The sequence below is a fragment of the Rufibacter sediminis genome, from assembly GCF_014269285.1.
Taxonomy (GTDB): domain Bacteria; phylum Bacteroidota; class Bacteroidia; order Cytophagales; family Hymenobacteraceae; genus Nibribacter; species Nibribacter sediminis.
Genome location: NZ_JACOAF010000044.1, coordinates 173,015 through 230,685 on the forward strand (window position 1 = coordinate 173,015; position 57,671 = coordinate 230,685).

Here is a 57,671-nt window from a genome sequence, read left to right on the forward strand (position 1 = left end):
GGCATGTAGGCCACATGGGCATGTTTGAGAACACCGCCCTCACCCGGCAAGCCCTGCTGAAGTTTGCCGAAACCCTGTACCCGGCTAACGCGCAGAAATACAAAGCCGCTAATTCCTTTTAATCCAGAAGAATAATGTGACATCTTTTTTTGTACTCCTGAAAGCATCTTGTGGACGAACGGCAGTAGCAGTTAGTGCTGCAACTCTAGTTCGTTCACAAGATGCTTTCAGGAGTACAGAGTAGGTATTGGTTTGTCCAAGGACTTTCAACTGCCGTTTTAGGGCTTTTTTACAGAAAACAGCCCCAAAACGGCAGTCCTTTTTTCAGGCAAGTCGGTTTTCAGGGGGAGAGGGGAGGCAAATCACACGAGTGGGTTTCATTAACTCCTAATTTTCAGCTATTTTCAGAGCTGCAAACATTCTATCTACACAAACCTACTCCCTGTGCACTTTCCGCTACGCAAACCCTTGTACCCACTCATGCTGATGGGGCTTTTGAGCCTTCCGGCAGTGGCCCAGAAAAACAAAGAAAAGCAACCCGCCGCCACCTCGGCCAAAAGCCGCATGGATGGCTACCAACAGCGGTTACAGCTGCAGAAAAACTCCATCGTGAGCAACCTGCCGTTCCGCAACGTGGGCCCAACGGTCATGAGCGGCCGGGTAGTGGACGTGGACGTGAACCCCGCTGATCCCACCAACTTTTACGTGGCCTACGCCTCCGGCGGATTGTGGCACACCACCAACAACGGCATCTCCTTTGAACCACTGTTCAGTAACGAGACCGTCATCACCATCGGCGACATCAGCGTAGACTGGAAAACCAACACCATTTGGCTGGGCACCGGCGAGGCCAACTCCAGCCGTTCCTCTTACTCGGGGGTAGGGGTTTACAAGAGCACCGATGGCGGCAGAACCTGGCAGTACAAAGGCCTGCCCGAGTCGCACCACATTGGCCGCATCATGCAGCACCCCACTGATCCTAACACCGCTTGGGTAGCGGTGCTAGGCCACCTGTACTCGCCTAACCCGGAGCGCGGCGTCTACAAAACCACCGATGGCGGCTCTACCTGGAAACACATCCTGAAAGGCGGAGATGACAACACTGGGGCCGTAGATTTGGCCGTGGACCCGTCTAACCCCAATACCTTGTATGCCAGCATGTGGCACCGCGAGCGCCGCGCCTGGAATTTCGTGGAAGGTGGCAGCACCTCAGGCGTCTTCAAAAGCACCGACGGCGGCAACACCTGGCAGCGCATCACCGGCGGCTCCAGCGGTTTCCCGGCCACCGAGGGCATCGGCCGAATCGGTTTGAGCATCTTCCCGCAGAACCCTAACATCATTTACGCCAGCGTAGACAACCAGGACCTGCGCCAGGACATGAAACCCGCCGTAGCCACGGGCAACAGACTACGCAAAGAGCAGTTCAAGGACTTCACCAAGGAAGATTTCCTGAAGATGGACGATGCCGCCATCAATACTTTCTTAGAAGAAAATAACTTCCCGCGCCAGTACACGGCCAAAGCGGTGAAGGAAATGGTGAGCTCCGAGAAAATCAGGCCGGTGGCGCTATCCGATTTCCTGGTGGATGCCAATTCCATGATGGTGGAGACGCCGGTGACCGGTGCGCAGGTCTATCGTTCAGTCGATGCCGGCAAGACCTGGAAGAAAACCCACACAGGCTACATTGATGATCTGTACTACACCTACGGCTATTATTTTGGGGTAATCCGGGTGTCGCCGCTGAACGCGAATCATGTCTACATCCTGGGCGTTCCGCTGCTCAAATCGGAAGATGCGGGCAAAACCTGGAAAGAAATCGGCGGAGCCAACGTGCACTCAGACCACCAGGATCTGTGGGTGAGTCCCACGCGCGCCGGTCACCTGGTGAACGGCAACGACGGCGGCATCAACATCACCTATGACGATGGTAAATCCTGGTTTAAGGCCAACACGCCAGCGGTAGGGCAGTTCTATTCCGTGACCGTAGACATGGCGCAGCCTTACAACGTGTACGGCGGTTTGCAAGACAACGGCGTGTGGGGCGGTCCCAGTACATATTCTGCCAGCGCCGCCTGGACCGATAACGGCCGTTACCCGTATCAGCGCCTGGGCGGCGGCGACGGTATGATGGTGCAGGTAGATTACCGCGATAACAACACGGTGTACACGGGCTCCCAGTACGGCGCCTATTATCGCCTGAACAAAACCACCGGCCAGCGGCTATCCATCCAACCCAAGCACCAGTTGGGGGAACGCCCGCTGCGCTTCAACTGGGAAAGCCCTATTCTCTTGTCGCGCCACAACCAGGATGTGCTGTACTTCGGGTCAAACCGTTTCCACCGCTCCCTGAACAAAGGCGAGAACATGGAAGCCCTCTCGGGCGATTTGACCAAAGGTGGCCGCAAAGGCGATGTGGGCTACGGCACGCTGACTGCCATTGAGGAATCCCCTAAACGCTTCGGGTTACTGTACACCGGCTCAGACGATGGCCTCATTCACGTAAGCCGTGACGGTGGTTACACGTGGACGAAGATCTCGGATAAACTGCCGCAGGACATGTGGATCAGTGGCTTGGCCGCCTCTTCGGAAAACGAAGGCAGGGTGTACGCCACCTTGAACGGCTACCGCTGGGATGATTTTACTCCTTACCTGTTTGTGTCACAGGACTACGGCAAGACCTGGAAGCAAATTGGCAAAGATTTGCCAAAAGAGCCCCTAAACGTGGTGAAGGAAGACCCTAAAAACCCGAACCTGTTGTACGTGGGTTCAGACAACGGGCTGTATGTGTCGCTGGACAAAGGGCAGACCTTCCAAGCCTTGGGCGGCGATGTGCTGCCCGCCGTGGCGGTGCATGACCTGGCCATCCATCCGCGCGAGAATGATTTGGTGGTGGGCACGCACGGCCGCTCGTTGTACATTGGCAACGTGGCGCACCTGCAGCAACTCACGCCCGCGGTGCAGCAGAAAGCGGTGCACGCTTTCCAGATCAACGTGCCGCAGTACTCAGAGCGTTGGGGACAGAAATTTGGTGCCTGGGATGAACCGATGACGCCTTCCTTGACCATTCCGTATTTCGTGAAGTCCGCAGGCACTGCCACCGTGCGCGTGAAAACCGACAAAGGCCAAGTGCTGAAAGAACTGAAAGACCAGAGCGAACGCGGACTGAACTACGTCACTTATGACCTCACGCTGGAGCCTGCCAACGTGAGCGCCTACGAGCAAGCCCTGAACGAAGGACGTAAGGCGGGAGATCCCGTAAAAGTGACCCCTTCAGCCAATGAGCAGCTGTACCTGCGCCCGGGCAAATACGTGGTGGAAATTGAGGCCAACGGAAACAAGACCTCGCAGGAAATCACGCTGAGAGCACCAGAGCGCCGAGGACGGGAATAACCTGATTTTCGCTTCCTACCAGCAGTTCCGCTTTGGGCCCGTTTTCACGAAAACAGGGCCAAAGCGGAACTGCTGTTTACAGGCTGTTGCAATGTGGATGTAGGGCTGCCGCTGGGCTATTCATCAGTGGCGGAGGAAAAGGCCTGCTCCTCAGATGACCCGAAGAAGTGCTCTTTGATCAGGTGCAGGGCATCGGCTTGGGTGAGGGGCTTGGAGAGGTGTCCGTCCACGTCTGGGAAGTCCTTGAGGCGGTGCAGGTCATAGAAGCTGGCCGAGGAAGACAGGGCAAACAGCTTCTTCGCTTTCCGCTCCGGAGACAGGTGCTGGTACCGTTCCAGGAAGTCAAAGCCATCCATCACGCTCATTTTGATATCCACCAGAATCAAATCCAGTGGCAGCGCTGACTGCAGGTGCTCTGGGCTGTTCAGGTACGTCAGGGCGGCCTGGCCATCAGTGACCACATCAATCTGTTGCGCCACTTCCGCTTTGTTCAGGACGCGCTGGTTCATGTAGTTGGTGATATCATCATCATCAATCAACAGGACACGGTTAATCTTTTCCATGGTTGGGGCGCTGTATTTCCGGTAAAACTACTGTATACGCAAGAAGGAAAAGCAGGGGAGAAGGAAAATATTTATTGGAGAAACCCAGAACCGTGAAGCGTTGGATCATTTACTTCCCGGCGGGTGTAACCCTGGCCCACTGCGGGCCGTGTGAGAGAGGGAAAAGCCGGCTGGCGGGATTTTCCCTGCGGAGAACCAACCGAAAAAGAGTATCTTCCAGACGACAAAGTGACCACCCGCGTAATTGATTCATCCATTAAGTACTCCATGATTTTAAACTTGAAGAGGAAAGGCCACCGCCTTCCGTTACTGTGTGCCCTTGGCATGGGCCTGTTTTCCGCCTGCACCTCTGAAGGAACGCCCAAAGAGACCAATGAGACCAAGGCCGCAACCGTGGCATCGGTACGCCAGGACACCATCCCCGCCTCAGACTCCACCCTGAAAACCAAACCTGTCGCCACGCCTTCGGCTGATTCTGCCGCCGTTAGTGATTCTACGGCCTCTGCCAACCCCACCGGAATTGTAGTGAAAGACGAAGCCGCCGATAATCCGGGCGCCATTTTGCCGCACAAACGGATTGTGGCCTTTTACGGAAATCCGCTCTCCAAACGGATGGGGATTCTGGGCGAGATCGCCCCGGAGAAGATGCTGGCCAAACTGGACGGTGAAGTTAAAAACTGGGAGGCCGCTGATCCTAGCACGCCCGTTCAGCCCGCACTGCACTTGATCTTCGTGACCGCCCAGGGTGCCCCCGGCAAAGGCGGCATGTACCGGCTGCGCATGAGCGATCACTTAGCCGATACCGTGATTGCGTGGGCCGCCAAAAGAAACGCCATTGTTTTCCTGGATATTCAGATTGGCCGCAGCACCGTGGAGCAGGAATTGCCCCGCCTGGAGCAGTGGCTGAAACTGCCGCAGGTGCACCTGGGCATTGACCCGGAGTTCGCCATGAAGAACGGCGCCATCCCCGGGCGTAAAATTGGCTCCCTGGATGCCAGCGAAATCAACTACGCCACCAATTTCCTGAACGACATTGCTGTGAAGTACAACCTGCCGCCTAAGATTCTGGTCATCCACCGCTTCACGCAGCGCATGGTCACCAATTACAAGAACATCAAACTGCGGCCCAATGTCCAGTTTGTCATGCACATGGACGGCTGGGGCGACCGAGTCCTGAAGAAGAGCACCTATCTGGCTTACATCAAAAAAGAGCCTGTGCAGTACACCGGCTTCAAGATCTTCTATTACAACGATACCAAAAAGCCCGGCTCTAAGCTCTACACTCCTAAGGAAGTGCTGGCGCTGACTCCTAAGCCCATGTACATTCAGTACCAGTAGGCTTTAGGGATAAGGTTGAATTAGGCCTATTTTTAGAAAAGGAAGCCCAAAACAGAAGAGGCGCTCATTGAGCGCCTCTTCTGTTTTTACAGATGCTATACAATTCATTTGACGAATAGTAGAAGGGAATGATAAACGGTAGCGATAGTGGTGAATGGGTAGGTGATCTTGAGTTAGGAATGCCTTGCGGGCCTTGTCTTAACAAGTGGCTTGTTTCTGGCATCTTTTTTAAAACTAAACCTAACACAAGAAAGTTATTGGTTGAGACACCGACCTGGAAATAGCAGATTTGCTTTAAAACAAAACAGCCTACCAAGTTGGTAGGCTGTTTTATAAATGGATTTAATAATTCGGGTTCTGCTGTTTCGCTAGAACCGGATTAGCAGCAGTCTCGCTTGTAGGGATAGGCCAGATGAATCTGAAATCCTCGTATGGTACCGCTGGCACTGCAAAGGCGGCGGCTCTTACCGTGCCGCTAGCAGCGGCATAATCGGCTGCGGTGGTGTTGCCTTTGGTTACTTTGGCAGGGATGCCTTTGTACACATAGATACCTTCTACCGCTAACCGGAAAATGTCTTTCCAGCGTAAGCCTTCTGCCAGGAATTCGATTCTACGCTCGTCCACAATAGCTTGAATAAGTTTTTGAGGCGTGTCCAAACCAGCTGCTGTATAAACTTCAGTAGTAGCTCTTCCTCTTACCGCGTTCAAAAGTGCTAACGCCTTAGGAGTTGCTCCCTGAGTTCGCGCAATGGCTTCGGCCATATTCAGTAGTACCTCCGCATATCTGATGATAGGGGTATTGTCGGCCCAGGTCACCTTGTCACCGTTATATTTGGTGGTGTATCGGTAGCTGTTGGTGCTTACGTCGGTTAGCTGGGTTCTTCTCTTGTCAGCCGCTGGCCAAAAAGTTTGGTTCCAGATAACAGGGCTGATGGCTACCAAGGCACGGTTAGGAGCAGAGCCATACATCTGCGGCAGTGCACCGTTGGTAGAAGCATTGTCAATGGCAGAGTTAAGAATAGAGAAGATAGATTCTGTGTTATTCTTGTTACCCGCGCCAAATGGACCAGAAGGCTCTGCCGTTAATTTATAGCCGCCAATTGGGCTTGTGAAAGGAGCCGCGTCACCAGTTACTAACTTAGAAGCTTCAGTTATCACACCGGCATTATCTCCTTTGTGGAGCAATACTCTTGTTTTGAGTGCGATGGCCGCTCCTTGGGTAGCCCTTGTGATTTGGAAAGTACTTCTGGAGGCAGGGAGAGCTGCCTCAGCCTCGTTCAAATCTTTTAGGATTTGGTCATACACCTCTTTTACTGTATTACGCCCTTGGGTTTTCGCCTCATCTACGCGAGCTGGTGTGTTTACCGCGGTTAGTCTGATGGGAACACCCAAATGAGAAGCATCTCCGGTATGGTTGTAAGGACGGGCGAAGTTAGTGATTAACTCATGCATTGCTAATGCACGCAGGAATTGACATTCTGCCACGTATTCTTTAGCCACCTGCTCTGTGATAATGCCAGACGTAGCGGCTCCCTGAATACCCTCAATGGCCACATTAGCTTTGTTGATGAGAGCGTACAGCGTTTCCCACATGTATTGGTTATTGGCAGTAGTGGGGCTGTATAAGTTCTCATAGGTGGCTTGATAGAAGGCTTCCATGTTGAGCATGTCTTCACCTCTGTTATCCCCCTGTGCAATACTAGCTGCGCCAAAAGGATACCCTCTAACTGCTCCGCCAGCATAGAACCCGCTTTGAGCAGCGTCATAGACTCCATTCATGACAAGCTGGATTCTCGCTGCAGATTCAAAGGCGCCAATCTCCGTGTATCTGTCAGGAGCTTCTAAGTCTATTACCTCGTCTTCACAGGAGGTAATTGCGAATGATAAGGAGAACAAAGGTGCTACTAAGGCAACTCGTAAAATCCTTTTTATGGTATAGTTTTTCATTTTTGAAAATTCGATCTAAAAATTAAAATCCAAGGTTTACGCCAAAAGAGAGAACCCTTTGTTGTGGGTTTGTATTATAATCAACTCCAATAGAAGAAGACATTTCTGGGTCAAGACCTTTGTAGCCTGAGATGGTAAGTGCGTTCTGCAACTGAGCAAACACCCGTATTCTGTCTATTCTATACTTTTGGGTAAGTGTTTTTGGTACGGTGTAACCAAGTGTCACATTGCTCAGTTTCAGGAAGTCGCCGCTTTCCACAAATCTGGAAGAAGCCTCGTTCTCATTGTTGATGATAAGCTGTCTTCCTTGTCTCAATTTAGGAGTTTGGCCATCACCTGGGTTTTCGGCACTTTGCCATCTGCCTAAAATCTCTGTGCCATTGTTCTCAAACAACATGGTTAAAAGATCCTGACGGGTACGGTTCATGATTTTGTTACCTCCTGAGAACCGGAAGAAGATATTCATGTCGAAACCGGCAAACTTGACATTGTTGTCAAAGCCTCCAAACCAAGTTGGCAAAGCGCTGCCTAAAATCACTTTGTCTCCGGCACCTAACGAAGCTGCTTTGGTAACATCAGTAGGATTAGCTGGGTCATACAATTTGTACGAGTTGCCATTGATGTCGCCTTGGATGATAGATCCGTCTGCTTTTCTAAAGAGCGGGTTACCATTGGCCATATTCACGCCCTCATACACATAGCCATAGATAGACTGGAAAGATTCCCCAACTCTGATAATGTTGTAAGCACCTACAATGTCTTGTCCTTCTACTAACGCTTTTACTTCATTATTTTGAGTAGAGAAGTTCACACTTGAGTTCCAGGTGAATTTAGGAGACTCAATAACGTTGCCGCTTAATGAGAACTCTAATCCGTCATTCACCATTCTGCCGATATTTCTGAAAATGATGTTACCTGGTACTCCTAAAGAAGGAGGTGTTGGAGCTCCTAATACAATGTCATCATTGTCTTTCTTCCAGTAAGCAAATTCAAAATTCACTCGGCCGTTCAGCAAGGCCAGATCAAGGCCAATATCTGAAATCTTTTGTGTTTCCCATCTTAATAGCGGGTTACCAGTGTTACTAAAGGCAATACCGCTTTCTCCGCCGTATTGAACAGAACCAAAGCTACCTAGGTAACCATAGTTCCCGCTGGAGATACCGCTGTTTCCTACTTCAGCATAGCTACCTCTAATTCTTAAATCGCTGATGAAGCCGCTTGCAGCGGAGTTTTTGAAGAACTCTTCTTCAGAGATTCTCCAGGCGGCAGATGCGCCAGGGAAATAACCCCAACGGTTGTCAGGAGACAGTTTAGACAAACCATCTGCCCGAATAGATCCACCTATGTAGTATTTACCTCTAAAGTTGTAATTCACCCTAGCCAGGTAAGATGCCAAACCGTTTTCTTCTAAGTCACCGAAGATCTGCTGGGTGGTCAACGTTCCAGACTGGATGTTTTGATTAAAGAATCTGTCAGACAGAGTAGTACCACTTGCCTGGAAGAAAGAAGAGCGGCTTTTAGTGTATTCGGCCACTAAGGTTGCATCCAAATTGTGGGCGTCTTGGAAAGACTTGTTGTAGGAAAGAATGTTTTGCCAGTTCCAGGTATAGAAAGGGCTATAGGCTTGAGAAAGACTTCCTCCAGATGAGAGGCCGTCACCGTGTCTGGGATCAGTGTAGTTGAAGTCATCAACAATGCTGAAGTCAGTGCCTATCAGGGTTTTAAAGTTTAGATTGTCAATGATGTTGACGTTCAATGACGTGTTTCCTACAAAGCGGTAAGTTTTTCCTTTTCGCAGGTTATTTTCTAATACAAACATCTGGTTTGGAATACCGTTGGCAATAGTGATCAGGTTTGATCCTCTGCCCAAAGAGCTGCGGGTAGTAGCATCAATGTTATATCCGGTAGGATCATTAGGGTTATATACTGCTACGTTAGGCAACATCCGGATAACGGAGAATGTGTTAGCCGACAAGCTGTTAGTGCCTACCAAAGGACCTAAGTTGTCTTGGTGCGTAAGCCCTGTCTGCACATCCCAGGTAATTCTTTTATTTATCTTCTGGTTCAGGTTGGCTCTTAAGCTGTAACGGGTAAGGCTGTTGGCCACGGCAATACCCTCTTGGTCGCTAAACCCTAAAGACACATAGTACTTGGTTCTTTCTGTTCCTGCGCTGGCAGATAAGGTGTGGCTTTGCTGGAAGGCGGTTCTGTACACATAATCATTCCAGTTGGTGTTGGTTCCGTCAAAAACGGCAGGCAAAGATGTGGCGCCTGCATTTCTATATTTTTCGTTCTGAATCTCCACAAATTGTTCAGCATTCAAGAGATCATGGAGTTCAGTTGCTTCTGACCAGCCAGTCCAACCATCATAGTTGAACTTCACTTGGCCCTGTTTTCCTTGCTTGGTGGTAATGAGGATTACCCCGTTAGAAGCACGTGAACCATAGATAGCCGTAGCAGCACCATCTTTCAGAATCTCGTATGACTCAATGTCATTCGGGTTTATATCAGCGAGAGCGTTCACACTGGTAAATGCACCCACGTTACCGGAAGAAGCAGGCACCCCGTCTATCACAATCAAAGGTGAGTTGTTTCCTGAAATGGAGTTAACCCCTCTGATTCTTATGGTAGGAGGAGCGCCGAGAATACCTGATGGTTGCTGTACCACTACACCTGCTGCCCGACCGGCCAACTGCTGGTCAAAGCTTGGGGTAGCCAGGTTAGCGATGGCTTCTCCTTTTACTTGGGAAATAGAGCTGGTTACATCTCTTTTTAATTGTGTACCGTATCCAACTACTACAATCTCATCTAACGCCCGATCATCAGCTGCTAAGCGTACATTAACAGTAGACTGGCTTCCAACGGCTACTTCCTGGTTCGCATATCCAATAAAAGAAAACACTAATGTGCCACCCGCATTGGGCAAAGAGATAGAGTAAGAGCCGTTTACATCCGTTGGAGCGGCGGTGGTACTTCCTTTGAGTTGAACTGTCACTCCAGGCATTCCCTCTCCTGTTTGTGCATCAGTTACTCGTCCTGTGACAGTTCGTCCTTGCGCCCACGCTTGCCCAGCAAGTGTCAGCAACAGCACGAAGCTGAATAGTAAATTTTTCATCATGTGTTTGTTTGTTAGGTGGTGTAAGATTTGTACTCCTAAATATATATGTAAAAAAGTACCATACAAGCGTTTGGTTATCTATGTTTTGCAGAAGATTTTGGGTTCGTAACTTGATTTTATTAGAAGTTGGCAGAAAATGCAACTGTAAATTAATATTCTGTTAATATAGCAATCTATATATATGGCAATTTTGAAAAAAGTATAGAGGCTGCTGCGAGAAAAATATTTTTAGGCGGAGAAGTAAAAATAAATCATAACCTCATGGTTTTTACTGGCGCGTTGCCTTTGGCCTTATGAAGAAGCTGTTGGAAGAATGTTAAATTTCAATTCCCATGCAACCTCGGGAATGGTTTGGGTATCTTCTGTTCAAAGCCTGTTTCTATGAGATCCTTCTATGCTTTCTGTGTGCTCTGTCTTCTGGCCTTTACTTCCTGTGAAGAGGAGCAGGTGTATAAGACATGTGTGGTGGGAAATCCTACCCAAGAAATAGGGTGGCTGCGGGAGAAGGTGAGCGAGTTGCAGAAGTCAGAGTACTGCCAGTTCGTGCAGACAGGCAACTGGAAAGGTAGAACCGTTTTTGTGCTGGGCAACTGTGACCCTCTTATCAACTCCATCAATTCAGTATATGACTGTGACGGCAATCTGCTGTGTTACGGCGGCGATGAAACTTGCCCCAATTTCGCCCGGGAAGTAAAAGGCGTTAAGCTGGTTTGGACAAACGGGAAATAACGAACGGTCCATAAACAGGAAAGGGCACCTCTGCAGAGGTGCCCTTTCCTGTTTATGGACCGTTTTTGGGAAAACGGATCTAAACCAATTTGTTTTCTACCAGGTACTCGGCAATCTGAACGGCGTTGGTGGCGGCTCCTTTTCTTAGGTTGTCGGCCACTACCCACATATTTAATGTGTTCGGTTGGGTTTCGTCCAGTCTGATGCGGCCTACCAGCACTTCGTCTTTGCCGTGGGCATCCATGGGCATCGGGTATTTCAGGTTCGCCACATCATCTACCACGGTCACGCCCGGGGTTTCCTGCAGCAAGCGGTATACCTCTTCCAGGGTGAAGTCTTTTTCAAACTCCACGTTCAGAGACTCGGAGTGACCGCCCATCACTGGGATACGAACCGTGGTGGCCGTTACCCGGATGCTGTCATCGCCCATGATTTTCTTCGTCTCGTTCACCATCTTCATTTCTTCCTTGGTGTAGCCGTTGGCCTCGAACACGTCAATGTGTGGAATCACGTTCAGGTCGATAGGGTAGGCGTAGGCTTTTTCGCCTTCTTTGCCAGCGCGCTCGTTCATCAGCTGGTCTACCGCTTTCTTGCCCGTTCCGGTCACTGACTGGTAGGTGCTCACCACAATGCGTTTGGCCTTCAGGGCTTTGTGCAGGTGATTCAGCGCCACCACCATCTGAATGGTAGAGCAGTTAGGGTTGGCGATGATCTTGTCTTCCGGGGTCAGTTCAACCGCGTTAATTTCTGGAACCACCAGCTTCTTGGTGGGGTCCATGCGCCAGGCCGAAGAATTGTCCACCACGGTGGTGCCGGCGGCGGCAAATTTAGGGGCCATCTCTTTGCTCACGCTTCCGCCCGCCGAGAAGATAGCGATCTGGGGTTTCTGGGCAATGGCCTCTTCCATCCCGATCACGGTATATTCCTTGCCCTGGAAATTCATCTTCTGGCCCACTGATTTCTCAGAGGCTACTAACAACAATTCGTCCACTGGGAAGTTACGCTCCGCCAGGACCTTCAGCATCTCGCCACCCACTAGGCCGGTGGCGCCTACTACAGCTACTTTCATGTAAGGGTGTATTAATATTTAAGCAACGGTGCTCAAAGGAAAAATGCGAAGACATGGTTCCTCTGATAATCGGACCTGGAGCGTTTTTGACTTGTTTTCTGAAAATCAGGCAGAAAGCACCCGGGGTCTGCCACAAAGTAAGCCAACTTTTCACGATAATTAAAGTAGAGGCTAACTATGAGGCAACTGTTTCTTGTTTTTGTTCTATGGTTGGTGGATTTACCTGTTCTGCAAGCCCAGCTGCAGGAGTCTTTCACCGACGGAGACTTCACGCAAGGCCCGGTTTGGGCAGGCGATAAAGAATATTTTCAGGTGAACAGTGCCGGGCAACTGCAAAGCCAAGGCCCCGCTGTCACGGGTACCACGCTGCACCTGTCCACGGTTAACCACGCGGCCCTTGCCACCCAGTGGGAGTTTTACATACGGCTGGGTTTTGCAACCTCCGCCGGTAATCTGGCAGAAGTGTACCTCCTTTCTGATGTGCCTGATCTCAAAGGTGCCCTGCGAGGGTATTTTGTGCGGGTGGGCGGCACCGAAGATGAAGTAAGTCTCTACCGCAAAGACGGCAGCGTGGTCACCAAGATTATTGATGGAGCAGACAAAAGTATTGCCAGTTCTGATAATAAGTTTTGGGTCCGGGTTACCCGCTCCGCCACCCATGACTGGACGCTTGAACTGGATGTGACTGGCACGAAAGAGCATTATGAAGCCCAGGGTTCCGTGCAGGATGCCCGGTATGCTGCCTCCTCTTACGCCGGAGTACTGTTCCGGTATTCCCAAGCCAATGCCCAGCGGTTTTACTTCGATGATTTTACGATTCGGGAAATGGGGGCGACGCATCTGGTGAGCGCGGTTCCCGAAGACCCAACTACCGTAACGCTGACGTTCTCTGAGCCGGTTCAGGAAGCGGCCGCGGTCAATATTGCCAATTACCGGCTCAACGGAGATGGGGTGCCCGTGAAAGCAGATTGGCAAGCTTCCGCTCCGCAGGTGGTAAAATTGCGGTTCGCTCAAAACTTTAGCACGGGGACCAATCAACTCGAAATCCTGCGCGTCCTGGATGCGGATGGAAACCTGACCTCCAACCTTACGGGCGCTTTTTCCTTTTCGCCAACGGCCCTGCCGGGCGATGTCCGGATTACGGAAATCTATGCCGATGTCAATCCTCTACAAGATTTACCAGCCGCCGAGTTTATTGAGATCTACAACCGCAGTGACAAAACCTTCAATCTGCAGGGCTGGAGGTATTCAGATGCAACCAGCGCCGCCGGAGTTATGCCAGAATATCTGCTTCGGCCCGGTGCTTACCTTATCCTCTGTGCCGTCGCTGACACTGCGCTTTACCGTCCGTTTGGAGCTGCGTTGGGACTTCCGGCGTTTCCTTCCCTCAATGACAGCGGTGATGACGTAGAGATTATCGACCCGAAGGGGAATTTGATTGACGTGGTGCGTTATTCCTCCGGCTGGTACCGTGACGCAGAGAAAAGAAACGGCGGATGGAGCCTTGAACTGATAGACGTGAACAGCCGGTGCGCCGACGCCTCCCAGTGGAGAGCCTCCGGTCACCCCAAGGGCGGTACTCCAGGACAAGTCAACTCTGTTCAGCAGATAGACCAAGTGGCTCCAGTTCTGGAGCAGGTAGTGGCAACTAGCCCCAATACGCTTCTACTTACTTTTAATGAGCCGTTAGATAGCGTAGAGGCCGCGCAGGTAAGCCATTATTCCATTGCCGGGGGTATTACGGTGCGACAGGCGAAAGTGCTGTTCCCGGATTTAACGCAAGTGGAGCTAACCTTAGCCACGCCTCTACGGGAAAACGAACGCTATACGGTGACCGTGCAAGGGCAGAGAGACTGTGCCGGCAACGTAGGTGCGGCGCAACAGCAGACCGTGGTTCTGCCGGGTACTCCTCAGCCGGGCGATGTGGTCATCAATGAAATCCTGTTCAATCCCAGGCCCGGCGGGGTAGACTTCGTGGAGATTGTGAACAAGTCCGGGAAGTACCTGAATCTACAAGGCTGGAAATTAGCCAACCGAGCTGATGGGCAGGTCGCAAATACCCATGAGACAAGTCTACAGCAGCTTCTATTGGCTCCCGGAGAATACCTGGTGCTGACCTCCAGCCCGGTCACCCTGCAGAGTGAGTACCCCCAAGGCCACGCCGACAGGTACCTGGCATTGCCTGCCCTGCCCTCGTATCCCGATGAGGCCGGTAGTGTGGTGTTGCTTCTGCCCAACGGGACAATTGTAGAGGAAGTCCGCTACCAAAGCAGTCAGCATTTCCGGCTGATTTCTGATCCCGAGGGTATTTCCCTGGAGCGCATCTCCCTCAATGGCCCATCCACGGAAGCCAACTTTTACTCGGCGGCTACTCATGTGAAAGCCACGCCCGGGTATGAGAACTCTCAGGCCCGAGAAGGTATCCTTTCTGATGATCGCTTAACCCTGCAACCCAGGACTTTCACGCCAGACGGAGATGGGGTAGATGATGCCCTGCTGCTGCAGTTCAGGTTGCCGCAGGCGGGTTTCACGGCATCGGTGTCTATTTATGACGCGCAGGGCAGATTCATCCGGAAGCTTTCAGGCAACGCCCTGCTTGGGGCTGAAAGTATGCTGCAGTGGGATGGCCTGACCGAAGCCGGAGCGAAAGCCGCCATCGGGTACTATGTGGTGTTGGTGGAGTTGTTTAACCTGCAGGGACAGAAAGAAGTCCTGAAGCAGACGGCGGTGGTAGGCGGGCGTTTTTAGGCTATTTTTCCATAAATAAGGCAAAAACAGGTTCTGGTGTCCTTCCGCTTTTGAATAACCCGCACATTTTCAGAATATTTGCGGTTCCATTTGCCGTCAAAGCGGCGTAAGCATTCAACGTTGGATATTCTGTACCTGTGCCTGTTCGCTTTTCTGGCAGGTTTGATTGATTCTGTGGTGGGCGGCGGCGGACTGATCCAACTGCCCGCCTTGTTTGTGTTTCTCCCGCACGTGCCCGTGCCCACTGTGTTTGGCACCGGTAAACTCTCCAGCATTGCGGGCACCTCCGTGTCTATGTGGCGCTATGCCCGAAACGTGGAGATCAATTGGCGGGCCCTCTTGCCGGCGGCTATCACCGCCTTTGTGTTTTCTTTTCTAGGAGCCCGGGCGCTTAGCCATTTCAATGCCGATCTGCTGCGGCCCTTGATTCTGGTGCTGCTCATCTCCGTGGCGGTGTACACCTTCTTCCGGAAAGATTTCGGGGCGATTCACGCTCCACGCCTGGCGCCGGCCAAGGAAATCTGGTACGGGGTAGCCGTAGGGGTGGTGATCGGGTTTTACGACGGATTCTTCGGCCCCGGGACCGGGTCTTTTCTCATGTTCATCTTCGTGGGGGTTTTCGGGTTCAACTTCCTGACTTCCTCGGCCTCGGCCAAGGTGGTGAATGTTGCTACCAACCTGTCGGCGCTGTTGTATTTTGGCTACAAAGGCTATATCCTGTACCACATCGGCATTCCTATGGCCGTCAGTAGCGTTGTCGGTTCTATGGTGGGAACCCGCATTGCGTTGGTGAAAGGGTCTGGTTTCGTGCGCAAGTTGTTTCTGGTGGTGGTCTCGGGCATCATCCTCAAGTTTGCCTATGACACCTTTAAGTAATATCCTGTTTAGCGGCTCTTTTTAGGAAAATGCCCGGAAAACAGTTGGTCCTTTCAGGTAAAGTGGTGGCGGCTGTTTGATGTTTTCTGGATTTTGTAGAAGTTCGCGAACTCTTTAACGTACTGAACTGAATTAATTTAACTATCCGATGAAGCACGCTCTCCGTAAATTCTCCCTGATGGCTTTGCCAGTAGTTGGGATTTTGTTGGCTACTCCTGCCGTGCATGCCCAGCAAGCCGTGGGGAATGTCATCAAAGCCGGGCAGGAAGACGCGAATAAATTGATCCAGGCGTATATTGAGCCCGGTGGCAAAGCCGTTGGGCACGGCCTTAACGGTGGTTGGTTCAACTCCGGGAAAGCCATGGGCTTAGGTCGGTTTGATGTGCGCATTTTCGCCACCGGCGTATTTGTCCCTAAAGACCAGACTTCCTTCGATATCTCAAAGCTGGACCTGAAGAACATTCGACCAGCCAACGGGGAATCTACTATTGCCCCAACTATTTTCGGCTCGGATGACGACGGTCCCGGGATGGTGGTCTATGGGCGAAATCCTGTCACCAACCGGGAGGAAGAGCTAACCAGATTCAACACGCCGCCCGGCATCGGCTTCAAGAACCTGCCCGTTCCTATGGCGCAGGTGAGCGTTGGCCTGATCAAAGACACTGAGATTGCGGTTAGGTTTATTCCCGAGACTAAGCATGAAGAGTATTCCGGCAAGCTTTGGGGACTAGGGGTGAAGCACGGCCTAAAGCAATGGATTCCGGTTGTCAGTGCCATTCCTGGGTTTGACATCACCGCTTTTGGAGGATATACTCACTTTGAAACTGCCGCTGATCTTGACATAAACCCCGATGCCGCTGCCTACCGTACAACTCAGCAACAGCAGGCGGGTTATTATGACAACCAACAACTGGTGTTTACTACCAAAGCCTGGACCGCTAGTCTGGTCGCCTCTAAAACACTTAGCGTCATCACAGCCTACGGAGGCCTGCGATACAGCCATGTCTCCACTGATGTAAACGTGAACGGCCGCTTCCCTATCACTTCTTTCCGGGTCACTCCGCCTAACCGGTACATTGAAGACGTGGAGAACCCGGTCATGGTAAAGGTGGAAGACAGCCAGATAGGGCTGACGGCTGGGTTGCGCCTGAAGCTAGCGTTCTTCTCTATTTATGGTGAAGGTACTTTGGCCAAATACCCTACCGCTACTGCGGGCATCGGGCTCGGTTTCAATTAGCGAAGTAGATACCCTGTAAAGCCAAGAGCCTCTGCCGATTTATCGCCAGAGGCTCTTGGCTTTACAGGGTGGGCGTTGATTCAGTTTATCTACTTGAAAGTAGAGTAGTTAGGTAGTTTAAAAGCCTATGTTGGATAAATTATATTACTTGTTAAATAATTCAAAATAATAGGTTGGATTATTTCTTGTAAGGGTATATGCTTGAATCTATTGACAAAATTAAAAGCATCGTGTGTGTTAAATAGGAATATGACAAATAGTGTGAGGGCAATTGGATTCTATTTATCACATTAGTGGGGTGAAGTCAATTTGCGAAGAGGTGCTATACGCATATGTTTGCTGAAGGTTCGCATTTGGACCAGGTTTTTGCTGTTAATAATTTGTTACTATTGATAGAGTAGGTAAATTGGGCTATCAAATCAAATTATAACAATAAACAAACAACCCAAACACATGAAGAAAGCTTTACTATACAGCTTCGTTTTGATGCTGGCGCTTGTGACTCAGGCGTGGGCTCAAACACGGACTGTAACAGGACGAGTGACTGACGCGCAAACAGGAGAGGGAATGCCTGGTGTGACAGTTCAACTCAAAGGATCTACGACCGCCGCACCAACGGACGTAAATGGCTCCTATTCTATCAATGTTCCTTCCGCAGGAGGATCATTGGTTTTCTCCTTTATTGGATACACAAACCAAGAAGTTACTATTGGAACCCAATCAACTGTAAATGTTCGGTTGTCTACCGATGCTGAGGCTATTCAAGAAGTAGTAGTAGTAGGATATGGTACCCAAAGCAAGGCAAGGGTAACTTCATCAATTTCAACAGTACAGGCTGCTGAAATTAAGGACCAACCTGTACCTAACGTGGCCCAAGCACTACAAGGTCGTGTAGCTGGTGTTCAAGTTAACTCAGGATCAGGTCGTCCTGGTGCTCCTATTAACATAGTAGTAAGGGGCCGCTCGTCTATCGCTGCTGGAAATGACCCTCTCTATGTGGTAGATGGTGTTATTCTTCCTAGTAACAGTGCTGCTACACCTTCCAGTGCAGGTGCTGGTATTTCAGCGCTGGCTAACCTCAATCCCGAGGACATCGAGTCTGTTGATGTATTGAAAGACGCCGCCGCAGCTGCTATCTACGGATCAAGAGGATCTAATGGTGTGATTCTTATCACAACTAAATCTGGAAGCAAGTCTGATAAGACTACTGTAAATCTGTCAGCTTATTCAGGTGTTCAGTCATTGACTAACACTCTGGATTTTATTAACGCATCTGAATACAGAACTCTCTATAATGAGGCAAGATCTACCGTTGGACTGCCTGCTCTGTTCACGCCAGAGCAAGTAAACAACCCAGAAGCAAACGTTAATTGGTTGGACGAAATTCAGCGGGATAGATCAAAAGTTGAGAACATTCAGCTTTCTCTAACGTCTGGAGGTAATTCAAAAACCCAATTCTATACTTCTTTGAACTATTTCAAACAAGATGGAGCATTGTTGAATGGCGAATTTAAGCGCTATTCAATAAGAACAAACGTTACGCACCAGTTAAGTGATGTATTTAGAGTGGGATCAAATTTAGCTATTTCTAAATCTTTGAGAGATGAGACACCAGTAGACAACAGTATCTTCTCTCCTTTTCCTAGAGCATTGGTAGCAAGACCAGATCAGCCTATTTATAAAGCAGATGGTACTTTTGCAGTGAACAGCTTTAACAACCCTGTTCATATGTTCCAGTCTCTTAACTATGTGAATCTTGCAAATATCTTCAACAGTACATTTATTGAAGCTAATATTCTGCCAGGGTTGAAGTTCCGTTCAGCATTTGGTTTGGATTACACATACTTAGATCAAAGAACCTATAACCCAACTACCTCACTTTCTGGAGCTGGATCAAATGGTTCTGCTTCCTCAGGATATGTGCAAACTCAGAATATCTTAACTACGCAGACCTTATCTTATGGCAAGGACTTCTTTGATGATAAGCTGTTCGTAGATGCAACTGCAGTTTATGAATTCCAGTGGAATGACAGAGAGAACAATCGTGTAGATGGAACAAATTTCCCATCTGATTTGACTCCTTATCTTACTTCTGCTGCTTCTATTACTGGTGGAACTGCTTCACAGACCAATTTCAGAATTGAGTCTATGTTGGCAAGGTTGAACTTGACTTGGGAGGATAAATATCTGTTAGGTGCCTCTATCAGAAGAGATGGTTCTTCTAAAATTCCGGAAGCCGGAAGATTTGGTTACTTCCCTTCTCTGTCAGCAGGCTGGATAATCTCAGAAGAGTCTTTCTTGAAAAATAATGAGATATTAAATTACCTGAAAGTAAGATCTAGCTATGGTACTACTGGTAACCAAGAGGGTATTGGAAACTTTGCTTCCAGAAGGTTGATTGGTAGTGGTGCTAATTACAACGATAGCCCTGGTTTAGCTTTGAGTGCTATTGGAAGCCCTAATTTGAAATGGGAAACAACCAAACAATTCGATGTGGGATTAGAGTTCTCTTTATTTAATAGCAGAATTGATTTCTCAGCCGACTACTATACTAAGAAAACAACTGACCTCTTGTTAAACCGTCCGATTCCAAGTACAACTGGTTTTTCAACCATTCTTGAGAACATCGGTAGCATGAGAGGGGAAGGCTTTGATTTTCAAGTTTCCAGTAAAAACTTAACTGGAGAGTTCAAATGGAATACTTCATTGAATGTCTCTACTTTCAAGAATGAGGTTACAGAACTGTATGAGAATCAGCCTATCAACGGTTCATTTGTGACTAGAACAATGGTGGGCCAGCCATTAGGTTCTTTCTTCTTGATCAAGTCATTAGGAGTAAATCCTGAAACTGGTGACATGATGTATGAAGACCTTGATAAGAATGGTGTCATCAGTGACGCTGACAGACAATATCTAGGAAGCCCGTTGCCTGATTTCTTTGGTGGTATCACGAACAACTTCTCTTACAAGAACTTTGATCTTGGTGTATTCTTCCAGTATTCTTATGGAAATGAACTATATAATTTGTCAGCTGAAGGTACAGGAGGATATGCTAGTTTAGGTGCTGCTGCTACTGCAACAGCTGGTGTTCCAGTAAACGTTGCAAAAGACGTGTACGAAGGCCGTTGGACTCCAGAGAATGTTAATGCTGAATATCCAAGAATTGTAGGTGGTGCAGCAGGAACTAACAACACTAGAAGATCGTCACGTTACTTAGAGGATGCCAGCTATTTGAGATTGAAGAACATAACATTAGGTTACAACTTGCCTAGAACCTTGACTTCCAAGATCAAAGTGAGCAATGCCAGAATATATTTAACAGGGCAGAACATTTTAACCTTTACTGACTATTCAGGATTTGATCCTGAAGTTACCTCTGATTATACGGTTGGAAACCTAGGTGTGGATCAAGGCAGTATCCCTCAATTCAAAACGTATATGTTAGGTTTAAATCTTAGCTTTTAATTAATTGAGAATGAAAAATAAAGTTCTTTTGTCATGTCTGTTGATGGCAGGTATGATGTTTACCTCTTCCTGTGAAGATCAATTAAAAATTGACCCGACAGCGTCCCTTGCACCTGAATTGGTGGGGCCATCTGATGCATCAAAGCTTTTGACTGGTATATATGATGCATTGCAAGAAGGTGGAACTAACTATATTTACCTTAGCTACGTTACGGAAGACCTATCAGCGGATAACCTGGTTTACCGAGCAACCTTCTTCCAACATGGTGAAGTAGATAATAATGCTATTCTGACCGATAACGTTTTAGTGTCTAGATATTTCAGTGGGCCTTATGTGGCAATACAAAGAGCCAATGATTTAATTGAGATATTAAACACGAACGCGTCCATCGCTGAAAGCGTGAAGAAGCCTATGTTAGGTCAGGCACATTTTCTAAGAGCTTACGCTTATTACAAATTGGTGACTCTGTTTGGAGGTGTGCCAATTGTAGATAACAGAGATGTTGTCAAAGTGAAAAGAAACACTGAAGAAGAAGTGTATAACAAGATCATCGAAGATCTTAAATTGAGTATTGACAATGCTCCTTCTTTCACTAACAATTTCTTTGCTTCTGCTGAGGCTGCAAAAGGTCTGTTAGCTAGAGTTTATTTGATCCGTAAGAACTTCCCATTAGCCAAGCAATATGCTAATGAAGTAATCACGTCCAACAAGTTTACCGTTGCGACTGATTATAACTCAATTTGGGCTCCTCCTTACAAGTCATCTGAACATATTTTCACGTTGAACTTTACTACTACTGAAGGTAGTAACTCACTTTCTTACTTCTTGCAACATGCCTCGATGCCAGGTGGTGGAAGAGCGGAGTTGCCGGTTGATCAGTCTTTGATTGATGCTTACGAGCCAGGAGACAAGAGAAAAGAAGCCTCGGTAGTGCAGGTAGCTACTGCTCCAGCTGGCTGGTATTCTTATAAGCATAGAGATCCAAATGGTACTGGTGGGCATCCTTTGTATGTTCTGCGTATTTCTGAAATGTATCTGATTGCAGCTGAAGCTCAGTACTTAATCTCTAACAGTGCTACTGACGCGGAAGCATTGGCTAGTATCAATTATATCAGAACAAGAAGAGGACTTGGCGAATTGGCTACCCTAGATTTGCAGAAAGTCATCCACGAAAGACGTGTAGAATTGGCTTTTGAAGGTACAAGATGGACTGATATGAAGCGTACTCCGTCTCCTACAAATCCACAGAAATCATTAGCTACTGTTTTCCTTGAATCAAAAGGTAGAACGGCAAATGATGCACTGTATCCAATTCCGCAGAGTGCTATCAATACAAATGAGTTGTTGCTTCCTAACAACCCAGGATATAATTAATATCAGCATTCTGTCCATAAAAAAAGCACCGAAGAATATTCTTCGGTGCTTTTTTTATGGACAGAATGCTGATCCTTTTAGGTGCAGGAATTTCAATGATGATAGAGTAGAGAGTTCTATTACTTGAGCATGATTGATGTAGAAGTTTCATAGGCAAATGAAGATAAATATCCAGAAAACTCTATCTTGTAATGGCTCATTAACTGCTATGGAGAATAAGCTGTAGCAGGAAGTTATTTGACTACGATTAAAATGCTTTTGTAAAAGTACGGTAGTTTCATGCAGCATTTCAGAAAAAGCGTTCATCTTTGGCCTTATAGTTTATATTCCAGTTTTAGATCTATTTTTCAAAAACAGCTTCAAAATGCGTTTACTAAAATCAGTATCTGCAGTAGTAGCCATGATACTGCCGCTGTGCACCGTCAGTGCCCAGACCAAGCCTGCCCTTACGGTAGAGAGGATCATGCAAGACCCGGCCCAATGGGTAGGCACCTCGCCCAGTAATGTCTATTGGTCTGATGACAGCAAGCAGGTGTATTTCCAATGGAATCCGGAGAGAGCCAAGCGTGATTCACTGTATGTACTGCAGAGTGGCAGCCGAAAGGTGAGCAAAGTGTCCGCTGCTGAGCGGAAGAAACTCTTCACGCCGGGAGGAGTGTATAATCAGAAGAGAACCCTGCGGTTGTATGAGCGCGGCGGCGATCTCTTTCTGGTAGACGTGAAATCCGGGAAACTGAGGCAACTCACCAAAACGGTTGAGCGGGAATCCTCGCCCGCCTTTGCGTTTGATGAACAGGAAATCACGTATGTGAAAGACGGAAACCTGTATGCCTGGAGCTTAGGCAACGGCCAGACAAGGCAGCTGACTGATTTCAGGAGGGGCCGCAAGCCAATAGATCCGGATCTAATCAAAGACCCGCAAGAACGCTTTCTGCGCGAGCAGCAGACAGAACTGTTGCAGATTATTCAGAAGCGGGAGGAAGACCGAAAACAGCAGCGTATTGCCCAGAAGGAGGCTTACCGGAACAGGCCCAAGGAAATCTACACCGAAGAAAAGTCGGTTGATAATATTGTCCTGAGCCCGAATGAGCGCTACATCACGTACCGCCTGGTAAGCAGGCCCACGAACAGCAAGATAGCCCAAGTCCCCAACTATGTGACCGCCTCGGGATATACAGAGGAAATTCCTACCCGTAACAAAGTAGGCGATGATCAGGCTAGCTATGAAATGGGGCTGTATGATCTTCAGGCCGACACCACCTACTTGGTTTCTTTCAAGAGCTTACCCGGCCTTCAGGAGAAGCCGGCTTACCAACGGGAGAATCAGAAAGGAGCAAAAGCAGACTCTTCCCGGACCTCCGGAGACCTGAGAAAAGTCATGATGTTTGGGCCTTACTATTCACCCGACGGGAGGAAGGCGGTTTTGGTGGCCCGATCACACGACAACAAAGACCGCTGGCTGATGACGTTTGATCCTGCCACGCGGGCAATCAAGGTGCTGGACCGCCAGCATGACGATGCCTGGATCAACGGCTATGGCCCCGGCGAGATTGGGTGGATGCCTGACAATGAAAACGTGTGGTTTGTCTCCGAGGAAAGCGGCTATGCGCATCTGTACACGGTAAATGCAGCGAATGGGCAGAAAAAGGCCTTGACCACTGGCAAGTTTGAGGTACAGAGTGTGCAGATGGCATCGGATAAAAAGTACTGGTATTTCAGCACCAACCAGGTGCATCCGGGAGAGCAGCACTTCTACAGAATGCCTTTAAAAGGGGGAAAGATGGAGCAGATCACTAAAATGACGGGCGCGCACGAGGTGACCATGTCTCCTGACGAAAAGAACCTGGCCATTCGGTATTCTTACTCCAATAAACCTTGGGAGCTTTACCTGATGGACAACAAGCCCGGGGCAAAACCGGTGCAAATCACCAAGTCCACTACGCCGGAGTTTAATGCCTATCCTTGGCGCGAGCCAGAGGTGATCACCTACAAAGCCGCCGATGGAGCCGATGTGCACGCCCGCTTGTACAAGCCCGCCAACGCAACCGGAACGGGTCCGGCCGTGATTTTCGTGCATGGCGCGGGGTATCTGCAGAACGCGCATAAGTGGTGGAGCACCTATTTCCGGGAATACATGTTCCATAACCTGTTAGTAGACAAAGGCTATACCGTGCTGGACATTGACTACCGCGGAAGCGCCGGTTACGGCCGTGACTGGCGAACTGGAATCTACCGGCACATGGGCGGTAAAGACCTGAGTGACCACGTAGACGGTGCCAAGATGCTGGTGGAGAAACATGGAGTAGACCCCAAGCGCATCGGGATCTATGGTGGTTCGTACGGCGGTTTTATCACCCTGATGGCCATGTTCACCCAACCAGATGTGTTTGCCGCAGGTGCCGCCCTGCGTTCGGTTACAGATTGGTCGCATTATAACCACGGCTATACCTCCAACATCTTGAACCAGCCGCAGGATGACAGCCTTGCCTACGTACGCAGCTCACCCATCTATTTTGCCGAGGGGCTGAAAGGGGCGCTCCTGATGTGCCACGGCATGGTAGACACCAACGTGCATTTCCAGGACATTGTGCGACTGTCACAGCGCCTAATCGAGCTGAAGAAAGAGAATTGGGAGCTAGCCGTTTATCCGGTGGAGGACCACGGCTTCGTAGAGCCCAGCAGCTGGACCGATGAGTACAAACGTATCTTAAAGCTTTTTGAGGCTAATTTGAATAAAACATCGCCAAAATAGCAATCGGCTCAAAAACAGAAAAGCCCGTTTCGTGAGAGACGGGCTTTTCTGTTTTTCGGCCGATTTAACGAAAATGGCCTAGAAACGTCTGGTCAATGCAACACCCTGCAAGAATTCGCCTTGCGCCTGTTCCGCCGACGGTGTTATCCTCCAGCCTAGTTCACGGTTCTTTTTATGCAGTTCCGGGACCAAGATACCAATGGCAGCACCTACGGTATAGCCCACAATGTTATCACTTAAGAAGTGTTTTCCCGCTTTCAGGCGAAGATACCCCACAGTGGCGGGAACAGCCGCCGCGGCTCCCCACACCACCGGGCGCCAGGGCGAGTCTGGGTGCAGGTCATGGAACACTTTGGCGGTGAAGAAAGCAACGCTGGCCGTAGCCGCGGTATGCCCCGCAAAGAAAGAGTTCTCGGCATACTTGTGCAGGCGTTCCTCTAAGGGGGCATCGGTGGCGTAGACGTTCGGCCTTTTTCTATGGGTCAATCCGGCGGTTAAGGCATATAGGCCACCGGCCAAAGAGACCGTTTCGGCATATAAAAAGTAGATGTCCTTGGCGTGCGGGGTGGCCGTTTTGTCCGCCAAAAAAAGCAAGGGAAGGGCATAGGAGCTATAGAAGAAAACATCGCTGGCATCCTTGGCTTTCTTGCTGTAGTTACCGGCCGCCCATCGGTCAAATTTGTTTACCTGGCTTTTATCAATGGACATCAGGTCTGCTTCGGTTAACTGGGTTTTGTTCGTGAGAAGCAGCGATCCGGTCACGGCCATGGTCACCCCACCGGCGGTAATCAGCCCATCGCGGAGCAAATCTGTCTGGTACAGGCGTTCAGGGCTCTGGGCCCGCGCAGGAGTCAAGGCAAACTGGCACAGTGCCAGAAAGACCAGAATATACCGAAATGGGCTGGTTAACCGATTCATCAGAATTTATACTGAAAGCTTACCGCATCTTGATTCTGCCCAAGTACCCGAATCACGCTGGGTGATACGGAGAATCCGGTTTGGTTTGATTTCTTGTGTAGTTGCGGCACCAGAATACCCACGGCGGCTCCTACGCCATATCCCACCAGGTTGTCGCTGAGGAAGTGCTTTCCAGCTTCCAGACGCAAGTAGCCTACAGCTGCAGGCACCAGAGCCGCACCTGCCCATACAAACGGACGAGCCGGAGAATCTGGGTTGTAGTCATGGAACACCTTGGCCGTAAAGAACGAAATGGTGGAAACGGCTGCCGTGTGCCCCGCGAAAAACGAGTTCTGCGAATTAGCACGCGTCTTTTCGCCAATCTCTACTTCAGGGCTGTAGGTCAAAGGCCGGGCTCTGGGAAATGCGGCAGAACCCATGGTAAACAAAGTTCCTGTGATGGACATGGTCTCCAAGTACAGGGCCAGTACTTGCCCGGTGTTATCGTTTATATCTGAATCAAACAGAAGCAAAGCGGGAGCCGCCAGTGAACCATATAACATGACATCGCTTACCTTCTTGGCGCTGGAACTGTGGTTCCCCGCTGAGAAGCGGTCAAAGCTGTTGACATCGCTTTTTCTGAGGTTCATCGCCTCGTCTTCCGTGAAAGGGTCTTTCTCCTGCATCAGGTAAAGGCCCAAGCCACTCAGACCCATTCCAACGGCCGTGATGGGAGCGTCAACCTTAAAGGAAGTTTTGTAAGGGGAAGAAGATTGGGCAAACGTTTGCGTGATGGTAAAAAGACTTATGACAAGAGTAAAAAGGCGTCTCTTCATGGGAGTAAAAATAGGTTTAACTTAATATAGATTTCTACGATGTTTTTGAAACGCGGGAGGGGGTAAAAGGTTTCTGCCATATGTAAACGCACTGCAAAGGACTTGATGAATGGGCGTGCCGTTTTAGAGCTACTTTCTGGAAACTAACTTAAAAACAGAATATCAGAAAGACGGTATAAGATTTTTCAAGGAGAAATAAGTGGAGAAACCGGGTATTTGTAAAGCAAGTTTTTTGCATCTCCGTCAATTAAGCTAAATTTGTTCCTAGTGGCCTAAATGTTGGGCTGCCTTTCTTAGAAATAATATCCTAGATAATGCCTTATCTCTTTACATCTGAGTCGGTGTCGGAAGGACATCCGGATAAAGTAGCCGATCAAATATCTGACGCGCTGTTAGATGAATTCCTGAAACAGGACCCCCAGTCTAAAGTTGCCTGCGAGACTCTGGTTACCACTGGTTTGGTTGTGCTGAGTGGCGAGGTGAAGTCATCGGCCTACGTTGATGTCCAGAAAGTTGCCCGGGAGGTGATTCGCCGCATTGGCTACACCAAGTCAGAGTATAAGTTCGATGCCGAGGCGTGCGGGGTTATATCTACCATCCATGAGCAGTCCGGTGACATCAACCAAGGCGTTGAGCGCGAAAATCCGGAAGATCAGGGAGCCGGCGACCAGGGCATGATGTTCGGGTATGCCACCAACGAGACCGATAGCTACATGCCATTGGCGCTGGAGATTTCTCACTTGTTACTGAAAGAATTGGCCGCCATCCGGAAGGAAGGTAAGGAGATGACGTACCTCCGCCCAGATGCCAAGTCACAGGTAACCATCCGGTACTCAGACACCCACGTTCCAGAGAAGATCGATACCGTGGTGATCTCTACCCAGCACGATGAGTTTGAACTCTCTGATGCCAACGACCGCGCCGCCTCTAAACAGGCCGAGGAGAAAATGGTGGCCAAAATCAAGGAAGACGTATTGAATATTCTGCTTCCTAGAGTGAAAGCGCAACTGCCACAGCGTACGGTTGATTTATTTTCTGAAGATATTACCTACCATATCAATCCCACCGGGAAATTTGTGATCGGAGGACCGCACGGTGACACTGGCCTTACCGGGCGTAAAATCATTGTGGATACCTATGGCGGAAAAGGTGCCCACGGCGGTGGCGCTTTCTCCGGGAAAGACTCCTCTAAGGTAGACCGTTCGGCGGCTTATGCCGCGCGTCACATTGCCAAGAACCTGGTAGCTGCCGGCGTGGCAGACCAAGCTTTGGTGCAGGTAGCGTATGCCATCGGCGTAGCCGAGCCCGTAGGCTTGTATGTGACTACCTATGGAACCACCAAAGTGAAAGGTGCCAACGGCGAAACAATGACCGACGGTGAAATTGCCAACAAGGTAAACGAGTTGTTTGAGATGCGCCCGTATGACATTGTGAAGCGCTTCGGGTTGCAGAACCCAATTTTCTCTGAGACGGCGGCATACGGCCACATGGGGCGTGAGTCTGGCGTGAAACAAGTTACCTACCAGTCAAATGGCCAATCTGAAACCAGAGAATTTGAGACCTTCACTTGGGAAAAATTAGACTACGTAGATAAAATTAAAACTGCGTTCTCATTGTAAGAAACGCGTTTATGACCTGTTTATATGAAAAGAGCCCCAAAACGGGGCTCTTTTTTGTATATCGAAATTACAGATACTTAGTGGGTAGTTAACTTGTCTTTGTACCTGATCAGCTGTTTTTTGATGTCTTCCACGGCTTTGTCTGTGGCGGTCTCAAAGGTGCCAGCTTCTTCTGAGCAGAATAAGGTAGCGCCTGGTACAAACACTTTCACCTCCACCAGCTTGTTGTCATGAGACTCGGGCTTTTGCACGCGCAGGACCACCTCACCACTTACTATCCTGTCAAAAAAGGTATCTAGCTTGTCAAGTTTTTTCTGAAGGAAATCTAACAGACTTTGGTCTGCGGTGAAGTGTACAGATCGGATTTGCAGTTTCATAGTTTACTTCTTTAGGTGTTACGAATTAAGCTTTGGGATGAGCTTTCTCAAAGACCGCTTTGAGCTTCTCAATGGAATTATGGGTGTAGACTTGCGTTGCCGCCAGACTGGAATGGCCCAATAATTCTTTGATGGCTCCCAAATCAGCCCCTCGGTTCAGTAGGTGGGTGGCAAACGAGTGACGGAGCACGTGCGGACTGTTTTTCATGGCAGTTGACACGGCACTCATATACTTTGTTACCACTCGGTATACGTACTTGGGGTAGAGGGGAGCCTCTTTATCCGTAACGAAGAGAAAAGGAGAATTGTTTTTCGGAAAAGTAGCCTGGCGCTGCTGTAGGTACAACGATAACGCCTCCACCAAAGATGGGTTCAGCGGCAGTATGCGCTCTTTGTTACCTTTTCCTAGGACTTTCAAGGTGCTGGCTGATAAGTTAATATCTTCCAGTTTGAGGTTTGTGAGCTCCGCCAGACGCATGCCGGTGCCGTACAGCAGCTCCAGGATAAGTTTTTCCCGCTGACCTTTAAAATCGTCAGAAAATCCGCCTTGGTCCAGAAGCTGGGTAAATGCTTCTTCGGGAATAAACGCTGGCAGCTTTTTGGCGAGCTTCGGGGCTTTTATACGGATGGTTGGGTTGGTTTCCAGCAGACCCCTTTGCACCAGAAAGCGGAAATAGGAGCGGAGGGATGCAATCTTTCTATGAATGGTACGGCTGTCCAAGTCTTTCTGGACCAGGGTTACAATCCAAGACCTGATGATGGCGTGGTCTGCCACTTTCAGATCCTCCAGTTCATAGACCTCTTGCAGGTATTCCTTAAACTGTTGAAGATCTGTTTGGTACGAGATAATGGTATGCGGGCTGAAGCGCTTCTCGTACTGGAGGTACTTAAAAAATAATTCCATAAACTAGTAAGTAGCCGCGGTTAGGCGGTACGCACTAATTTATGGAATTACCACGTAAATTCTAGGGATAAAGAACTAGTAGTTGTCGTTCGCGAACAATTGTTGCTTATAGACAGCTCTTTCTTTCTGCTTTCTCTTAGCAACAGAAGGCTTCTGGAAGAAGGTTCTAGCGCGCAGTTGCTTCAATACGCCAGTTCTTTCAAATTTCTTTTTGAATCTCTTTAAGGCTTTGTCTACAGACTCGTTATCCTTTACGTTGATGATGATCATATAATAGATTGATTTTAAAGTCAGTTGTTTTAAGGAGTGCAAAGATATTGACAAATATCTTGACTGTCAATACCTGATTCCTAATTATTTTAATACTGCTCTGGAGATAACAAGTTTCTGTATTTCTGAAGTTCCTTCGCCAATGGTGCAAAGTTTTGAGTCACGGTAGTATTTCTCCGCCGGATAGTCTTTGGTATATCCATAGCCGCCAAATATCTGAACTCCCTCATTGGCTACCCGCACACAAACCTCAGAAGCGTACAACTTAGCCATAGCCGATTCTTTGTTTACGTTTTCACCGCGGTTTTTCATAGCAGCGGCTCGGTAGGTAAGCAGAGAGGCTGCCTCTATCTCGGTGGCCATATCGGCTAATTTAAAAGCAATGCCCTGGAACTGGGCAATAGGTTTGTTGAATTGCTGGCGTTCTTTTGCGTAAGCCAATGCAGCCTCATACGCTCCCTGGGCAATTCCCAAACTTAAGGCGGCAATGGAAATACGCCCCCCGTCCAGCACTTTCATGGACTGGATGAATCCTTCGCCTACTTCGCCCAAGATGTTCTCGTGCGGTACGCGGCAATCTTCAAAGATTAACTCAGTTGTTTCAGAGGCACGCATGCCTAATTTATCTTCCTTACGCCCGGCCGAAAATCCTTCTGTTGGTTTCTCAATGACAAAAGCGGTCATGCCGTGCGAGTCACCCACCTCACCGGTTCTGGCAATCACAACCGCGATGTTGCTGGACTTGCCATGGGTAATGAAGTTTTTAGCTCCATTGAGAACCCAGTGGTCTCCATCTCTAACCGCTACGGTGCGCATGTTGCCTGCGTCAGATCCGGTATTCGGTTCGGTCAGTCCCCAAGCGCCTATCCATTCGGCGGTCGCCAACATAGGAAGCCATTTCCTTTTCTGCTCCTCATTCCCAAACTGCAGAATGTGGCCGGTACACAAGGAATTATGCGCCGCCATGGAAAGGCCGATAGATCCATCTATTTTAGATAATTCAGCAATGGCTGTGACATATTCTAAATACCCAAAGCCTGAGCCTCCATATTCCTGCGGTACTAGCACACCCATAAGGCCCAACTCACCCAACTGTTTAAACACCTGAATTGGGAATTCCTGTGACTCATCCCACTTCATCATGTCAGGTTTGATGGACTTTGCGCCAAAATCGCGGATCATCTCAGCAATCATCTGCTGATTCTCGTTGTAGATAAGTTGCATAAAGGTTTTGATTAGCCTTGTACCAGTTTCCTAGTTTCTATAAAAGTAATACATAAAATGATGACTAGCTAACGTATGTTAGGAAATGATGTTGTGGAAAGTGCGTTTGATTAAAGCTTCACATAGAGCAGAATCTACCTCCTTAGGAGAGTGATGGGCCCATAATATAGTACTATTCTTTAAAGTTCCTGTAAAATTGACCTTGAAGGAAGTTTTAAGAATAGATTTATTCCTGTATATAAGATTTTGGCGTAGCCATTACTTTTGCCTTACTTTGTGATTGGCTTTGTCTGTACCTATGCTTAAGTAGCGGGCAGACAATTATTTTTTAATCAAGACTCTTGAACTAGGTATGTCTTTTCGCAAGTCGTTTTTCTATCTGCTCTTCTTTATTGGGGTCGTGCAGCTGAGTTCCTGTAATGTTTACCGGCAGAACGTGATGTTTAGAACGGAAGGCGACGTAAACGCAGATCTGCTTCGGGCCTCCATGGTGGAAGCAGGAAGAAACTATAGAATTCAGCCAAATGATGTCCTGAATATCAGAATCTATACCAACAAAGGAGAGATTCTGGTAGATCCTAACAACTTCTTACGACAGGAATTAACCCAGACAGGGAATAGTGGGGGGCGAAGTATAGCTTCTCAACAAAATAACCAAAAAGAGCAGCAAGAGTATACGGTTCTGCCAAATGGGGAAGTGAAGGTTCCTATGATTGGGTTTGTGCCGGTGCAAGGGTTAACTGTTTCGCAAGCTGATAGTCTGTTCCAAAGCAGGTTTGAAACTTATTATAGAGACACCTTTGTTTATTCACAAGTGATCAGTAGAAGAGTGATTGTGCTGGGGGCGGCAGGAGGAAAAGTAATTCCGCTCACCAACGAGAATATCAACGTGGTGGAGGTTTTGGCGTTGGCAGGCGGGATTCCTGAAAATGGGAAGGCGCAAAATATACGATTGATAAGGGATGTTGCTTCGGCTAAACCTATTGTTCATGTGATAGATTTGTCTACTGTAGCCGGTTTGCAAAAGGCGAGCCTTCGGGTACAGCCGAATGATGTGGTTTATATAGAGCCTGTCAGAAGAGTGTTCAATGAATCTCTGCGAGATGTATTAATGGTAGTAGGAGCTGTTTCCAATGTGCTTACCTCTTATATCGTTATTAAAGATATAATTAACTAAGTTCAAAGTAATTTCATGAGTGTAAAGGCAGCCAATGATCTGGATGAACTGGATCATCGTTTGGGTAATGTTGAAGATGAAGAGGATGACGGTGGAACAAGTATTGACTTTGTCACCCTTCTGCATGTAGTACGGCGCAGCATTCCTTGGGTATTACTGCTTGTTTTTTTAGGGGCTTCTGCCTCTTACCTCTATCTAAGATATACCAAAAAGGTATATGAGTCTTCTTCTACTATCAAATTAGACGAGCAGTCTGAGGCGGGAGTTCTTGGGTTAGAGAATAATAATGCTTTGAAAGTAGAATCCGGCATTGGGAAGTTACAAGGTGAAGTTGATCTGATTAAATCAAATATTGTCTTTGAGAGGCTAAAGAAGACCATGCCATTGCAAGTGAGCTATCACGTAGAGGCACGGGTCTTAGATGCGGAGCTCTATAAAAGTAGCCCCTTTGAGGTGACGTATGATTCTGCAAACTTTAGTCTATATGATCAGAAGATATATGTCAAATTTAGTTCTCCAGGTAAGTTCGATCTATCTATAGGGAAAGAAGGGGAGCATTCTGCTTATTCAGTTGGTGCCCCCATTGTTCTTTCTAATAGCGGAATTACTATCAAAACAACTCCAGAATTCTCACCTGCTAATGTAGGTGAGACTTACTACTTTATAGTTCATAGTGACAAATTCCTTAAAGGGTACATTAATAATAATCTTACCACTACTATTCTTAATCCAGAATCAAAAACTATCCAAATCTCTTTCAAAGATTTTGACAGGTTCAAAGCGCATGATATTGTAGATAATATAGATGCTGTTTATTTGCAACATAAACTTGAGAGAAGTAATCAAGCTAGTAGGCAGACACTAACTTTCTTAAATGAGCAATTAAAAGAGACGGAAGACAGCCTGAGAAAAGCAGAGAACGATATTGAAAGATTTGTTAGACAAAACAAGTCTTACGATATCAAATCAAGTTTGCATGAGGCATTGGCTCAGGTGCAGGAGTTGGAAAAAGAAAAGCTGGAACTACGATTTCAATTGTCGCTTCTGAATACCATTCAATCAAAGGTGCAACGGAATGAAGATTTAGGGATGATTGCTTCCAGTCTTCAAGGGCAGGAAAGCCAAGATCCTCAGTTGGCTGAGCAGTTAACTGAATTGAGTGATTTGCAGACTCGACTTAGAACTGTCAGATTAACTAGTAGAGGAAATACTCTTGCGGATAACTCATTGGAGGAACGGTTAGAGTTTGCTCAAAATAGATTAAGAGACATTATCACTGGTAGCAGAGGTCTGGTTCAAACTAAGATTGCTAATATTGATCGGACCCAAGGTGAGCTTACCGGAAGAATATTGCAAGCTCCTGCTCAGGAAACCGAACGCGCTAGACTGGAGCGTATTTTCGGGCTCTATGAAAGTTTCTTTACACAAATTCTTAATAAGCGAGTTGAATATGGCATTGCCATGGCAGGGACAACCCCAGACTTTCAAATACTTTCTCCTGCAAACCTTCCGGATGAATCAAGCCCTATTTCTCCTAATAGGTTAATCATCTACGCTATTGGGATTGCCGGAGGGTTGTTTCTCGGAGTGGGTTTGATTGCTACCCGATATTTGATGCATGATACGGTAACCAATGTTCGGGAATTAGAACGTAATACTTCTATCCCGGTGCTAGGCGTGGTGCCTTCTTATGATAAGCAGAAGATGCCTTTCTCTAAGCTGGTGGTAAACCAGAACCCTAAATCAGCTTTAAGTGAGTCCATACGCTCCATTAGGACTAACTTGGAGTTTATGAGTGCCACCAAGAAGAAGCGGATTATTTCGGTTACTTCAACGATCAGTGGTGAGGGGAAAACCTTTGTGGCGGTAAACCTTGGTGGTATCATTGCCATGTCTGGCTTGAAAGTAGTCATTCTCGATCTAGACATGCGTAAACCGAAGGTGCACATTGCTTTGGACGGTGATAATAGCAAAGGGATGAGCACTATTCTCATTGATAAGCACTCAGTAACAGAAAGCGTACAGAGAACCTCTATCTCTGATCTGGATTTTATATCTGCCGGTCCTACTCCTCCCAACCCATCTGAGTTAATCATGGGTAGTCGTTTTGACAGCGTTTTAGAGGAATTGCACCAGAACTATGATGTTATTCTAGTGGACAGTCCACCAGTGGGGTTGGTGACAGATGGGGTGCTGATTATGAGAAAAGCGGATATTCCTCTGTACATCGTCCGAGCTAATTATTCCAAGAAAGCCTTCTTAAAAGGGATTGATAAAACAGTGCGTACAAACCACCTCACCAACATGGCTGCTATTTTGAATGATGTCAGCGGTGCAAACATGTATGGCTACGGGTATGGCTACGGGTATGGCTACGGGTATGGTCAAGGCTATTATGATGAGGAGGAAAAGCCTACGATGGGGAATAAACTGAAATCTATCTTCAAGTAAGGAAATATGTGGGGTGGTCTTCGGAAACTCTGGGAGAAGAAAGAGTCAGCTACCTCTTCCTTTGATGACCTGCAGGCTGATATGCACTCGCACCTTCTTCCGGGGTTAGATGACGGCGCCGCAACACTGGAAGACGCAATGCAGCTTCTGGAAGCTCTCTACCAACTGGGGTTCAGAAAGCTTTGTATGACTCCGCATATTATGGGGGACTTCTATAAGAACACCCCTGCTGCTATTCGGGAGAAGCTTTATGTACTGCAAGAGGCTACTGCTGCACGTGGTTTGGACATAGAGCTTTCCTGCGCAGCAGAATATTACATTGATGAATGGTTTTTTGCTAAACTGCAGGCAGGGGAAGAGCTGTTGACTTTTGGGGGAGAGCGTAAGTTCCTCTTAATAGAGACTTCCTACATGAACGAGCCGCCCCATCTGCGGCAAGTGATTTTTGCGGCCCAGGCAGCTGGTTATACTCCGGTGTTGGCTCACCCGGAGCGATACACCTACTTCTATGGAAGAATTGAAGCACTCCTGTCGCTAAGGGAAACTGGGATTTTATTTCAGGTGAATACCAATTCCTTAGCTGGCTATTACTCAAGTCAGGCCAAGGAAGTAGCCCGCCAGCTAATCAAAAAGAAGATGGTTGAATTTTTGGGGACAGATACACACGCCATGAAACACATTAGAGTGCTGGAGCGTGTGGTCCAAGAGCCCTTATTCCAGGAAGCTATGAAATTACCGCTTCTAAACGCCTCGCTCTAACTTTAACCTGCACCTCCTTTTGAAACATGTACTGATTACCGGTGGTACTGGCCTGCTGGGCCGTTTTCTGTTGCAGCGTCTGTTAAGTGAAGGGTGCAAAGTAACGGCTTTTTATAGGAAAACGCTTCCAGATACCTCGCACCCGAATCTGCATTGGGTGGAAGGGGACATTCTGGATCCTTTGTTGTTGAGGTCCCTGATCCAAGAGGTAGAGGAGGTCTATCATTGTGCCGGATTTGTGTCCTATGCTCCCCAGGATGCCGGTTTGCTTCAGCAAGTCAATGTAGAAGGTACCGCCAATATCGTGGACGCCTGCCTGATTAAGCCTGACGTACGTCTGTGCCACGTTAGCTCTATTGCGGCTGTTAACCGGAAAAAGGGCGAAAACCTCATACATGAAGACGTGAAATGGGACATGGCCGCTGAAAGGTCAGTGTATGCTTTCTCCAAACATTACGCTGAAATGGAGGTTTGGAGAGGTATATCAGAAGGATTGAAAGCCGTGATCATTAACCCCTCGGTGATTTTAGGTCCCGGTGATATGGACCGCAGTAGCACCCAGTTATTCAAATATATTTCCGAGGAGCGCGCCTTCTTTACTCGTGGGTATGCTAACTTCGTAGACGTGCGGGATGTGGTGGAGGCAATGGTTCTGTTAATGAACGGAAACCACTGGGGGGAGCGTTTCATCATCAATGGCCACACAACGTCTTACCAACATTTTTTCCAGGCGGTAGCTGTGCTGATGGGGAAGAGAGCTCCTTATGTGAAGGTGCCTTCCTGGGTGTCAGAGATTGTGTGGCGCTTAGAGAGTATGCGGGGAAAATTAACGGGAGTAAAACCGTTGATTACCAAAGAGACTGCCAGAATCGCGAAAGAAAAGCATTTTTATTCCAATGCGAAAGTGAAGGCGGCAACTGGCATCATGTTCCGTCCGTTGGAAGATACCCTGCGTTGGAGTTGTGAGGAACTTGCAAAAGCAGGTACGCTGTAAAGCACTTCTTCTGTTGGGATTGTGTTGTATTGAAAGGGCGCGAACGAGTTCGCCCGTGTTGAGATTTACTTGTAGATGAACGATAATTTTGAAGATTTCTCCAGTGAAGACTTAGACCTTGTCAAAAGGTTTGAAAGCATGCTGGAGGCCAATACTACTGTTTTCTTCGATCTCTCAGATTATGAGAGTATCATAGATTACTATGCCAATAGCTTTAACTACAGCCAGGCCTTGAAAGCCTGTGATGTAGGCATCACGCAATATCCTTTCTCCACAGAATTGCTCATTGACAAGGCCCAGGTACTGGCCATGTTGGGCGCTTTTGACGAGGCCTTACACCTGGTGGAGGAAGTGGCGCAGATGGAGCCAGACAATGAAGACATCCCCCTTACCAAAGGAATTATCTTCAACCAGAAAGGTGACTTTGAGTTGGCGATCAACTGCTTTAAGCAGGCCGTGGACCAGTCTGAGGTGAAAGACGATATCTATTTCAATATCGGGCTGTCTTACCAGAGCTGGGGTAAGTTCAAAGCGGCTATGAAGTACTATAAGAAGAGCCTGCTGCTGAACATAGAGAATGAACTGGCCTTGCAGGAACTGTTGTACTGCCTTGAAATCACCGGCGAAGGCGACGGCGTTATTTCTTTTTTCCAGAGGTTCGTAGACGAGGACCCGTATTCTGCCATGGCCTGGTTTAACCTGGGGCTGGCGTACAGCAGGTTGGGAAACCATGAGAAGGCAGTAGGCGCCTACGAGTACGCCACCTTGATTCAGCCCGACCTGGCGCCGGCGTATGTGAACCTGGCCAACAACTATGTGTATTTAGGGGAGTTCACCAAAGCCATTGAGGCGTTTCAGGGAGCCCTTGAGCATACAGAGGCCAACGCCGACATCCTGTGCAACATTGGGGAGTGCTATGAAAAACTCTCGCAATGGGACCTGTCTCACAAATACTACCAGAAAGCCATTGACCTTTCCCCTGAAATGGATGAGGCGTGGTTTGGCATTGGGGTGATTCTGGACTTGCAGGGAAAATGGATGGAAGCCGTTCATTTCTACCGGAAAGCCATTTCTTTCTACGCAGATAATGCGGATTACTGGCTTGCCCTGGCAGCGGCTGAATACCAACTGGGAAACATCATCTCCAGCGTGGAAGCCTATGAGCAAGCCAGTGTGCTTTCGCCAGAGAATAAAGATATCTGGCTAAACTGGTCTATCATTCTCTACGAGCAGGGGAACTACGAGGGAGCTATCGATCTACTTCTGAACGCGTTAGAGCTGCAGCCCGACGAGGCAGAACTGCAATATCGGTTGTGCGCGTACAGCCTGGCGGCAGGAAAGTATAAACAAGCATATAATTATCTAGAAAATGCTTTAATTTTGGACTTCGATAAGCACAAGCTTCTCTTTGATTTCTTTCCCGAACTGGAGTCGCAGCGGGCCCTGGCCCGACTGATTGATCAGTATCGTAAATAAACATTTCATGAACTACGAACTTTCCCACCTCCCCCAACGCACCTCTAAACCAAGAGAGAGCGGTTTCACGATGGCCATGGACAAAGGCCTAAGCTTAAGAGAAACTGAAAATTTTGTGGAGGTAGCGGGAGAGTACGTAGATATTGTGAAGTTGGGCTGGGCGACCTCTTTTGTGACGCCGCATCTGGACCGCAAGCTTGAGATTTACCGCGAAGCTGGTATCCCGGTGTACTTTGGCGGTACTTTGTTTGAGGCTTTTATCGTGCGGGGGCAGTTTGAGGACTACCGGCGGTTGCTGGATAAGTATAAACTCACCTACGCCGAAATCTCTGACGGATCCATTGAGATGGACCATAACCTGAAGTGCCAGTACATCCGCACGTTGGCGGAGCAGGTGACGGTACTTTCTGAGGTGGGTTCCAAAGATGACCAGAAAATCATTCCGCCCTACAAGTGGATCAGCCTGATGCAAGCTGAATTGGATGCCGGCGCCTGGAAAGTGATTGGAGAATCAAGAGAAGCCGGAAACGTGGGGCTGTTCCGGTCAACGGGTGAAGTGAGAAGCGGTCTGGTGGAGGAAATTCTCACCAAGATTCCTTTTGAGAAGATTATCTGGGAAGCTCCCCAAAAAGCGCAGCAGGTTTTCTTCATCAAACTGTTAGGGGCAAACGTTAACCTGGGCAATATCTCGCCTAACGAAATTATTCCCTTAGAAACCATCCGTCTGGGCTTGAGAGGCGACACTTTTACCCATTTCCTGGACAAAGATTTATTAGATAAATTGCTCTAATCTTCCTTAGCTACACCTTCATGGAGTTACTCCGCCAGTTCATCGACTTATTTCTGCACCTGGACCAGCACCTCAGCCAGATCATCTCTGACTACGGTACCTGGACCTATGCAATTCTCTTCCTCATCATTTTTGTGGAGACTGGTGTAGTGGTAATGCCTTTCCTGCCCGGAGATTCCCTTTTATTTGCCGCCGGGGCTTTTGCGGCTACCGGTGTCCTGAATATCTGGGTGTTGCTGGTCTTGCTTTTTGTGGCCGCTTTTCTGGGAGATACCCTAAACTACCTCATCGGCGACTATTTTGGCCCCAAGGTATTTAAACGGGACTACCGCTTCCTGAAACGGGAGTACCTCATGAAAACGCAGGGTTTCTATGAGAAGCATGGCGGCAAGACCATCATCTTCGCGCGGTTCATCCCCATCATCCGTACGTTTGCGCCTTTCGTGGCTGGCGTGGGCACCATGAAGTACAGTAAGTTTCTGTCTTACAACATCATTGGCGGTTTGCTGTGGGTGGTTGGATTTACGGTGGCGGGTTTCATCTTCGGGAACATTCCGGCGGTGAAGAAGAACTTCTCCTTCGTGATCTTCGGGATTATCTTGATTTCCATTATTCCGCCTATCATTGAGCTGGTGAAGCAGAAAATGAGTGCCAAGCACCAGTAGAATCGTCTAGCCAATCCCCAGTTGATCAAGATGGAAAACGAATACGGGTTAATTGGATACCGGCTGTCCCATTCTTTCTCTCAGAAATATTTCACCGAGAAATTCCTCACCGAAGGAATTCAGAACAGTGTGTACCATCTCTTTGAGCTGAACAGCATCTCTGAGTTCCCCGCGCTTCTGCAAGCCCACCCGCACCTGAAGGGGCTAAACGTCACCATTCCGTACAAAGAGGACATCCTTCCGTTTCTGGATGAACTGGAGCCGGTGGCAGCCAGCATTGGTGCCGTAAACGTGATCAAATTTGACCAGGGACGGCTCATTGGGCATAATTCAGATTACCAGGGGTTCATGCAATCGCTCCAGCACTTCTACCCGTGTTTCTCGCAGTCGCAGGCCTTGGTGCTGGGAACGGGCGGGGCGGCCAAGGCGGTGATGGCGGCGCTGGACTACCTGAACATTTCCTATAAAGTAGTTTCCAGGGAGAAAAAGCCGGGGTACATCACCTATCAGGAACTCACACCTGGAATCATGTCATCGGTTTCGCTGATTGTGAACGCGACGCCGGTAGGCACTTTCCCCAGGCAAGACGAGGCACCGGCCATTCCGTACGCGCTGCTGTCTTCTCACCACTACCTCTATGATCTGGTGTACAATCCCGCCGAGACGCTTTTCCTGAAACGCGGGAAAGAGATGGGCGCCAAAACCATCAACGGCTACGAGATGCTCTGCCTGCAGGCCGAAGTTGCCTGGCAGATCTGGCACACCTAAACCCGTTTTGCGCCTGTTTTCTAAAATCAGGCCTTAAAACAGCCTTTCTTTCTCCTTCTTCCTTTCTGGCTTCCTGATAATTTAAAAGGTATCTTTCTGATAGAGAATAGAAAGGGAAAGGGTGCGCCATGTTTTTATTTTTTTCACGAAACGTGGTGCAACCTTTGGCACCGTGCAGGGCTCTTACCTCTAGAAGATCATTTTAATGACCCTCCTCCGTTGAAAATTTTCAAACCGAAAGATCCTACCGAGGCAGACCTGATCAAAAAGGCTGTGGCCGGCAAGCGCGATGCCCAGCAGCAGCTGTACCAGCGGTATGCGGGCAAGATGCTGGCCGTGAGCAAGCGGTATGCCCGCACGGATTTTGAGGCGGAGGACATTCTGCAGGATTCCTTTGTGAAGGTGTTCCTGTACCTGAAGAATTTTAAGGGCGAATGCCCGCTGGAGTTCTGGATCAAACGGATCGTGATCAATACCGCCCTGAAACACCAGCGCGCGAACCGGCACCTGATGGTAACCGAGCAGGAAGAGACGGGCGAGGAGACCGCTGAGCCAGATTCCATTGACAGCCAGTTTGCCTATGAAGAGCTGCTGGAGCTGGTGCGGGCCTTGCCTCCCCGCTACCAGGCGGTTTTCAACCTGTATGCCATTGAAGGCTTCTCCCACAAAGAAATAGGAGAGATGCTGGACATCACCGAGAGTACCTCTAAGTCACAATATTCCCGCGCCCGCGCCAGCTTACGGCAGGCGTTGTTGCGGTTAAAACAGCAGTACCATGAAAAAGTCACCGGCTGAGAACGAACAAGGCCACACAACGGAAGACATTTTCCGGAAAGGCTTTTCTGACGCTGAGAGTGCGCCACCCTCCCGTATTTGGGAGAACATAGACCGTGAACTGGAGAACCAGGACTTACGCCGGTACCGGCGGCAGGTGTTCTGGTACCGTTCCGTAGCCGCCGCTTTTCTGCTGATGCTGATCTCCGGAGGCATTCTCCTGTGGCAGCAAGACAGCACCTTGGAAGGACCGCCGCAAAACGGATTAGCAACCCTCCAGAACCGGCCGGGAGTAGTCTCTCCGGAAGAGGAATCTGTGGAGGTGCCTGCTCCAGCTAGCGTATCGGAAGCCACAGAGGCACCCGCGCAGGGTACATCGATTTCAGAGCCCTTTTCAGAAAGCAAGCCCCAAAACAGGAACGTGAGCGATGCCAACCTCACTCCAGGCAAAACGTTGTTTGCTGCTTCCACTAAAGAAAGAAATGCGCCTGAGGAAAGTTTTGCCCGGGTAGAAAGAGTGGCCCAACAGGAGGTGAGCGCCTCCGCTTCCGCAGCGCTTCTCACTAAAGGTGAGACCGCAGAGAACGTGCCGCCCGCTGAGAAGGAAGTTTCGGCAGAAAGAAGTCAGGCTTTAAGAATCGGAAACGAAAAGCAGTTTTCCCGTTCAGTTGCTAATTCATTGGCTCCTGTCAAGGCCTTGCCTTTGGCAATGGATTCCCTGAAAGGAGCACCTGAGAAAACGATTTTACTCCAGAAGGAAACGCTGAGCGCGGCTCTGGCGCAGAACCAACCGGCACCAAAAAGCAATGAACCCAAAGAAGCAGACGTTTACAAGTGGAGCGTAACTATGGCGTATAGCCCGCAGTATGCGTACGCACCCGTTAAAATAGATACCAATGCTCCTCCCATGCAAAGCGCGGTGGCGGGGCAATCCCAAATGTCGCAGCAGTACCACGAGGCGATTGAAGAGTACAACAACAGCTACTCGCCGGCTTACTCATACACGGCTTTGGTGGGGGCCAGCTACCAACTCAATGACAAGTGGCAGCTGGAGACCGGCATCCTGTACACTCAGAACGAGGCGATGACCACGCAGTCCTACGTGGTGTACCAAGGAGGATATGCGCAGGCTTACGCCCCCGGGAACCTCAATGCAGACTTGAGCTCGGGTAAAAGTGTGCCTTTGGTGTCCAGTGCTTTCACCCGGGAAGCCGCCGCGCAACCGGTGTTGGTGAACCGCACCGACAAATACGACATCAGGTACCGCTACCAACAGGTGGGCGTTCCGCTGAAACTGGCTTATCGGGTGACCATGAACAAGATCTATGCGCTTTTCTCTGGTGGAGTGAACATGAACCTGCTCATGCAAAGCTCCATCACCCCGGAAACTGAACAGGTGCAAGCTGTTAAATATGGTTTCAAAGACGATGATTCCCCTTATCGGTCGGTACAGTGGGCTACCACTACCTCCATTGGGGTAGGCTATGATGTCACCAAGAAGATGAGTATCCTCCTCGCACCTGAATTCACGTACTCCCTCACTCCTTTGCTGCGCGAATCGCACGAGCAGGAGAATTATCAGTTGGGCGTTAGTATTGGCGGCCGTTGGCGCCTTGCTAAATAATTAGTTTACCTTTACAAATAGTAGTAGGGGTATGTCTCGCTTTAGTGGTCTCTTCTAACAAGGCATGCGCTTACCAAGTCCATTTACCAGTATGAACAAGACTTGCTCTCTCCCCAAAGTAGTAAGAACCTGGGCATTGTTATTTTCTGTTCCCTTATACATGGGTGCTTCGGCCCTGTGGCTGAAAGAAGAAATCAAGGATGTCCTCAGTGAGAAAGAAGAAAAGATGATTGCAGACGTGAAGAAGCAAGTAAACAAAGCTTTGGCCGACAAGCGTACGAAAAGAAAAACATTCCTTTTGCCTTGATTGATCAAAAATACAGCAGTATCTTCAGTATCAAGACTATAACGTGACAGGTTACATGAAAAAAGGATGTTTGGCCGTGCTGGGGATGGCATGTACCCTGGCGCTGTCTGGTTGTGAAGACGAGGAAGTCGTAAGCAATTGCTTTGAGGCGGTGGTCCTGGACCAAGGCTGTGGAACGGTGCTAGCCGTGCTGGATACCGCTGCGGCCCAGATTGTAGACGCAAAGCCCGATAATGATACCGTTTACGTCAATACCTTTGACCTGTACCCGGTGTACCAGGTGCCCGGCAAGCGGTTGTACATTACCATGAGGGCCATTCCGCAGGACGATGCGCCCAAGTGCCCCGGTTTTATTCCCGTGATTTACCCGCATGTCAAGCTGCTTTCCATGAGCGAGACGCCGTGCAATTAACGCAGAAGATCAGCTTTCAACCCAAGAACCACCAACGCCGCTTCGAAGAAGTGGCGTTTTTTGCTTTCTTTTAGTAAAGTAGCCGTAAAACACCAGTAAAGTTAGCAAGAAGCTAAACTCTATTGAGAAGCTTGGTGTTATAATACGTTACCTTTGATCGTATTTACTTCCGCTATGGATTTTCAATTAACATCAGAATTCAAACCTACCGGTGACCAGCCCAAAGCCATCAAAGAACTGGTGCGCGGCATAAGAACCGGTGAGCACGCGCAGGTGTTGCTGGGCGCCACCGGTACCGGTAAAACCTTCACGGTGGCCAACGTAATTCAGGAGGTGCACAAGCCCACGCTGGTGCTGTGCCACAACAAAACCCTGGCCGCGCAGCTCTACGGCGAGTTCAAGCAGTTCTTCCCCAACAACGCGGTGGAGTACTTCATCTCGTACTATGACTACTACCAGCCCGAGGCCTACATCGCTTCCTCTGATGTCTTCATTGAGAAAGACTTGGCCATCAACGAAGAGATAGAAAAGCTGCGCCTACACGCTACGTCGGCGCTGCTGTCCGGCCGCCGCGATGTGATCGTGGTCGCCTCGGTATCTTGTATCTACGGTATCGGTAACCCAGAGGAGTTCGGGAAGAACGTGATTCCGCTGGCGCCGGGCATGAAGGTGAGCCGCAACAACCTGCTCTACCAGTTCGTGTCCATTCTCTACAGCCGCACCGAGGTGGAGTTCACACGTGGAACTTTCCGGGTGAAGGGCGATACCGTGGATATTTTTCCGGCCTACGCCGATTTCGCCTACCGCATTTACTTCTGGGGCGACGAGATTGAGTCTATCCAGCGCATTGATCCGCAGTCCGGACGGAAAATAGCCGATGAAGAAGGAATCTCTTTGTTTCCGGCTAACCTCTTCGTGACGGGCAAAGACACGCTCAACCAAGCCATCAACGAGATCCAGTTTGACATGGTGGCTCAGCACGAGTACTTCCTCAAAGAAGGCCGCGACAACGAAGCCAAACGCATCAAAGAGCGCACCGAGTTTGACCTGGAGATGATCAGGGAACTGGGCTACTGCTCCGGTATTGAGAACTACTCCCGCTACTTTGACCGCCGCGAGCCCGGAGCCCGTCCGTTCTGTCTACTGGATTACTTCCCCGATGATTTCCTGATGGTCATTGACGAGAGCCACGCCACCTTGCCACAGGTGCGCGCCATGTGGGGCGGTGACCGCTCGCGTAAAACCGCGCTGGTAGAATACGGCTTTCGCTTGCCCGCCGCCATGGACAACCGTCCGCTCACCTTCAATGAGTTTGAGAGCGTGATGCACCAGGTCATCTTCGTGAGCGCCACGCCCGGCGATTACGAGATCCAGAAATCAGAAGGCGTGGTAGTGGAGCAGATTATCCGCCCAACGGGCTTGCTGGACCCTGAGATTGAGATCAGACCCAGCCAGAACCAGATTGACGACCTGCTGGATGAGGTGGATAACCGCATCAAGTCTGGTGACCGTATTCTGGTGACCACCCTCACCAAGCGCATGGCCGAGGAGCTGACCAAATACATGGAGCGCCTCAACATCAAAGTCAAATACATTCACTCCGAGGTGAAGTCATTGGAGCGGGTGGAGATTCTGCGCGAACTGCGTCTGGGCATCATAGACGTGCTGATTGGCGTAAACCTGCTCCGCGAAGGCCTGGATTTACCCGAGGTAAGTTTAGTAGCCATCCTGGATACCGACAAAGAAGGCTTCCTGCGCGACCAGCGTTCCCTGATCCAGACCATCGGCCGCGCCGCCCGGAATGAGAACGGCAAAGTGCTCATGTACGCCGATAGAATGACTGGTTCCATGCAGCGCGCCATTGACGAAACCAACCGCCGCCGCGCCGTGCAGATGGAGTACAACCTGGAGCACGGCATCACGCCGCGTACCGTGCGCAAGTCCAAGGAAGCCATCATGGAGCAGACCTCCGTGGCCGACTCCAATAAACGCGAACCCAAAGCCTACGCCGGCCCAGATGAAAGCCTGATGTCCGTGGCCGCAGATCCGGTGGTGCAGTACATGAAGAAAGACGAGCTGGAGAAGGTCATCAAGAAAACCGAGAAGCAGATGGAAGCCGCCGCCAAAGAGCTGGACTTCCTGCAAGCTGCTAAGTTCAGAGATGAACTGGCCGAACTCCGTAAGCTGCTCAAAAGTAAGCGGGATTAAATAATTTGCCACCATTTCCGTTTTTGGTCTGTTTTCTGAAAATCAGGCCAAAAACGGAAATGGCGGTGACACTCGTAGGAGCTGCGCACACTACGAGGTCGTTTGAGTCACCGCTTTTGCTGTTTCAAACCTCACAGGTTTTTAAAGCCTGTGAGGTTTTTTTTATGTGATAAGCAGAACCCACCCAGAAAATGGTTTATTCATGCAGCTAAGATTTACCAACGGTGCCTGCTCCAAAGACCTCGTAGCGTGCGCAGCTCCTGCGAGCGTCTCCGTCAACAGCTTCTCAGCACATCTAGAAAGTCAGGGAAGACACCTCCACGCCATAGGAAGAAACTCCGTTTTTGACCTGTTTTCAGAAAAACACCTCCAAAACGGAAAGCCTAACTGGCGCGAGTCTTCAGACTCGTGACAAGGGATGAAGCGAGTCTCCAGACTCGCCGGGAACCACAGGCATTTCTTTCCGTTGCGTTATCTGCCGCTGAAAAGATTTCTCCATGCGTACTTTCGCTGCCAAGCAGCGAGGGGAGTCAGAGACTCCCCGGCATCAGAAGGCGCGAGTCAGAGACTCGCGCCAGAAATCAGTAAATACAAATTGTCGTTTTCAGGCTGTTTTGCCAAAAACAGCCGCTAAACGGAAAAGCCGCTTCCTATGAGAGAAGCGGCTTTTCCGTTTAGAGGTATTGCTTTAAATCAACTTATCTGGCGTGATAGGTAACTCTCTAATCCGTTTGCCGGTGGCGTTGAAGACGGCGTTGGCAATGGCCGGGGCTACGCCGATGATCGCGATCTCGCCGATGCCTTTGGTGCCGTTCGGGTTGTTGATGAGGTCGGGTTTGTTCACGAACAGAGACGAGATGTTGGGCGCATCGGCGTGGACGGGCACGTGGTACTCGGCTAAGTCTTTGGTCACGTAGCGTCCGAACCGGTGGTCCATGACGGCACCTTCGGTGAGGGCCATCCCGATGCCGCCAACCGCGCCGCCAATCATCTGGTTACCGGCGGTCTTGGCGTTGATGATGGTGCCGGCATCGGCGCAGGAAACCATGTTGGTCACTTTGATTTGGCCCGTTAACGGATGTACCTGTACCTCGGCAAAATGCACTGAGTAGGAGTACATGCTGTATTTCTGCCGCAGGCTGGCGTCTGGGGTAGATTCCTCGGTGACTTCCAGCTCCGGTAAATTCTGCTGCTTCAGGATATCAGCGAACGAGAGCCGCGCCGAAGGGGAGGCCGTCATGGAAACATAGCCGTCTTTGAACGTGAGGTTCTCCACGGTGGCGCCTTTGAAGCTGGTATCGGCGTTGCCGGCCACCATGCTGGTCAGCCGCTGCTTGAGTGCCTGGCACGCAGCATGCACCGCCGAGCCCACCGTGGCCACCGTCGCCGACCCGCCCTGGCTGGGCGAAGGCGGATACAAAGAACTACCCAACTCAAATACAATCTTCTCGGGCGGCAGCCCCAAGTTCTGGGCAGCAATCTGCACCATGGCTGTTCCAGTGCCCGGCCCGATGTCCGTGGTGGCGCTTTGCATCACCAGCGTGCCGTCTTTGTGCAGGGTAGCTTTCACTTTGGCGCGGCCGCGGTTCGCCCCGAAGGTGCCCACGCCCATGCCGTAGCCCACCAGCCACTCGCCGTTTTTCACCATGCCGGGTTTGAGTTGGCGCTTGCTCCAGCCAATCCGTTCGGCCCCCATCTGCATGGCTTCCTTCAGGTACTTGGTGGACCAGGGCAGGTTTTTCTCCGGGTCTTTGTCGGTGTGGTTAATCAAACGGAATTCCAGCGGGTCCATGCCTAGCACGAAGGCCATCTCGTCCAGTGCACTTTCCAGCGCGAAAGCCCCGGTCGCCTCGCCGGGACCGCGCATCCAGATGGGTGTGCTCACGTCCAGCGGCAGGATGCGGTAACGGGTGGTCACGTTGGGGCTGGTGTACATCATGCGCGTCTGCTGCAAGGTAGATTCGGTGAACTCCTCATAGGAAGACGTTTGCCCGATGGCCTCGTGCGTGATGGCGGTGATTTTGCCGTCTTTGGTGGCGCTCATGCCCACCTTCTGCCAGGCGTGCGGCCGGTAGCCCACCATGGTGAACATCTGCTCGCGGGTGAGCATCAGCTTCACCGGGCGGTTTACTTTTTTGGCGGCCATGATGGCAGCGGTTTCGTGCGGCCAGGTGTGCAGCCCGTTTCCGAAGGCCCCGCCCACAAACGTGGCAATCACCTTCACGTTCTCCACCGGGATTTTCCAATCTTTGGCAAAAGCGTTCTGCGTACCCATCACGGCCTGGGTTTTGTCATAGACGGTGAGTTTGTCGGCGGCCTCCCAGTGCGCGATGATGGACTGCAACTCCATGGGGTTGTGGAACTCCGTGGGAATCACGTACTCGCTTTCAATCTTCAGCGGCTCGGTTTTATACGCGTCTTCTTTGCCGCGCACGTAATCACCCAGCGGGTGTTTGGGGTTGCGTTTGGCGGCGGTGGGCAAGAACGCCTTGGCCGTGTTCTTGTTGAAATCGGTGGCGTGCTTTTCCTCGTTGTACTGCGCTTTCACCAGTTTGGCTGCGTACATGGCGCGCTCCAAGGTGTCGGCTACCACTACGGCAATGGGGTGGTCGTTGAAGTTGATTTGGTTGTCGATGAAGAGCTGGAGCGGCTGCCCCACGGGCTTAGGCTCAGTAGGGTGCGCGGCCTGCGCGTAGCCGGGTACTTTGGGCGCGTTCTGGTAATGCAGCACGGCCAGTACGCCCGGCGCATTCTCGGCTCTTTTGGTGTCAAGGCTTTTGATGCTGCCTTTGGCGATGGTGCTGCCCACCAACACCGCGTGCGCCATGTTGGGCAACTCATATTCAGCGGAGTATTTGGCGGCACCCGTTACTTTCAGGCGACCATCTACCCGGTCCATCGGCTTACCAATGGTATCTTGGAAGAAATAATCTTTCATAAGGAAGAAGGGTTAAGCAACGCCCGATGCGTTTTTCAGGGCCTGTACAATGGTGTTAGGGCCTAAAGTGAGTTTGAATTTATTGTGTTCAAAAGCTTTCGCGCCGCGCATGGCTATCTGAGCGGCTTGCAGGAAGGTGGCTTCAGTGGCAGGTTTTCCGGCCAGAAACTGTTCGGCCTCATTCAGTCGCCACGGTTTGTGCGCCACGCCGCCCATGGCCAACCTCGCCGATTTGATGGTACTGCCGTCTAAGTCCAAAGCAGCGGCCACCGAAACTAGAGCAAAGGCATAGGAGTTGCGGTCGCGTACTTTGAGGTAATTCACGTTTTTGGTATAGGGGTTCTCCGGAACATCCACGGCCATAATCAACTCGCCCTGTTGTAGGTTGGTGTGGATTTGGGGCGTGTCGCCGGGCAGGCGGTGGAACTCTGCGAATGGGATTTTTCTATCGCCTTTGGGGCCAGAAACCAGCACGACGGCATCCAGCGCCACCAACGCCACGTTCATGTCTGAGGGGTTCACGGCAATGCATTTGTCGCTGTGCCCGAAGATGGCGTGCATGCGGTTGTAGCCTTCCAGCGCGCCGCAGCCGGTGCCCGGCTCGCGTTTGTTGCAGGGCATGGCCGTGTCATAGAAATACGGGCAGCGCACGCGTTGCATCATATTCCCGCCCACGGTGGCCATGTTCCGGAGCTGCGCCGAGGCCCCCGCGTTCAAGGCCTGCGCCAACAGCGGATGTTTCTCCAGCACCAGTTTATCCTCGGCCACGGCCCCGTTCAGCGCCAGAGCTCCAATGCGCACGTTGCCGTTTTCCCGCTCTATTTTCCGGAGCGGAAGTTTGTTGATGTCTACCAGTTTCTCGGGGTTCATGACGCCGCGCTTCATGAGGTCCACCAGGTTGGTGCCTCCGGCGATGAACACAGCCGACTGGTCTTTGGCTACCGTGTCAATGGCCGCCTTGGATTTGCTGGGTTTTACGTATTGGAACTGAATCATACCCGCTGTCCTCCGTTTTTAACTTCCTTGATGGCGTTCACAATGTTGGGGTAAGCGCCGCACCGGCAGATGTTCCCGCTCATGTACTCGCGGATTTCTTCGTCAGAATCGGCGTGGCCTTCCCGTACGCAGGCCACCGCGCTCATGATCTGGCCCGGCGTGCAGTAACCGCACTGGAAACCGTCATGCTTGATGAACGCTTCCTGCATGGGGTGCAGCTTGTCGCCGTTGGCGAGGCCCTCAATGGTGGTCACTTCTTTGCCGTCTACCATGGCCGCCAAGGTGAGGCAAGACAGAACGCGCTGTCCGTCTACGTGCACGGTGCAGGCGCCGCACTGGCCGTAGTCGCAGCCTTTCTTGGTGCCGGTCAGGTGCATCTGCTCGCGCAGCAAGTCCAGCAGCGTAGCCCGCGGCTCTATAGACAGTTTGTGTTTTTTGCCGTTGATGCCTAGCGTCACTTTCACCTGCTCAAACACGGCGGCTACTTTCTCCTCAAACTTCAGTTCGGCGGCTTTGATGGCCGCGCTGGGAGCCAGGGCCAGGGCCGTCAAGAGCGAGGATTGCTTCAGGAACGTGCGTCGGGCATCTGAATGTTGAGGCCCGTTCTCCTCTTCAGGAAGGTTTTTTTCGGGGAATTTATCGGAAGACATATAAATGTGCGGTGGATTTCTGGTTTAACCTACTAGTATACGCAGGTACGTCCTTAGAAAGTGTATAAATAAGGACTGAATCAAGACGAATTTCCACCGCTCAAAAACTTGTTACGGGATTCGAGTTTGGGGCTGATTTCAGAAAAACGGCCCCTAAACGCAACACTGACCTCAGTTTATCCGGAGCGGGATTCTCCTTTGATATTCTGGCCTGTATCTTTGGGTAAAAAACGCCGCATGTCCGCTCACTCCACCAATACCTTCACCTTCCGCCCTGGCACTTCCGCCGATGCTTCTTTGCTCGCCGATTTAGGCTGGCGCACCTTTGACGAGACCTTCGCGGCCTACAACAAACCCGAGGACATGGAGGCCTTTCACTTTACCATGTACACCCCGGAACTTCAGGCCGCTGAACTAGCCGACCCGCACACCACGTTCCTGATTGCTGAAGCCGAAGGGGAGGCTGTGGCCTACGTGAAATGGAATACCGCCCCGGCACCCGCCGTAATTGCCGGAGAAAATCCTTTCCAGATAAGCCGTCTGTACCTCCTGCAAGGCTGGACTGGCCGAGGGTTAGGCGATACGTTGATGAAAATGAGCTTAAAACGCGCTCAGGAGCACGGGCATGACGTGGTGTGGCTCACCGTCTGGGAAAGCAACGAGCGCGCTATTAGATTCTACCAGAAATACGGGTTTCAGGAAGCCGGTGAATTGAGTTTTGTGCTGGGCGCAGATGTGCAGCGCGATCTGTACATGCAGCGATGGGTGTAAGCTAATGGCGCAGACTCTCGCAGGTCCTCCGGACGCTACGAGGTCTTTGGAGCAAACGCTTTCGGTTCTCGTATAGTGATAGATGCAAAAGACGAAGGATTTAGAGCCTTGTAAGTTCTACCATATTTATACGCGAGGCAATAACAGCGAATCAGTTTTCGTAAGTCAAGAAAGCTACTTGTATTTCCTGCAGCTATACCGGAAATATGTAGCCCCGTTTGTGCATACCTACTGCTATTGTCTGTTGCCTAATCATGTGCATTTTCTGATTCAGGTCAAGGAAGCAGAGGCTCTCTTGAAGAGAAGCGAGCAAAACCAAGAGTTCATTCCGGTAAGTCTTCAAAGGCAATGGGGACATTTACTTAACGCTTTCACAAAAGCGATGAACATCCGCTATGGGAGAGTAGATAGCCTGTTTCAGAAGCGCTTCAGAAGGAAAGAGGTTACCTCCGAGGCATACTTTACACGCCTGATTTTCTACATTCATTTCAATCCACAGCACCACGGCCTGATTCAGGACTTCAAGGATTGGCCCTATTCGTCCTATCATAGCCTCTTATCTAAGAAGACCACCAATCTTGAGCGAGACACAGTTTTAGAATGGTTTGGCGACAGGGAACACATGGAGAGATTCCATCGAGAAGACGCTGATTTTCGCACCATAAGCCCTCTTATCGAAGAAGACGAACTGTAATACCGCCTACTCAAAAGACCTCGTAGCGTCCAGAGGACCTGCGAGCGTCTGTGCCAACCACCTCATACCACCAGCAAACCGCGCTCCCGCAAATCCAGCCAGGTATCGGTAATCAAAAACTCCTGAAAGGTGAACATCTGATCCTCGGGGTAATCAGCGGCTAGGTCTTTTAAAAGATATTTAGTGCCGAGGTCTTCTGACAAACGCGTGAGCCAGGTGTGCAGCCATTGGCCGACTTCCGGCGAGGTGCGGATTTCGTATTCCTCCGTTTTCTCGGTGAAGGTGAGCAGGGCGTTATGGAACGTGCGGCCTTTCTTCGCTTTGGTCACTACTTCTATTTCCGGGGCATTGCCAAGCCACAGCACGCGCAGGTTCTGCTTCTCAGAATCAGGTTTGCCTATAGCTTCTACGGCTTGGGCAATCATATTTTTTGGGTGCGAGGCACGTGGAACCTTGAAATCAAACCAGAACGAAAGCGGTTCTTCCAGCCCGATGCCGTGCATGTAGTTGTACAGCGCCTTCGCCAAACCCGCCCCGAAACGTTCGTGGTCCGCGCCTTGCGGGTCCTCGTGCCACAGGTCATTATCCGCGAACAAGCCGGGTTCCGGACCCACTTTCACGACGCCGTATTTCTCGGGGTTCTTGCCGACGGGGCTGTGCGCGGTCATAGAAAAGCGGTGCCAGTAGCCAGACTGAATCACGTTCTGGGCAAACAACTGCCGTACCACTTCCAGAGAGTCAATGGTTTCTTGGGCGGTTTGGGTGGGAAAGCCGTACATCAAGTACGCGTGCACCATGATGCCCGCGGCGGTGAAATCCCGGGTCACTCTCGCCACCTGGGCAATGCTCACGCCTTTCTCCATCTTCGCCAGCAGGCGGTCTGAGGCGACTTCCAAGCCACCAGAAACGGCAATACAACCGCTGGCGGCCAGCAATCGGCACAGGTCAGCGCTGAAGGTTTTCTCGAAGCGGATGTTGCCCCACCAGGTAATTTTCACGCCTCGGCGGAGCAGTTCAATGGCTAAATCGCGCAAGGCCAGGGGCGGGGCGGCTTCGTCCACGAAGTGGAAACCGGTCTGGCCCGTCTGCGCGATAATCTGTTCAATACGGTCCACCAGCAGCGTGGCGGGCGCGGTCTCGTAGCGGGAAATATAGTCTAAGGTGATGTCACAGAATGAGCAGCGTTTCCAGTAACAGCCGTGCGCTACGGTCAGTTTGTTCCAGCGTCCGTCAGACCAGAGGCGGTGCATGGGGTTGAGCACTTCCACCACGCTCAGGTACTCGTGTATTTTTAAATCAGAGTAATCAGGGGTGCCTACCTCGGTATGCGGAATATCGGCATCAGTAGCGCCGTTGATGTATTGTACTTCGTCCTTCAGTAACAGGAAGGTGCGTTGCAGTTGCTCCACAGCGCGCTGGCCCTGGAAAAACTCCAGTAAGCGCAGCCACGGGCCTTCGCCGTCGTCTAGCGTGATAAAATCGATGTATTTGAAAATGCGGGGCTCGCGGAGGGTTCTTAATTCAGTATTGGGGTAGCCGCCGCCCATGAGCGTTTTCACTTGCGGGTATCTTTGCTTGATGAACTGCGCCAGCCGCAGCGCGCCGTACAGATTGCCCGGGAACGGCACCGAGAAACCCACCACCTCAGGCTGCACTTCCTGCATTCGCTCGTCCAATAAATCCAGCAGGAGTTGGTCCACCAGGTTAGGCGCGGTTTGCAGCTCATCTTCCAGTGGGTCAAAAGAGGTGGCGCTCAGGGCCAGTTTATCCGCGTAGCGGCTAAAGCCGAAGTGCGGGCAGACGGTTTCCTTGATTAAATCTGCCAAATCTTCTAGGTACAGCGTGGCCAGGTGCCGAGCGCGGTCGGTGATGCCCATCGTCCCGAAAGCTTCTTCCAAATCCGCCAGCTGCAAAAACCTACTCGCCTCGGGCAGAAACGCGCCCATGGCGATGGGGTGGGCCAAAGTGCTGTCGCGGCCTTGCAGGAACTTGATGACGGGCTCAATGGTGTCCAGGTACGATTTGCGGAGGCGCAACATGCGCTGGCTGTTGTCTGACAACTCATACGTACCCTCCAGAATGGCCTGAAACACCTGTTGCAGTCCTTTTCTGGAGAACAGGCGCAATACCAACTCCAGCCCGAAATCGGCTTGAGTCACGTCAAATCCGCGCCCGCGCAGGAAACCTTTGATGTAAGCCGTGGCGGGGTAGGGGGTGTTGAGCTGCGTGAGCGGCGGGGTGAGGAGGAGGATTTTAGGAGCGGCGTTCAAAGGAATTCAAATTTGAGCAAAGGTACGGAAAGGAGTTCTGAGTCTTGCGTGTTACGCGAGGAGTTGTTTTGGGCTTCATTTCGGAAAAACAGCCTCAAAGCGCAGTTCTAAACCGGTAAGCAGGAAACAGCCTTCGCCCGTGATGAGTTCAGAAAGCCTTACAAGGCAGACCGGCAGTCGGAAAGAAAGTTGAATCCTCAGCAAGGAAACTGGCCGGCGATAACCTAAATCGATTTGCGTTTAGAGGCTCTTTTCTGGGAAACCGGTGCAAAACGAGGCAGGGTGCTGGTTACAGGAATACTCGTGGTTTTGTATTGGAACATTCAATGATTTTGAAAACCCGGTATATACAGTCACAGAGGGAGGTTGAGGAAGTAAAGGTTTGAAAGGGAATTGGATAGGACGTGTTGGTCTGCCGAATTTCGCGGTGTTTTGCGCAAACGGCGCTTAAAACAGACCGGTCACGCATTGAACAAACCCATGCAGAAGCCGTTTGTGCAGAGGAATACTACCAGGTTTAAATTCTTCCTTTCTGTGGATTCTACGGATTTAAGCTTGGCCTAAACCTCTAACCTAGAAACATGTTCCATCACGTAAAAGACCTACAGTTTAATGCCCGGGTGTCTAAACCAGATCCTCGCTTTGCTACCTTACTGCTGGAGCAGTTTGGGGGAGAGAACGGGGAGTTGGCGGCCGCCATGCAGTATTTCACCCAGGCGTTCGCCGCCAAGCAACCCTTTCCAGACAAGTATGACATGCTCATGGACATCGCTACGGAGGAATTCAGCCACCTGGAGATTGTGGGCGCCACTATCCAGATGCTGCTGAAAGGCGTGAACGGCGAGTTGAAAGACGCCGCCGACCAATCTGAAATCATGGAAGTGATGAACGGAAAGGCGGCCAAAGAGAACATCATCCACCAGGCGCTGTCCAACCCGCAGTTCGGGACGTTGAGCGCCGGCGGACCGCGTCTCACCAACAGCCAGGGCATTCCGTGGTGCGCTTCCTATATCCACTCCAACGGTGACCTGACCGTAGATTTGCGCTCCAACATCGCCTCAGAATCACGGGCGAAACTGGTGTACGAATACCTCATGCAGTTCACCGATGACCCGTATGTGAAAGACACGCTGTCGTTCCTGATGACCCGCGAGGTGGCCCACTTTGAGATGTTCCAGGCGGCCCTGTCTACCATTGAGCCCAACTACCCGCCGGGAGTGCTCCAAGCTGATCCGCGTTTCACAAACCAGTACTTTAACCTGTCACAGGGTGAAAGCGCCCGCGGACCCTGGAACGAAGGCGACATGCCCATCACCGGCAAAAGCTGGGATTACATTGAGGAACCATTAGCCCACGTGAAAGAAACCCAAGGCTTGCAGGACCGCGAGAAAGGCATTGAGAAGGAAATGAAGCTCACCGAGAAAATGAACAAGGAGCTGAGCAAAATCAAAAGTGCCGAAATCACCAGTGCTGAACCCAAAGGTGTAGCCCAGTGGAGCAACTACAATGGTCAGGAGAGCGAGCAAGACAAAAGCTAGTCTAGCCTCTATTCCATCTAAATAAAAGCAAGCGTGGCTGCCAAGTTGAGAAACCTGGCAGCCACGCTTGCTTTTAGAGGTATCGCAAGGCTGGTGCTGCCTGCCAACAGAAGCGGTTCTTTCCACTTCTCATCATTAAACTCAATTCAACTGGAGAGCCATCTTCCCCCAACCCGGCATTTCCCCGTTCCGCGACTTCCGCAATCTATCCGGTGCCCAGGCGGGGCCCGAGATTTACCGCGGGAGGTACGGACTGGCGAATGGCTGCCGCTTTAGGCTTCTTTTCTGAAAATGAGCCGCTAAACGGAAAGATGCCGTAGCTTTGGAAAAACCCAAACGTCCTGTTTATGTTTCTGATCGAATTAACCTATAAAGTAGCTTTCTCTGAGATAGAGCCGTTTATGGCCGAGCACCTGGCCTTTGTGGAAAAAGGCTTTGCCAGCGGGTATTTCGTGGCCTCCGGGCGGAAAGTGCCCCGTGACGGAGGGCTCATTTTCTGCCAGGCCGCCAGCAAAACCGAGGTGGAGGAATTCCTGCAGCAAGATCCGTTTGTGTACCAGGACCTGGTGGAGCTCCGGATAGTGGAGTTCATCGCCTCGCGCACCACCGCCGGAATGACGGGCTTGGCCGAAGCGTGACCTGTCCGTTTTAAGTCCGTTTACCTGAAAAGAGCCTTAAAACGTAATAGATGGAAGCCTTGGCTGACGAAGGGAAATGGAACGAGGGGCTGCGGCGCAGGGCGGTAAGGGAATTTTTCCCGATTTAGATAGAAGAAGTACGGAGGTTCTCCGTAAAAGCTGAACAGCCCCGTTTTTCGTAAACGTAGCAGATGCGAGTTTCACCAATTGCCACCCGTCAACCCTTGACTTCATGGAATTCTACCAGCAGCCCACCCAACAGGTTTTCCAGAACCTAAAGACCGTTCCCCAGGGCCTCTCTGAGGCAGAGGCGCAGCAGCGGCTCCAAACCCACGGCTACAATGAACTCTCCGAAGCCGAGCGCGACCCCGTCTGGAAACTCATCCTGGAGACCTTCAAAGATCCCATGGTCATCGTGTTGCTGATCGCGGCCGCGGTGCAGCTTGTGCTGGGCGAAGTCATGGAAGCAGTCATCATTTTTGCGGTGCTGGTGCTCAACGCCATTGTGAGCGTAGTGCAGACCAAAAAGGCCGAAGGTGCCCTGGACGCGCTTCGGCAAATGTCGGCGCCCTCGGCCAAGGTGCTGCGCGACGGCAAAACGTACTCTTTGGCCGCCCGTGAACTGGTACCCGGCGATGTGGTGGTGCTGGAAGCCGGCGATTTCGTGTCGGCCGATGGGCGGGTGGTGGAAAGCGGCTCGCTGCGCGTAGACGAAGGCATGCTGACCGGCGAATCGGAACCGGTGGAGAAACATACCGATGTCATCCCGGACGAAGCTCCGCTGGGCGACCGCAAAAACATGGTGTACAGCGGCGCGCTGGTGGTCTACGGCCGGGGCACGTTCGTGGTGACGGCTACCGCCGAGAAAACCGAACTGGGCAAGATTGCCGGCCTGCTGGCCACCGCCGAAACCAAACAAACGCCGCTCCAGCGCAAACTCGCCGATTTCAGCAAGAAACTGGGTTGGGTCATTCTGGTGCTGTGCATCTTGATCTTCGGGGTGGAAGCCTTCCGGGTATGGATAGGCGGTGATACCGGCAACATGACCAATGCCCTGCTCAAAGCCTTCATGTTTGCCGTAGCCGTGGCGGTGGCCGCCATCCCAGAGGCGCTTTCCTCCATCGTGACTATTGTATTGGCGGTGGGCACCAACAAAATGGCTCGTCGGCACGCCATCATCCGCAAGCTTCCGGCCGTGGAAACCCTGGGCTCCACCAGCGTCATCTGCACCGATAAAACCGGTACGCTCACCCAGAACAAAATGACGGTGGTAGACTACTACCTGCCCGGCAAAACCGCCGATGAGTTCCCGGATGATCCCGCGCAGTGGAGCGTAGCCGAGCGGCGGCTGATGCAGGTGGCCGTGCTTTCCAACGATGCCCAGATCAACGAAGACGGTGCCGAACTGGGCGATCCCACTGAGATTGCCCTCATCGCGTTCAGCAACCAGAAAAACCAGCCTTACCGGCAAGTGCGGGAAGAATTTGCCCGCGAAGCCGAACTGCCCTTTGACTCAGACCGCAAGCTCATGTCTACCGTGCACACCATTGATGGCCAGCGCCTGCTCCTGACCAAAGGCGGCCCCGACGTGGTGTTTTCGCGTTGCAACCGCGTGTTGGTAGACGGGGAGGAGCAGCCCTTGACGCCGGAAGTGCTGGAAACCCTGCAAGACCAGAACGAAGACTTCTCTGATCGGGCCCTGCGCGTGCTGGCCTTCGCCTACAAACCCTTGTCTGAGGCTTCCAACATTACCTTTGAGGACGAAAACGACTTAGTGTTGGTAGGCCTCAAAGCCATGATTGACCCGCCGCGCGAGGAGGTGTACGCCTCTATTGAGGAAGCCAAGCACGCCGGCATCAGAACGGTCATGATCACGGGCGACCACAAAACCACCGCCCGAGCCATTGGGCGGGAGATTGGCCTGATGGACGAGAACGACATCGCCCTCACCGGGCAGGAGCTGGACCGCTTATCTGACGAAGAACTGGACCGGAAGCTGGAAGACATTGCCGTTTACGCCCGCGTTTCGCCGGAAAA

43 protein-coding genes (2 of these 43 running past the window's edge) are annotated in these 57,671 nt (G+C 50.4%); 29 read left to right on the forward strand and 14 right to left on the reverse strand.

The window, feature by feature from the left end; all coding sequences use genetic code 11:
• Positions 1–122: the 3' portion of an alpha/beta fold hydrolase gene (locus H7U12_RS19210; protein ID WP_186641161.1), read on the forward strand. Its footprint begins 694 nt before the window's first position; the window shows 122 of its 816 coding nt (coding positions 695–816); the start codon falls outside the window, past its left edge; the stop codon is at positions 120–122.
• Between the two features lie 322 nt (positions 123–444).
• Positions 445–3,390, forward strand: coding sequence for a WD40/YVTN/BNR-like repeat-containing protein (locus H7U12_RS19215; RefSeq protein ID WP_255897001.1), 2,946 nt, complete (start codon positions 445–447; stop codon positions 3,388–3,390).
• Between the two features lie 116 nt (positions 3,391–3,506).
• On the opposite strand, the gene H7U12_RS19220 is transcribed toward H7U12_RS19215, so the two are convergent.
• Positions 3,507–3,953, reverse strand: coding sequence for a response regulator (locus tag H7U12_RS19220; RefSeq protein WP_186641163.1), 447 nt, complete (start codon positions 3,951–3,953; stop codon positions 3,507–3,509).
• Positions 3,954–4,277: 324 nt separating this feature from the next.
• On the opposite strand from H7U12_RS19220, the gene H7U12_RS19225 reads away from it, so the two are divergent.
• Positions 4,278–5,291, forward strand: coding sequence for a hypothetical protein (locus H7U12_RS19225; RefSeq protein ID WP_194362576.1), 1,014 nt, complete (start codon positions 4,278–4,280; stop codon positions 5,289–5,291).
• 342 nt (positions 5,292–5,633) lie between these two features.
• Here H7U12_RS19225 and H7U12_RS19230 read toward each other — a convergent pair whose 3' ends face one another.
• The gene (locus H7U12_RS19230) at positions 5,634–7,238 is read right to left on the reverse strand and encodes a RagB/SusD family nutrient uptake outer membrane protein (RefSeq protein WP_186641165.1); all 1,605 of its coding nucleotides are present in this window, start codon (positions 7,236–7,238) and stop codon (positions 5,634–5,636) included.
• Positions 7,239–7,260: 22 nt separating this feature from the next.
• The gene (locus tag H7U12_RS19235; RefSeq protein ID WP_241749552.1) at positions 7,261–10,356 is read right to left on the reverse strand and encodes a SusC/RagA family TonB-linked outer membrane protein; all 3,096 of its coding nucleotides are present in this window, start codon (positions 10,354–10,356) and stop codon (positions 7,261–7,263) included.
• 381 nt (positions 10,357–10,737) lie between these two features.
• Here H7U12_RS19235 and H7U12_RS19240 point away from each other — a divergent pair, with 381 nt between their 5' ends.
• Positions 10,738–11,085, forward strand: a complete 348-nt coding sequence (locus H7U12_RS19240) for a DUF6970 domain-containing protein (protein WP_186641167.1) — start codon at positions 10,738–10,740, stop codon at positions 11,083–11,085.
• Between the two features lie 79 nt (positions 11,086–11,164).
• Here H7U12_RS19240 and H7U12_RS19245 read toward each other — a convergent pair whose 3' ends face one another.
• Complete coding sequence (locus tag H7U12_RS19245) at positions 11,165–12,154, reverse strand: aspartate-semialdehyde dehydrogenase (RefSeq protein WP_186641175.1); 990 nt, start codon at positions 12,152–12,154, stop codon at positions 11,165–11,167.
• A 177-nt stretch (positions 12,155–12,331) separates the two neighbouring features.
• Here H7U12_RS19245 and H7U12_RS19250 point away from each other — a divergent pair, with 177 nt between their 5' ends.
• The 6 genes from H7U12_RS19250 to H7U12_RS19275 all read left to right on the forward strand — a co-directional run bounded on the left by H7U12_RS19250 (position 12,332) and on the right by H7U12_RS19275 (position 24,607).
• The gene (locus H7U12_RS19250) at positions 12,332–14,902 is read left to right on the forward strand and encodes a lamin tail domain-containing protein (RefSeq protein ID WP_186641178.1); all 2,571 of its coding nucleotides are present in this window, start codon (positions 12,332–12,334) and stop codon (positions 14,900–14,902) included.
• Positions 14,903–15,022: 120 nt separating this feature from the next.
• On the forward strand, positions 15,023–15,778 hold the full coding sequence (locus tag H7U12_RS19255; protein WP_186641179.1) for a sulfite exporter TauE/SafE family protein: 756 nt from the start codon (positions 15,023–15,025) through the stop codon (positions 15,776–15,778).
• A 148-nt stretch (positions 15,779–15,926) separates the two neighbouring features.
• Complete coding sequence (locus H7U12_RS19260) at positions 15,927–17,015, forward strand: DUF6588 family protein (RefSeq protein WP_186641181.1); 1,089 nt, start codon at positions 15,927–15,929, stop codon at positions 17,013–17,015.
• A gap of 453 nt (positions 17,016–17,468) precedes the next feature.
• Entirely contained in the window at positions 17,469–20,480 is a 3,012-nt protein-coding gene (locus H7U12_RS19265; RefSeq protein WP_186641183.1) for a SusC/RagA family TonB-linked outer membrane protein, read from the forward strand.
• A 10-nt stretch (positions 20,481–20,490) separates the two neighbouring features.
• On the forward strand, positions 20,491–21,855 hold the full coding sequence (locus tag H7U12_RS19270) for a RagB/SusD family nutrient uptake outer membrane protein (protein ID WP_186641185.1): 1,365 nt from the start codon (positions 20,491–20,493) through the stop codon (positions 21,853–21,855).
• Positions 21,856–22,219: 364 nt separating this feature from the next.
• Positions 22,220–24,607 carry a prolyl oligopeptidase family serine peptidase gene (locus H7U12_RS19275; protein WP_186641187.1) on the forward strand — a complete coding sequence of 796 codons (2,388 nt, stop codon included), beginning with the start codon at positions 22,220–22,222 and terminating at the stop codon, positions 24,605–24,607.
• Between the two features lie 78 nt (positions 24,608–24,685).
• On the opposite strand, the gene H7U12_RS19280 is transcribed toward H7U12_RS19275, so the two are convergent.
• Together H7U12_RS19280 and H7U12_RS19285 are read right to left on the reverse strand one after the other, a co-directional pair.
• Positions 24,686–25,525: a phosphatase PAP2 family protein gene (locus tag H7U12_RS19280; RefSeq protein ID WP_186641188.1), complete on the reverse strand. Its 840-nt coding sequence runs from the start codon at positions 25,523–25,525 to the stop codon at positions 24,686–24,688.
• A complete protein-coding gene (locus H7U12_RS19285; protein ID WP_186641190.1) occupies positions 25,525–26,340 on the reverse strand; it encodes a phosphatase PAP2 family protein in 816 nt (271 codons plus the stop codon). The genes H7U12_RS19280 and H7U12_RS19285 overlap by 1 nt, the downstream gene beginning before the upstream one ends.
• A 314-nt stretch (positions 26,341–26,654) precedes the next feature.
• On the opposite strand from H7U12_RS19285, the gene metK reads away from it, so the two are divergent.
• A complete protein-coding gene (gene metK, locus H7U12_RS19290; RefSeq protein WP_186641193.1) occupies positions 26,655–27,959 on the forward strand; it encodes a methionine adenosyltransferase in 1,305 nt (434 codons plus the stop codon).
• Between the two features lie 77 nt (positions 27,960–28,036).
• On the opposite strand, the gene hpf is transcribed toward metK, so the two are convergent.
• The 4 genes from hpf to H7U12_RS19310 all read right to left on the reverse strand — a co-directional run bounded on the left by hpf (position 28,037) and on the right by H7U12_RS19310 (position 30,734).
• A complete protein-coding gene (hpf, locus tag H7U12_RS19295; RefSeq protein WP_186641194.1) occupies positions 28,037–28,336 on the reverse strand; it encodes a ribosome hibernation-promoting factor, HPF/YfiA family in 300 nt (99 codons plus the stop codon).
• A 25-nt stretch (positions 28,337–28,361) separates the two neighbouring features.
• Positions 28,362–29,240 carry a tyrosine-type recombinase/integrase gene (locus H7U12_RS19300; RefSeq protein ID WP_186641196.1) on the reverse strand — a complete coding sequence of 293 codons (879 nt, stop codon included), beginning with the start codon at positions 29,238–29,240 and terminating at the stop codon, positions 28,362–28,364.
• A 75-nt stretch (positions 29,241–29,315) separates the two neighbouring features.
• On the reverse strand, positions 29,316–29,510 hold the full coding sequence (rpsU, locus tag H7U12_RS19305; protein ID WP_186641198.1) for a 30S ribosomal protein S21: 195 nt from the start codon (positions 29,508–29,510) through the stop codon (positions 29,316–29,318).
• 84 nt (positions 29,511–29,594) lie between these two features.
• Entirely contained in the window at positions 29,595–30,734 is a 1,140-nt protein-coding gene (locus H7U12_RS19310; protein WP_186641200.1) for an acyl-CoA dehydrogenase, read from the reverse strand.
• 352 nt (positions 30,735–31,086) lie between these two features.
• On the opposite strand from H7U12_RS19310, the gene H7U12_RS19315 reads away from it, so the two are divergent.
• The 13 genes from H7U12_RS19315 to uvrB all read left to right on the forward strand — a co-directional run bounded on the left by H7U12_RS19315 (position 31,087) and on the right by uvrB (position 45,139).
• Positions 31,087–31,911 carry a polysaccharide biosynthesis/export family protein gene (locus H7U12_RS19315; RefSeq protein WP_186641202.1) on the forward strand — a complete coding sequence of 275 codons (825 nt, stop codon included), beginning with the start codon at positions 31,087–31,089 and terminating at the stop codon, positions 31,909–31,911.
• 15 nt (positions 31,912–31,926) lie between these two features.
• A complete protein-coding gene (locus tag H7U12_RS19320; protein ID WP_186641204.1) occupies positions 31,927–34,362 on the forward strand; it encodes a GumC family protein in 2,436 nt (811 codons plus the stop codon).
• Between the two features lie 6 nt (positions 34,363–34,368).
• Positions 34,369–35,121 carry a tyrosine-protein phosphatase gene (locus tag H7U12_RS19325; protein ID WP_186641206.1) on the forward strand — a complete coding sequence of 251 codons (753 nt, stop codon included), beginning with the start codon at positions 34,369–34,371 and terminating at the stop codon, positions 35,119–35,121.
• Positions 35,122–35,140: 19 nt separating this feature from the next.
• A complete protein-coding gene (locus H7U12_RS19330) occupies positions 35,141–36,115 on the forward strand; it encodes an NAD-dependent epimerase/dehydratase family protein (RefSeq protein WP_186641208.1) in 975 nt (324 codons plus the stop codon).
• 75 nt (positions 36,116–36,190) lie between these two features.
• Positions 36,191–37,591, forward strand: coding sequence for a tetratricopeptide repeat protein (locus tag H7U12_RS19335; protein ID WP_186641210.1), 1,401 nt, complete (start codon positions 36,191–36,193; stop codon positions 37,589–37,591).
• Between the two features lie 7 nt (positions 37,592–37,598).
• The gene (locus H7U12_RS19340; protein ID WP_186641212.1) at positions 37,599–38,381 is read left to right on the forward strand and encodes a phosphosulfolactate synthase; all 783 of its coding nucleotides are present in this window, start codon (positions 37,599–37,601) and stop codon (positions 38,379–38,381) included.
• A 20-nt stretch (positions 38,382–38,401) separates the two neighbouring features.
• Complete coding sequence (locus tag H7U12_RS19345) at positions 38,402–39,046, forward strand: DedA family protein (protein WP_186641214.1); 645 nt, start codon at positions 38,402–38,404, stop codon at positions 39,044–39,046.
• Positions 39,047–39,076: 30 nt separating this feature from the next.
• Entirely contained in the window at positions 39,077–39,814 is a 738-nt protein-coding gene (locus H7U12_RS19350; protein ID WP_186641216.1) for a shikimate dehydrogenase family protein, read from the forward strand.
• 219 nt (positions 39,815–40,033) lie between these two features.
• Positions 40,034–40,609 carry an RNA polymerase sigma factor gene (locus H7U12_RS19355; RefSeq protein WP_241749554.1) on the forward strand — a complete coding sequence of 192 codons (576 nt, stop codon included), beginning with the start codon at positions 40,034–40,036 and terminating at the stop codon, positions 40,607–40,609.
• Complete coding sequence (locus H7U12_RS19360) at positions 40,590–42,212, forward strand: outer membrane beta-barrel protein (protein WP_186641218.1); 1,623 nt, start codon at positions 40,590–40,592, stop codon at positions 42,210–42,212. Before H7U12_RS19355 ends, H7U12_RS19360 begins: the two co-directional genes overlap by 20 nt.
• A 91-nt stretch (positions 42,213–42,303) precedes the next feature.
• Positions 42,304–42,519: a hypothetical protein gene (locus tag H7U12_RS19365; RefSeq protein ID WP_186641220.1), complete on the forward strand. Its 216-nt coding sequence runs from the start codon at positions 42,304–42,306 to the stop codon at positions 42,517–42,519.
• Between the two features lie 55 nt (positions 42,520–42,574).
• Positions 42,575–42,931 carry a hypothetical protein gene (locus tag H7U12_RS19370; RefSeq protein WP_186641222.1) on the forward strand — a complete coding sequence of 119 codons (357 nt, stop codon included), beginning with the start codon at positions 42,575–42,577 and terminating at the stop codon, positions 42,929–42,931.
• Between the two features lie 174 nt (positions 42,932–43,105).
• The gene (uvrB, locus tag H7U12_RS19375) at positions 43,106–45,139 is read left to right on the forward strand and encodes an excinuclease ABC subunit UvrB (RefSeq protein WP_186641224.1); all 2,034 of its coding nucleotides are present in this window, start codon (positions 43,106–43,108) and stop codon (positions 45,137–45,139) included.
• Between the two features lie 688 nt (positions 45,140–45,827).
• On the opposite strand, the gene H7U12_RS19380 is transcribed toward uvrB, so the two are convergent.
• From H7U12_RS19380 to H7U12_RS19390, 3 genes are read right to left on the reverse strand one after another with little or no spacing between them, the layout of a single operon-like run.
• Positions 45,828–48,077: a xanthine dehydrogenase family protein molybdopterin-binding subunit gene (locus H7U12_RS19380; protein ID WP_186641226.1), complete on the reverse strand. Its 2,250-nt coding sequence runs from the start codon at positions 48,075–48,077 to the stop codon at positions 45,828–45,830.
• Positions 48,078–48,089: 12 nt separating this feature from the next.
• Positions 48,090–49,073 carry an FAD binding domain-containing protein gene (locus H7U12_RS19385; protein ID WP_186641228.1) on the reverse strand — a complete coding sequence of 328 codons (984 nt, stop codon included), beginning with the start codon at positions 49,071–49,073 and terminating at the stop codon, positions 48,090–48,092.
• Positions 49,070–49,723, reverse strand: a complete 654-nt coding sequence (locus tag H7U12_RS19390; RefSeq protein WP_186641230.1) for a (2Fe-2S)-binding protein — start codon at positions 49,721–49,723, stop codon at positions 49,070–49,072. Before H7U12_RS19390 ends, H7U12_RS19385 begins: the two co-directional genes overlap by 4 nt.
• 237 nt (positions 49,724–49,960) lie before the next feature.
• Here H7U12_RS19390 and H7U12_RS19395 point away from each other — a divergent pair, with 237 nt between their 5' ends.
• Together H7U12_RS19395 and H7U12_RS19400 are read left to right on the forward strand one after the other, a co-directional pair.
• The gene (locus H7U12_RS19395) at positions 49,961–50,494 is read left to right on the forward strand and encodes a GNAT family N-acetyltransferase (RefSeq protein ID WP_186641232.1); all 534 of its coding nucleotides are present in this window, start codon (positions 49,961–49,963) and stop codon (positions 50,492–50,494) included.
• 256 nt (positions 50,495–50,750) lie between these two features.
• Positions 50,751–51,188 (forward strand): hypothetical protein, encoded by a 438-nt coding sequence (locus H7U12_RS19400; protein WP_182513947.1) that lies wholly within the window; start codon positions 50,751–50,753, stop codon positions 51,186–51,188.
• 62 nt (positions 51,189–51,250) lie between these two features.
• Here the strand turns inward: H7U12_RS19400 and H7U12_RS19405 are convergent, their stop codons facing one another.
• On the reverse strand, positions 51,251–53,458 hold the full coding sequence (locus H7U12_RS19405) for a B12-binding domain-containing radical SAM protein (protein ID WP_186641234.1): 2,208 nt from the start codon (positions 53,456–53,458) through the stop codon (positions 51,251–51,253).
• A gap of 581 nt (positions 53,459–54,039) precedes the next feature.
• Between H7U12_RS19405 and H7U12_RS19410 the strand changes: the two genes are divergently transcribed.
• The 3 genes from H7U12_RS19410 to H7U12_RS19420 all read left to right on the forward strand — a co-directional run.
• A complete protein-coding gene (locus H7U12_RS19410) occupies positions 54,040–54,996 on the forward strand; it encodes a manganese catalase family protein (RefSeq protein ID WP_186641236.1) in 957 nt (318 codons plus the stop codon).
• A gap of 347 nt (positions 54,997–55,343) precedes the next feature.
• Entirely contained in the window at positions 55,344–55,634 is a 291-nt protein-coding gene (locus H7U12_RS19415; protein ID WP_186641238.1) for a YciI family protein, read from the forward strand.
• Positions 55,635–55,866: 232 nt separating this feature from the next.
• On the forward strand, positions 55,867–57,671 hold the 5' portion of the coding sequence (locus H7U12_RS19420) for a cation-translocating P-type ATPase (protein ID WP_186641240.1). It continues 844 nt past the right edge of the window; 1,805 of the gene's 2,649 nt are visible here — the first part of the coding sequence; it begins with the start codon at positions 55,867–55,869; the stop codon falls past the right edge of the window.

Bases quoted from the DNA above. Each gene is read 5' to 3' on its own strand.
- H7U12_RS19220 (WP_186641163.1), bottom strand. From the start codon at position 3,953: ATGGAAAAGATTAACCGTGTCCTGTTGATTGATGATGATGATATCACC.
- H7U12_RS19225 (WP_194362576.1), top strand. From the start codon at position 4,278: ATGGGCCTGTTTTCCGCCTGCACCTCTGAAGGAACGCCCAAAGAGACC.
- H7U12_RS19230 (WP_186641165.1), bottom strand. From the start codon at position 7,238: ATGAAAAACTATACCATAAAAAGGATTTTACGAGTTGCCTTAGTAGCA.
- H7U12_RS19235 (WP_241749552.1), bottom strand. From the start codon at position 10,356: ATGATGAAAAATTTACTATTCAGCTTCGTGCTGTTGCTGACACTTGCT.
- H7U12_RS19240 (WP_186641167.1), top strand. From the start codon at position 10,738: ATGAGATCCTTCTATGCTTTCTGTGTGCTCTGTCTTCTGGCCTTTACT.
- H7U12_RS19245 (WP_186641175.1), bottom strand. From the start codon at position 12,154: ATGAAAGTAGCTGTAGTAGGCGCCACCGGCCTAGTGGGTGGCGAGATG.
- H7U12_RS19250 (WP_186641178.1), top strand. From the start codon at position 12,332: ATGAGGCAACTGTTTCTTGTTTTTGTTCTATGGTTGGTGGATTTACCT.
- H7U12_RS19260 (WP_186641181.1), top strand. From the start codon at position 15,927: ATGAAGCACGCTCTCCGTAAATTCTCCCTGATGGCTTTGCCAGTAGTT.
- H7U12_RS19265 (WP_186641183.1), top strand. From the start codon at position 17,469: ATGAAGAAAGCTTTACTATACAGCTTCGTTTTGATGCTGGCGCTTGTG.
- H7U12_RS19270 (WP_186641185.1), top strand. From the start codon at position 20,491: ATGAAAAATAAAGTTCTTTTGTCATGTCTGTTGATGGCAGGTATGATG.
- H7U12_RS19275 (WP_186641187.1), top strand. From the start codon at position 22,220: ATGCGTTTACTAAAATCAGTATCTGCAGTAGTAGCCATGATACTGCCG.
- H7U12_RS19280 (WP_186641188.1), bottom strand. From the start codon at position 25,525: ATGAATCGGTTAACCAGCCCATTTCGGTATATTCTGGTCTTTCTGGCA.
- H7U12_RS19285 (WP_186641190.1), bottom strand. From the start codon at position 26,340: ATGAAGAGACGCCTTTTTACTCTTGTCATAAGTCTTTTTACCATCACG.
- metK (WP_186641193.1), top strand. From the start codon at position 26,655: ATGCCTTATCTCTTTACATCTGAGTCGGTGTCGGAAGGACATCCGGAT.
- hpf (WP_186641194.1), bottom strand. From the start codon at position 28,336: ATGAAACTGCAAATCCGATCTGTACACTTCACCGCAGACCAAAGTCTG.
- H7U12_RS19300 (WP_186641196.1), bottom strand. From the start codon at position 29,240: ATGGAATTATTTTTTAAGTACCTCCAGTACGAGAAGCGCTTCAGCCCG.
- rpsU (WP_186641198.1), bottom strand. From the start codon at position 29,510: ATGATCATCATCAACGTAAAGGATAACGAGTCTGTAGACAAAGCCTTA.
- H7U12_RS19310 (WP_186641200.1), bottom strand. From the start codon at position 30,734: ATGCAACTTATCTACAACGAGAATCAGCAGATGATTGCTGAGATGATC.
- H7U12_RS19315 (WP_186641202.1), top strand. From the start codon at position 31,087: ATGTCTTTTCGCAAGTCGTTTTTCTATCTGCTCTTCTTTATTGGGGTC.
- H7U12_RS19320 (WP_186641204.1), top strand. From the start codon at position 31,927: ATGAGTGTAAAGGCAGCCAATGATCTGGATGAACTGGATCATCGTTTG.
- H7U12_RS19325 (WP_186641206.1), top strand. From the start codon at position 34,369: ATGTGGGGTGGTCTTCGGAAACTCTGGGAGAAGAAAGAGTCAGCTACC.
- H7U12_RS19335 (WP_186641210.1), top strand. From the start codon at position 36,191: ATGAACGATAATTTTGAAGATTTCTCCAGTGAAGACTTAGACCTTGTC.
- H7U12_RS19340 (WP_186641212.1), top strand. From the start codon at position 37,599: ATGAACTACGAACTTTCCCACCTCCCCCAACGCACCTCTAAACCAAGA.
- H7U12_RS19345 (WP_186641214.1), top strand. From the start codon at position 38,402: ATGGAGTTACTCCGCCAGTTCATCGACTTATTTCTGCACCTGGACCAG.
- H7U12_RS19350 (WP_186641216.1), top strand. From the start codon at position 39,077: ATGGAAAACGAATACGGGTTAATTGGATACCGGCTGTCCCATTCTTTC.
- H7U12_RS19360 (WP_186641218.1), top strand. From the start codon at position 40,590: ATGAAAAAGTCACCGGCTGAGAACGAACAAGGCCACACAACGGAAGAC.
- H7U12_RS19365 (WP_186641220.1), top strand. From the start codon at position 42,304: ATGAACAAGACTTGCTCTCTCCCCAAAGTAGTAAGAACCTGGGCATTG.
- H7U12_RS19370 (WP_186641222.1), top strand. From the start codon at position 42,575: ATGAAAAAAGGATGTTTGGCCGTGCTGGGGATGGCATGTACCCTGGCG.
- uvrB (WP_186641224.1), top strand. From the start codon at position 43,106: ATGGATTTTCAATTAACATCAGAATTCAAACCTACCGGTGACCAGCCC.
- H7U12_RS19380 (WP_186641226.1), bottom strand. From the start codon at position 48,077: ATGAAAGATTATTTCTTCCAAGATACCATTGGTAAGCCGATGGACCGG.
- H7U12_RS19385 (WP_186641228.1), bottom strand. From the start codon at position 49,073: ATGATTCAGTTCCAATACGTAAAACCCAGCAAATCCAAGGCGGCCATT.
- H7U12_RS19390 (WP_186641230.1), bottom strand. From the start codon at position 49,723: ATGTCTTCCGATAAATTCCCCGAAAAAAACCTTCCTGAAGAGGAGAAC.
- H7U12_RS19395 (WP_186641232.1), top strand. From the start codon at position 49,961: ATGTCCGCTCACTCCACCAATACCTTCACCTTCCGCCCTGGCACTTCC.
- H7U12_RS19410 (WP_186641236.1), top strand. From the start codon at position 54,040: ATGTTCCATCACGTAAAAGACCTACAGTTTAATGCCCGGGTGTCTAAA.
- H7U12_RS19415 (WP_186641238.1), top strand. From the start codon at position 55,344: ATGTTTCTGATCGAATTAACCTATAAAGTAGCTTTCTCTGAGATAGAG.